We start from the raw sequence: 57,671 nt of genomic DNA, 5'->3' as shown, positions 1-57,671 counted from the left end.
TAAAATTTAGAAAAATTTATATGTTGCCATAACCGAAAACGTTACACCCATTCTATAAGCATAAAATAGTTCATCTTCACCAGTTACTTGATTAGTTTGATATACTCTAAATCTAGTATCCATTATATTTTTCGCTGCTGCTTTAAAATCTAACCTATCATCACTTTTAAAAGTATAAACGATATCAGTGATACCAACACCTTTTTCGATTGCATCCGGTGTTCCGTTTGCTCCGACTGCATAAATGCGATCACCAAAAAAGTTATAATATAACCCGATGATTTGATTTCTATTTTTGGTTATAAAATAATCAAACTTTAGATTATAAACGTATTCCGACTGACCTTGTAACGGACGTGAAATATTTGTAGGATCATATGCAGCACTTCTATTTAAAGAATCTACAAGTCCAGATTTTATAAATATTAAATCTTCCCAAGGTAATACTTGAACGTGGGATTTGATAAAAAATAAATTGGTTTCAAATCTAATTTTATCAAAAAATTCTTTTCTAAAATCGATTTCAACTCCTCGGATCTGTGCATTTTTTGCATTCGTATAAGTAAAGTTTGCTGAGATACTTCCTGCAACTGGCTGACCAATCATCTCAATAGGATTTGACATTTCTTTAAAGAAACCACCCACTCCAATGAAATCAGTATTATTAATATAATATTCATATCTCACATCGTAATTGTGGATATAAGTTCTTCTTAAATTAGGGTTACCGAATATCCTGTCTGCTCCAAAGTATGGAGTAAATCCGAAAGGAGATAATTCTCTAAGATCGGGCCTAGTCACGGTTTGTGTAAAACCCATTCTTAAATTCATGTCTTTGTGAAAGTCCCATACAAAGTTCATGGAAGGTAATGTATCTCTTTTTCTGAGCTCTCCAATACCATTGTTAGTTTGGGTACAAACATTCGATCTTACTAAGGCAACTCGAACATCTTCGTTATCTACAGTGCAACCATAGTCAAGATTTGACAAAGAACTGCTATCACGTGTTCTAAATGTTCTTACCTTCTGATATGAATCTTCCATTCTCACACCACCAACAAATCGAAATTTGTTAAATAGTGGCATATCAAATTGTGTAAATGATGCTTGTAACTTTTGCATTGCATCAAAAGCATTTGGTTCAATTTGACGTTCTGCGAAAGTTTTATTTGCTAATGAATTAGAAGTAGAAGAAATATAATCTGTCGGTATAAATGTTATTTCTCCAGGAACTGGCCAATAATCATTCGGGTAACGAATACCTACGTTACTTTTACTTCCGTATTCTTTGAAGGTAAAATCTTTGTATCTTTCAAGAGCCATACCACCAAATTTAAAATCAGACTTCAGTCCATTCCACTGTTCAAAAGGAATTGTATACTTCAAATTGGCTTGTCTCACGATATCGCGAGATTCTGAATAAAACCTAGTTCCATCAGGATTGTTTAGTAATCTAAAATAAGGATCAGTTAATGTTGAGTTTTGTGATTTTCTCCAAACTTGTTGAGTTAAATTTGGTTCATCCCGATTCGCTTGAGCATAAGCCAAATTCCATTCAAGTTTGTGTGGCCTAGCCATTGATCCAAATTGTAACGCATGGTCACCTCCAAGAACAGTGTTAAAAAGTGCTCTAGAAGTAAAGGTGTTTGTATTTGAAATAAAGTCAAAGTTATCTATATTGTTTACACCTTTTGCTTCCCTTACGTTTGTATCTGAAACAACGGTATACAAAGTCTTAAGATAAATTTGTTGTCCTTTGGTAAATTCGTACGCTAAATTTAAATTTGTTCCAAAGTTGGTTTCTTTATTATAAATTTTTGTTTCTTGTTGTTGAATAGGATTGAGGAAAGTTGTTTCCCTTGATCTTATACCACCAGCAAAACTTGGAACATATCGTGTGGATTTTTCTTCGCGGTATCTATATTCTTCACTCTTAGTAATACCAAAGAAGATTCCTAATCTTTGTCCAGACTCAGTCGTTTGAATTGTATTCCCTACTGAAAAATTGAAATTTTTATCATAAGGCCCTTTTTTTTCATCTGGAGTCCATTGTTGGTTAAATGATGCAGCAGTAATGTTGACTAAATTTTGTGGTAATCCGCCAAAACGATTCCCTGGTTCGAATACAAATTCATTTGGAAGTTTTTCAACTAAATCAGGACGTTTCATCGAGGTGTTTGGACGACCAAAAAAATCACCCGCATCAAACGTTTTGAATTGATAACCGGTAGTATTCATATTCCTTGCAACACCAAGTCCTAAAGACATCGTAAGTTTATCCGGATATTCTTGTGTTTCAATTTTAACTAATCCACCTGAGAATTCGGCAGGGTCTTCTGGTGCAAATGTTTTCATAACGCGAATGTTTTTGATCATATTCGCAGGAAATAAATCTAAAGGAACAACACGTTTATCAGGTTCAGTTGAAGGTATTAATACTTCATTCAAAAGTGTATTGGAATATCGTTCTCCAAGTCCGCGAACAAAAACATACTTTCCGCCGATTAATGTAATACCCGTTACACGTTTCACTACATCTCCAGCACTCGCATCTGGACTCTTTTTAATGGCTTCTTGGGAGATACCATCTGAAACGGTTCCTGTTTTTCTTTGCAGTGCTAACAATGCAGATTCTGTATTATTTTGAGCTCTATCCTTTACTTCAATTGTTTCAAGAACTTGTGCACCGAATGTAACGTTTACATTCTGAGATTTTCCAGAAACTATGGTTATCGTCCTTTTTTGAGGACCATAACCATACATTTGATATTCGACATCATAAGTGCCAGGCGGTAAATCTAATGAGTATCTACCATCAAAGTCGGTTTTTGCAAATTTCTTTTCGGACCTAACAACAATTGTGGCACCGAAAACCGCTTCTCCATTTTCTGAATCGATGATGGTTCCCTTTACGGACCCAACTGATTGAGCTGTAATGGTGTTTGTAATAAACATTACAACAATGATGATAAATTGCGCTATTTTCTTCATAAATGTATCTCTGGTGCCAGCTTTCATACGAACTGGCAGCCGTAAATTACATCGAAATAGATCGCGTTACATTCGTTTTAAAATTATGTTACAACTTTGTAATAATTAGGGAGCAACTACTGCTACTTTAAACTTCCCATTTTGTTCGATTAGAGATTTAATTTGATTAATTTCGATCGCAGAACCTTTCTTTACCATTTCAATTCTACCAATTTTATGGATTAATAAATTTCCATATTGCTTTGAACCTTTCCAAACAATTTTGATATTTTTGAGATTTGATGTTTCTAAATTAGATTCCATTAATCTTTGGATTCCGAGTGATTCTAAACGATCGAAAGTCTGACGATAATCTTCTAGTGGAGTTACATCGAGTGATGTATTTTCTCCATAGATATTTGGAAAAAATACAAATTCTTTTTCAAAATCGTTTAATAATGATTTATACTGTGCTTTACGCTGCTTAGAATTCACCAATTCCTTCAAAAATTCAGACACAGACTCTTCCTTGGATTTAAATCCAGAAATGGAATGATTTTCAAGTTTCCTTTTAATCAATTCCTCTCTTGATTTTTTGAGTTTTTCTTGAATTTCCGGTGATGATTCGATTTTAGCAGAAGGTTTATCTTTGCAACTAACAAATATTATTGAAATAAAAATGATGAATAATTTAAAAGGTTTCATAAAAAAAAGCTCCAGTATTACTACTGGAGCTTACGTTTGATAACAGTTTCAAGCAAAAATTATCTTGATCGGTATACTGTCCAACCATCCCACCATTTTCCTTGTGCAACTGGACCGCCACCTAATGTTGCGTATGCTGCTGTTGATGTAAAATCAGGTTTTGTTCCACCTATTCCACAATCAGCAATATTCCCTGCATCTACAATTGGAATTGAAGTAAGTTCTGCAGAAGCTGTTAATGCCACACATTGTGAACCTAATGTTACAGCTTTTCCGGATTGTACTTTGAGATTTGCGTTGGATCCTGTTGGATTTGTATTTCCTGCTGATCCAGCATTGTTGATACAATTGATATTCGTTGCAAGGTATCCGTATACTAATCCATTTGTAAATGTTCCTCTCATACCTTCTCTAAATCGCATTCCCTCACCAGCTGTGATTGATTGACCTAAAGTGGTAAAATTGGATACGTTTGGATTTGTTAATCCAGTTCCACCAGAACCGTTTGTATCACTTCCATCCATTTCAAATCCATGCGGATCTGTAGAAACTGTTCCACCGCATGAGTTTGGATATTTTACACCGATAATGTAGGATAGACTTCCGCTAAATCCTTCATCCATATCGAAGTCATCATCCATACCACCAGTTACTAGTAAATATTGTCCACCTACGTTTCCTCCCCACCATTCAAATCCATCATCTAATCCTCTATGGATTTGAACATGGTCGTATGAACTAGTAGAAGATTTTACTGCATAACTAGAAACACCATTTAGTTCGTTTCCAGGTGCAACTTCGTTTCCAACAAATTCAACGATCACATAGGAAAGGTTGATAATCCCATCTTGTGTTCCTGGATAAGTTTTAGGAGTTGTTCCTTCAGTCGTAGATGTTCTAGTTGAAGTACCATTTCCTACAACGACAATACCACCCCAATCTCCAGGAGCTCTTTGACCGACAGAGTTTGCAGAAGTAAAACAAATAGGCTGTGCAGCTGTTCCTTGTGCAGTGAGTCTACCATTCTCATAAATAAAAAGAGAAGATCCTCTTTCTGCAAAAATTACTGTCTTTGGTAAGATTGTAATGGAACCACCACCAGTTACGTTAACCGTTCCGCGTAATAATGCAGATCCACTTACGGTTACAGCACCATTGATATTTCCTTCCAATACTTGTGTAGGATTTGGTACGCCAACTCCATCACATAAATCAGAACCAGCAACACTAGCCGAACTTGCAATGGCTAATAAACCCAATAAGGTCGACGAGTCTTCACTTTTCTTTCCTGGGCAATTGATCATCGTGAATCCCATCATCGCGATGAAAAGAAGCACCATGCTTTTTTTGAATGAATTTTTCATTTTGTTCCTCTTTCGAAAAAATTCGAATTTGTTTTGCTAGCGGGTCTTCCCGGAAAGGGATTCGCAAAAATTCTCCCTCTAGCAATAGAAACTATGTTCTTTATTTGTTACAGAGGGATGACAAGCTGGTGAAGGTTTGGTAAAGGTTTCATGAAAGAATGATTAAGTATGGAGACGGTTTAAAATTTTTACAAGATTACTTTTGATTCTACGAATTTGGTCGGGAGTTAATTGTAGTTCGCCAGATTCTGCTTTTTCGATCACACGTTCGGCTTTGGTGATAAAAACAATTGCTTCTTCATCTATGGCTTCTTTTCGTAATTGTTTTTCACGGTAGGCATCCAAAGCCTTTTGTACATCCAAAAGTTCTTTGGAAATTCCTCCGATCGCGATATTCAATTCGACAATGTTTTCATCCATAATGAATCTAATGAGTTAGCATTTTTATAATACTATTTGAATCTATTGATACAAAACATCGATGAATTTTTTCTTAGCTTCCAAATGTTCTTTAAAGGTCGCAGAAAAATAATGTGATCCATCTGGTTTTAATAAGAAAAACAATTTATCAGATTTCATTGGTCGAAAAGATGCTTCGAGTGCGGGTAAACCTGGGTTAGAAATTGGACCTGGGGGCCAACCGCCATTCATATATGTATTGTATGGTGATACTATTTTCAAATCAGACTCAAAAAGTCTCTTTTTTGGTTTATCGAATAAGTACTGTATGGTGGCACATGATTCTAAATTGATGTTTTTTTCAATTCTGGTGAGAAATACTCCAGCCATCATAGGCCTTTCTTCTTTTCTCACTGCTTCTCTTTCCACTATCGAAGCAAGTACAACTCTAAAATGTAGATCTGCGGGTTTGATTCCTTTTGCTTCAGGGATGGTCTCCAATTTTTTATAAAACCGTTTGATCATCATTTCAGTGATACGTTCAAGAGGATAATTTAATGGCACTGAATATGTTTCAGGAAATAAATAACCTTCTAAAGTTTTAGCAGGAATATTGTATTTTGTAAGTAATGCTTGGCTTTGAGTTACTTTTAAAAATTCTTCTCGTGATGGAGCTAGTTTTTTTGTAACCAAGAGATCACCTATCTGGCGATTGTTATATCCTTCAGGAACAGTGAATGTGATGAGTTTAACTTTTCCGGAAATGATGACATCTAAAATCTTACGAGAGCTCATTCCATCATTGATGTCATAAACTCCTTGTTTGATTTTGTTTCCAGCTCTTGTAAATTTGATGAGATAATTAAAGTATACACTAGATTTAATCATTCCAGCACTCGCTAATTCTCTTACAACACTGGAAGAAGGTTCACCGGAATCAATGATGAGTTCGTATTTGTTTTGACCGTCTCCAACAGCTCCGCCCTTGATTTCATCCACGACAAAAAAACTGATGAGTGCCAAAACTAAGAGTAAAGCAGCACCTAATCCTGAAAGTATCAGGTATTTTTTAACTTTTGAGTTCATTCCTTCCCCATCCTTCTGCAACTATCGACAATTACCAAATCTTTTTTAGGGTCTTACGACTGGTTCCCTCTCCAAATGGATGGAAAAAGTTTCAAACACACGTTTTTGGATCGATTCCGCCATGGACAATAATGCGTTTGCGGTTCCATTGATATTGATTAGACCCAAACAATGGTTCGTGGAGATACCCACTCCGCCTGGAAAAATATCACCTTTTTTGATTCCAGAATGTTCAATGAGCCATGCTGCCGAAAGTTTTTTGGTTCCGTTTGATTCATGATACATTGGGGGATCAGTGTATCCTAATTTGCTAGCTTTGATTAAAAATTTTTGAATCTCTGAATCTGCTAAGATTGGGTTTGTGAAAAAAGAACCAGCTGAACGCGTGTTAGGATCATTTTCATCTAGCACCATGGATTTTTTCTTCCTCAATCCTATAATCAAATTTCTTAGAGATTCTAATTGTGTAGTACGTAAATTTTCATCCAATTTGTGTTCTTTACTTTCAGAGAGTAGAATTTCCCATTGTTTTTTTACCTCTGGATAAAGGATACAAGGTTCTTTTTGTTTTGATAATTGAAACGTAACAGAACATACAATCCAATTTCGAAACATTCCAGATTTGAATTCGCTATTACGATAGGTAAAATTACAGTCTTCATTAGAGATTGTTATTTCATTTCCAGCTTCATCTAAACATTGAATCGAAATGATTGTATCTTTTACTTCTTGGCCGTATGCCCCAATATTTTGAATGGGTGAAGCTCCAACAGATCCTGGGATTCCAGATAAGCATTCATTTCCAGTTAATCCTTGTTTGACGACATATTCAACAAATTGGTCCCAAATGACCCCAGCTCCTACTTCATAAATCACAGATGATTCATTTGCTTCTAAACATCTAATTCCAGGAATTTGTATTTGTAAAACAACTCCATCAAATCCAGAATCTCGAATGATTGTATTTGATCCACCTCCTAGTATCATGTACGGGAGTTTTTGATTTCGGCAATAGAGTAATGCGTCTTTAACATCTTGTTTTGTTTTGATCGATATAAAATACTTTGCCTCACCACCTAATCGAAATGTTGTATAGGGAGCGAGAGGGATATCATTTTGGACCAACATAGTTCCAATAAAAAGTTTCCTCAAAAATAGTAAGTAAGAAAATCGGTTCTATGGGTCGATCCAAACTGAAAGTTTACGAATATTCTGGCTGTATTACGTGCAGAAATGCACTCAAATACTTAAATTCCAAAAAAATCGAATTTGAACAAATTCCTATTCGAGAAACTCCGCCTTCAGTTACTGAATTAAAGAAAGCAAAACAATACTTAGGTGATATTAAAAAACTTTTTAATACCTCTGGCAAAGATTACCGTGAAGGAAATTGGAAAGAAAAATTGGGGAAACTTAGCGAAGACCAAATTTATAAAGAACTATCCTCAAATGGAAATTTAGTCAAAAGACCATTTGTTGTTGGAGACGGATGGTATTTGGTAGGCTTTAAGGAAGGGGAATGGGGGGAACAGCTTTAGGTAAGTTGCGAGAAATTGGTATCCCCGCCCTGATTAGGGTGGGGAACTAGACCCGCCACCCAATACGTCCTCTCTATCATATACTATCGATTCAAACAAACCGATTCTCGTTCCTACGAATTATTCTTTTAAAAAGTTCATATTTGCTCACGGATCACATCAACTTCAACTTTCAGTTTATGTTTACCACCGCCGAACAGAATCCCTTTTAAAGGGGAAACATCTGAATAATCTCGACCAATTGCTGTAATGATATATTCCTCAGTAATCAATTTTCCATTCGTAGGATCAAAATCCAACCAACCGAGCGTTGGGCAATACACGGATACCCAAGCATGGGTTGCATCACTACCTTGCAATTTTTGCGTTCCTGGAGGAGGAAACGTTTCTAAATAACCACTAACATAACGGCACGGAATTTTTAACGAACGTAAGGTGGCAATCATTAAGTGAGAAAAATCCTGACAAACACCTTTTTTTTCTATTAACACTTGCTCTAATGGAGTATTTATATTAGTTGCTTTAGGATCATATTTAAAATTTTCAAAAATATATCTCGTTAGTTCAAGAGCACCAACATAAACAGGTTTGTTTTCACTAAATAAAAACTTTGCAAACTCTGCATATGCTGATTTCGAAGATACATAAGGGGAAGGTTGAAGGAATTCAATTGCTTGTAGGTCGGCATCAAACGTTGATTCATGGATGATTTCATAAATACTTTCCCAAGGAGTAGATTTTGATAAATCAAAATCAAAACTTTGATGTGTTCTTACAGTTGATTCAACTACTACTTCTAAAAAGCGATGTGGGTCCTCAACCGAAAATAAAAACACTTGGTTTCCAAAATAATCCCTTCTAAAAGAAGACACAACTGGTTTTGGATTTACTGTCACGTGAGTTCTGTAACAATCCTGATGGTTTGTGGTTAGCGGATACATATGTGCCATGTTATGACAATAAGCTACTAAATCATCATAACTGTATTTTGTTTTATGAATCACTCTAAAATCAGCCATTTGTATCACCAATTCTAGTTTGTTCTTCTGTGTAATTGAAATAACGTGAAGAAAGTGCATCTGATAAAAGTCTTAAATACCCATGTAACTCTTCTAACCATACAGATACTGCCGTTAATGGAGTTTCTGCTTCAAAGAAAATGGCAATATCTTTCATTTTGAAATGAGTATACAATTGCAATGCTGCTCTATCTTCCGAATAAACAATTTTTTTATCTTTGCCTGGTAAAAATTGTAAATCTCCATTGATCTGTTCCAATTGGTAAGCTAATGACCTTGGATTGGTTGTATCAAACAGTAATATGTCTAGGACAGATTCTTGGTCAATTTTTCCGGAATACCTTCGGTTGTATGTGAGGCGTATATCACTGATTCTTAAGAATGTCTCAAAGGAAGATTTGTCTTCAAAACTTTTCCATTGGATCATACCTTGCAACATAAGAATCATGTTAATTGATCGTTCAATTCTTCGACCTAAGTTTAAGAAGAACCATCCTGCTTCACGACTCATATTTTCAAATGATAAACCAGTAAGTGAAGATAAGTTAACAATAATTTTTTGGAGGAAATCAATGATTTGATCATATGATTCAATATTATGAGTAGATTGGTCTTCCAAATGAAGAAGGATTTTCTTCATATCATCAGATAAACGATCTCTTACTGATTTTGAAGCGATCACCAAACTCCTTAAGTGAAAACCTAAACTACCAACAATATTTTTATCAACTGTCAATCGTTGTAACTCTGGAAATGGATTTGCAAAAAGATCTCCAGAATCATCTCCCAAAAAGCCTGGATAACTATTTGTAACATGTGTTACCAATTTCAAAATATTCTCTAAAGATTCTTTTTCATATCCATCTTCAACCTGAAGGATTTTGAAAACTGCTTCTCGTATCACTCTAGTTTGATTTTCCGATCTTTCTAGATAACGAGCTAACCAAAATAAATTGTCTGCAACTCGGCTTGGAACACCTGAACTTTTTCGAGAGATTAAAATTTGGTCCGATTTTGGTACAAGCAACGATTCTTCTTTCTGAGTTTCAGTAGACAAGACCCACAAATCTTTGCTCCAAGCACCACGTTGGCTTGTAATAAAAAATTCATCGAGAGAAGGAGAAACTCGAACAAGACCTCCCGCCATAGTTTGATAACCAGATCCAGAAGAAGATACAAATGTTCTCATAATGGCACGGCCAGGACGAAATCCATTTTCACCTAACACTGGAACTGTGGCTGATTCAATCATTTCTTGAGCAATAAATCTTTTTGGAGCATGTTTTAGTTTTTCTAAGAAACTATCTTTTCTTTCACCGCTGAGTTCAACAAAGGTAACAGGAGTTTCTTCATCAGTTCTTGATACTGTTTTAAAAACATATTTCTCTGGGTTTTGTAAAACCAATTGAAATTGATCTTTATTACCCAACCAATAGGTTGGTGCCATAGGAAGTAATAAATCCTCACCTAAGTAAAATCTACATAACTCAGAATAAAACGGTAATAATGCACGATTTTCTAAAAATCCTGTTCCAATAGGATTTGCAATTTTTACATTTCCGGAACGTACCGATTCTAATAAACCAGGTACTCCTAATAAAGAATCTCCTCTTAGTTCCAAAGGGTCCATAAAATCATCATCTACTCTGCGTAAAATCAAATCTACCTGTTGTAACCCTTCAACTGTCTTCATGTACACTTTATTCTTTCGAACAGTTAAATCCTCACCTTGTACAAGAGTGTAACCTAAATATCCGGCGAGATAAGCATGTTCAAAATAAGTTTCATTGGATGGACCAGGAGTTAACAAAACTATTACGGGTTCTCTTCCACTAACACCCGATAATTGAGTAAGAGATTTGCGAAGGGATCGAAAGTAAACAGCCACACGATGAACCATCGCATCTCGATACATACTTGGAAAAATTCGAGAAAGAACAATTCTATTTTCTAATGAATACCCTGAACCTGATGGAGCTTGTACTCTGTCATTTAATACGTAAAAATTTCCGTCAGCTGCCCGGATCAAATCGCAAACAAAAAATAATAATGCAGGGTTTTTTGCTAAAAAATGATTCGAATCATACATTCCATCACAAGCTCGCAAGAAAGATGACTCGTTGAATAATATTTCTGGTGGTATTTTTTTCTCGTATAACAATCTTCTTTTGGAATATACATCACGTACTAGCGCATCCAAAAGATCTGCTCTTTGGTTTAATCCTCTTTCTAATATTCTCCACTCTTCACTTTCCATCACCAATGGAAATAAATCGAGTTCCCAAGGTCTTTCTTTCGCTTCAATTTGTTCTGACTGATAGAGATTATAGGTAACTCCATTTTCTCTTAAGATTCGATCAGTATCACGCCTACGATTGATTAATTCTGCAGGACCTAACTCTTGGAAAGATTTGACTAAGAATTTATATTTGTTTCGAATTTGACCATCTGCATCATACAATTCGTCATACACACCAGGTATGGTTTTATAATTGTCAATTAGATGATAGGGATCTTTTGTCATCATTACTTAGAAGTAACCATACGTAAATCTAAGGTACAAGGAAAGGCTTTATTCTCTAAGCGAACCGGTGGCAAACTTTTTCCTATTTTATGACCGTGAGTCCAAAATCGAGAAATCCTTCTGGATTCCGCTTCATAAGCATTAATTGGAATTGTTTGGTAAGATAAACCCCCAGGGTGTGAAACATGGTAAGTACAACCTCCGAGCGAGCGATGATTCCAAGTATCGTAAACATCGAATACCAATGATTGTTGTGATGGCAATTGCGGATGTAAAGTAAAAACAGGATTCCAAGCTTTAAAACGAACACCTGCAACAAACTCATTTTGAACCGAAGTCGCCTGCAATGGAACTTCAAAACCATTACAGCTGAGTTTGTAACGTTCAGGATGAAATCCTTTTATTTTTACTTGTACTCGTTCAGTAGCTGAATCAACACCACGAGATGTTCCTTGGGAAGTATTCTCCTCACCTAACACATTCCATGGTTCAAGAGCCATTCTCAATTCAATTTCCATTCCATCTAAATAGCAGATTCCATATTGAGGAAATCGAAATTCAAAAAATGGATCAAAATCTTTTGATAAAAATGAAAAACCTTGGTTTTGTAAATCAAAGATAACTTCTTTAAAATCCTTATAAACAAAGTATGGTAACATATAACGATCATGTAGTTCTGTGTTCCAATTGATTGGATTTCCATAGTATGGTTCTTCCCAAAACTTACAAATGATTGCCATCATAAATGCTTGTTGGACTACACTCATTTGAAAATGAGGTGGCATTTCAAATGCTCTCATTTCAATCAATCCAAGACGGCCGGTTGGAGATCCTGGATCGAATAATTTATCTATCGATATCTCTGTTCTATGTGTATTACCTGTTACATCGATCAATATATTCCTTAATAGTCGATCCAATAACCAAGGAGGTGTTGTTTTGCTCGAATCAATTTGTTGAAACGCAATCTTTAATTCATGGAGTGAATCATTCCGTGCTTCGTCAACTCTTGGGGATTGTGAGGTTGGTCCAATGAATAATCCAGAAAATAAATACGAAAGCCCTGGATGATTCTGCCAATATGAGACAATACTTCTAAGCAAAGAAGGTTTTCTCAAAAATGGACTGTCACTCGAAGTTTCACCACCTAACGTGATATGATTTCCACCACCTGTCCCGGAATGCCTTCCATCAATTAAAAATTTTTCAGCAGTCAGTCTTAACTGATAAGCTTCTTCATACAGAATTTTTGTTTTTTCTACAATTTCTTCAAACTGACTCGAGGGATGAAAATTAACTTCAATCACACCTGGATCGGGAGTGATCTTAAATCGATTTAACCTTGGATCATTAGGTGCTTCGTATCCTTCGATCACAATTGGTAAATCTGTCTCTAAAGCAGTTTGTTCAATAGCATAGATCAGATGTAACCAACCTTCTAAGGATTGGATTGGAGGTAAAAATACTCTTAAATTACCATTCCTAGGCTCCACACACAATGCTGTGCGAGTATGAACACCACCCCATGAATAACTTACGTTAGCCATAGATAGAGGATATTGGCTTAATTCTTTTACCTTTGGAAGAGCTGATTTTGGAGAAAATGGATCCTCAGGATTCGTATAATACGATTTACCACCTAATGATTGTAATGGTAACCGTAATCCAATTGGTGAATCTCCCGGAATTAAGAACATCTTTTTCCTGCGAAATTTCCATTCATCTGATATCCATACCTTCTGGAATGCATCAAAATCCAAAGGTAAAACATATCCTACTTCTTTATGAAGGCCTTGGTCTAAAACTCTTATAATCCGTTCTCTTTCCAAAACATCATAAGAATTTAAACCATCTAACAAAGATTCCGTTTCTTCAGGCAAATTCGATTCTTGCCATAGATAATATAAATTATCTTCATAAGCAGGTAAAACGGAACCAGAAGATACATTTAGATATTTGATTAAACTTGAAATAAATTTTCTAGCATCATCAGTGTTTGCCGATCCAGTGTAACGATCATCGGCAAGTAAATGAGGGTTTCTCCATAAAGGTTCCTTGTCCTTTCGCCAATAGGAAATCATTGCCCATCTTGGAATTGGTTCCCCTGGATACCACTTGCCTTGTCCATATTGTAGTAATCCACCCTCTGCAAAATGTTTTCCCAATCGTTTGATGAGTTGTTCCGATTTGGAATATTTTTCAAAGCCAAGAGCATCAAAATTCCACTCTGGGGCTTCTCTGTTTTCCGTCGAAACAAAAGTAGGTTCGCCACCAATTGTTAATCGGATGTCATTCTTTTTGATTCGTTTATTAATTGAATCACCTAACTTAAGAATACGATTCCAATCTTCTTCCAAATAAGGTAATGTGACTCTAGGAGTTTCCAATACACGTTCCACGTGCATTGAAAATGAAAATTCCATTTTTGCTTTTTCAGCAAATCCATAAATGGGACCTGCTGATTCAGGTTCTGGAGTAGCTGCAAGTGGAATATGCCCTTCTCCCGTGAATAAACCTGATGTAGGATCAAGTCCCACCCAACCTGCTCCAGGTAAGTATACTTCTGCCCACGCATGAAGGTCAGTAAAATCAACCTCTGTACCCGAAGGACCATCTAGCGATTTTACATCTGCCTTTAATTGGATGAGATAACCCGAAACAAAACGAGAAGCAAGTCCAAGATGTCTTAATATTTGTACGAGTAAATATGCAGAGTCACGGCATGAACCCATTCGTTTAGAAAGAGTTACTTCAGTTGATTGAACTCCAGGTTCCATTCGTATCACATAACCGATGTCATTGTAAACTTTTGCATTCAGTGCCACAAGAAATTCAACGACTCTTATTTTGTCTATTTTGATCGACTTCAGGTAAGATGATAAAAGTTTTCCTGGTTTTTTTGGTTTGAGATATGGGGTGAGTTCTTTTTTAAGAATCTTATCGTAAGAAAATGGAAAATTTTCTGCATATTCTTCGACAAAAAAATCAAATGGATTGATTACCTTTAAATCGGTTACCAAATCTACAGCCACTTGCAAAATATTGGTTTTTTCTGGAAACACCAAACGGGCTAGGTAGTTACCAAATGGATCCTGTTGCCAATTCAAGAATTTCTGTTCGGGTAAAATATTTAGAGAATAAGAAACTATATGATTCTTTGTATGTGGCGCAGGTCGTAAACGAATCACGTGTGGAGATAGTGAAATCGATTTATCATACTGGTATGTTGTGATATGGGTTAATGCAACTCGTATACTCATAATTAGTTGGTAAAAAATCGTTCCACAATCTTCGATCCGATTTGATTGAGTTCAATTTGAATATCATCCAGATATTCGTGTAATCCTTTGTCAAAAATGGATTTGATATTTTCAGATCGTAATCTATTTAAATAAACTGTTGTTGCATCTTGGGCAGAATTTCTAGGTAAACCTTCTTTTAATCCTGAAATTTTTTCCAATGCTTCTTGCATCTCTTGGATACAAAAGATAATCGATCGAGGGAACGTATCGTTTAAGATTAAAAACTCTGCAATGTCCGTAGGATCGATTTTTTTATACCTACGGTTATACATTTCATGTGCACTTGCTGATTTCAATAATGATAACCATTGTAATAAATCCAATGTAGATCCAACATCATGGACTGATGGAAGAAGGATAAAATACTTCATATCCAAGATACGTGTGGTTTTATCAGCGCGTTCTAAAAATCTTCCTAATAAAGAAAAATTCCAAACTTCATCATGAGAGATAGTTGCATCCGAACATCCATAAAAACTTTGGCAACTTTTGCGAACTGTACTTAAAAAGTCCGAAAGTCCCATAGACAATGTATCTCCATGTTCTCCATTTGTTTCCAAATAAAGTTTACGATAGTCTTTTACATAAAGGTAAAATTCATTTAATACTTCCCACATCGAAGTTGAAATATTTTCACGTATCGTACGGGCATTTTCCCGTGCTTTTGATAAACATTGGAAAATAGAATTCGGATTCTCTTCATCAAAGGTCATAAATCGAATCACGTTCACAGGAGAGGTTTCTGAATATTTTTTAGCAAATAATTCATAATCACCAGTAGTATGCACTAAAGGTAACCACTGGTTTGGAACTTCTTCATTTAAATCCAAAGACAATTGATGATTGACATCGATAAAACGGGAATAGTTCTCCGCCCTTTCAATGTACCGATTCATCCAAAAAACAGATTCGGCAACTCGGCTTAACATAAAAACACCTTATCCTAAAACCCAGGTGTCTTTTGAACCGCCTCCCTGGGATGAATTCACAACTAAAGAACCTTTTCGTAATGCTACTCGCGTTAATCCACCAGGCATAACGTAAATATCTTTACCGTACAAAATGAACGGTCTTAAATCCACATGTCTCGATTCAATTTTATCTGAAATTAATGTTGGAACTGTTGAAAGATTTAAAACTGGTTGCGCGATATAGTTTCTTGGATCCGCTTTGATTAATTCCTTAAAATCTTCCTGTTCTTGTTTAGAAGATTTTGGCCCAATGATCATGCCATACCCACCGGCTCCATTTGCAGCTTTGACAACCAAATTATGGATATTATCCAAAACATACTTTAGATCCGAATCTTCTGAACATAGATACGTTGGAACATTTGGAATGATAGAATCTTCACCTAAGTAATATTTAATGATCTTTGGCACATAAGAATATATTACCTTATCATCCGCTACACCAGTTCCTGGTGCATTGGCAAGGGCAACATTTCCTCGTTTATAAGCTTCAAATATCCCTTTGACTCCAAGTAAGGAATCTTCACGGAAACTGGATGGATCCATAAACGTATCATCGATTCTTCGATACACTACATCTACTTTACGGAGACCTTTCGTTGTTTTCATGTAAACTTTATGGTTTTCCACTACAAGATCCGATCCTTCCACCAAATACACACCCATCTTTTGGGCTAAAAAACTATGTTCATAATAAGCGGAGTTATATACACCTGGTGTCCATACAGCGATCACTGGATCACTGACATCTGTTAGATTTTCTAACATAGAACGTAAGTGATAAGGATAATCATATACTTGGCGGATGTTTAATTTTTCAAAAAGTTCAGGAAAGGTTCGTTTCATCACTTCACGATTTTCCAATACATAAGAAACACCAGAAGGGCAACGTAGGTTGTCTTCTAATACATGAAATTTACCTGCTCCATCACGAACGAGGTCAGTTCCTGTAATATGAATCCAAATGTCTTTCGGTGGTTTTAATCCAATACATTGTTTTAGAAAACCAGTACTAGACTCTATGATATCCCGCGGGATAATTTTATCCTTAAGAATCTTTTGTTCGCCATAAATATCATTTAAAAATAAATTCAGTGCAAGGATCCTTTGTTTTAATCCTTTTTCAATATTAATCCATTCCTCACTTGGTACAATTCGAGGAATGACATCAAAGGGCATAATTCTTTCTTGTTCGCCACCATCACCATACAACGTAAAGGTGATCCCTAGTGACATTAATGCACGTTCGGCGGAACTACTCCGTTTGAGTAATTCAATCCCACCTAAACTTTCCATTTTTGTTTTCACAAAATCATAACTTTTACGTGGAAATCCTTCATTGGAAAACATCTCATCATAGATATTTTTTGCGCTATAGTCTGCGATAAACATGGGTTGGCCTCTGCTAACATAAGTAGCAATATTTGTACCAAATGGAAAAAATGTCGGGAAACCAGGAGTTTCTGCCCTATCCGACATAAGAAACTAAAATAGAAGTTTAGTTACGCTTAATTAATAAGCAACGAGAGAGGAAGGGAGAAAGGAGTGTGTAAAATCTCTACAGAATGATTAATCTTCTGTTAAAAGACCAGAGTGAGAAGGTGAATTTTTCGTTCTTTTCTCTTCTTTTAAGCGAAATCCATAATAGAAACTGCGAAAAAATTGTGAAAAAGGCAAAAATTTAAGAAATTGTACCTGAAACCAAAGTTTCCAAGTTTCATAACGAGCTCGTTTTGGTCTCAAAATCGACTGAACCACTTTTTTTGCCAATTGGTTGGGATTTGAGTGGGTTGGTACATCTGCCATCACTCGTGAGAATTGGAATGATTTCCCTATTTGTTTGCGATAAGAATCCCAAAAATAATCAAAAGCGAGTTTGGAAGAACCATACAATCCATAACCAGGAGTAGGATAAATGGAAAGATTAGAACTAACAGAAATGATATGAAGCCCAACAGAGATAAGGTTTGTCAACTTTTGAATTGCAAAAATGGGTCCGAGAGAATTTGTTTGGAATAAATATTTTAGTTGGTTCCAATTTTCCTTATCATCTTCTGCAAATGTTACTTGTTCAGAATTGATGATAAACACATCTATTTTATCTAATGTTTCAATTGCGGATTCAATTAATCTTTCAATCTGATCTGGTTTTGAAGGATCAATTTTGTATTTTTGTAAATTTGCATGATTGGGAATTTCTTCAGGAGTGATATCCCCAACAACTACCAAAGCACCTTGGGAAAGTAAATTTGATAAAAGTTCCTTTCCTAATTCAGATGATCCATTGGTTAATACAATTTTTTTAGAAGCAAGTTTCATAATTGTTGAGTGATGATACTATATTTAGTTAAGGGAAGGATCTTTGGTATGGTCTACAAAGTATTTGTAAATTCCACCTTTACTTCGAAGTGCTTCTCGCCAAATCGATTCGGAATCATCTTCGTTAAATACAATGGAATCATCTACCAAATCAGAAACTACCCAAGACAACCTATCAAATTCACTTTCCAATTGTCCAGACGACCAACCTGCATAACCTTGTAAGACACGAAATTGGATTTGGTCAGAAGATAAAACTTCTAACATTGTATCAAAACTTCGAGCCATATAAATCCCTGGAACCACTTCTACTCCTGGATCCGCTGTTTGTTTTCCATTATGTAAAATAGATACAAACAAATTGTCTACTGGACCACCAGCATACACTGGTTTGTTGGCATGAACAGTATCCGGTAAGTTTTTGATGAGTGATTCCATGGTTTGATCAGTAGGTTTGTTTAACACCAGACCAAAGGCCCCGTCGTCATCATGGTCTACCATAAGGACAACGGATTTATGAAAAAAATCCTGAATCACACTGGAATTGGAAATGAGTAACTTTCCGCGCGTTGAATCAGGATGATCTGTCATTATTTTTTGCCGTGAATTTCTTCTAAGATACGATATGCCACTTCTAATGTTTTAATATCGGAATCACCTTTCACCATCGGTTCGGATTCTCCTTTAATACATTTTACAAAGTGTTCGTGTTCTTGTTTAAGAGGGTTATCTTTGTGAACAAAGATTTTTTCCACAATGGATTCTTGTCTGTATTTGATTTCTCCACTACCCAGTTGAGTTGTTGAACTTGCTTGTCTGTGGAGTTCAATTTCTTGGTTTGTAAAATCTAAAAATACATACGAATCTTTTTGGGAAATGTTAAGAGTTCTAATTTTTGCCTGAGAAGAACGAGAAGCATTGAGCGAAGCAACACAACCATTTGCAAATTGTAAAACCACACTCGCAATATCCTCATGGTTCGAAACAACAGAAGATCCAACAGCTTTGACTTCTGTCACATCTGATTTTACTAAGTTGAGAACAATGTCGATATCGTGAATCATCATATCGAGAACCACACCAACATCAGTAATTCGACTATTGTAGGGAGCGATCCGTCTCGATTCAATGAGGATTGGGTGTTCAGCAATTTTACCTAACTCAAGTACCGCACCATTAAATCGTTCTACGTGACCTACTTGCAAAATCAAATTGTTTTGTTTTGATAAGGTTACGAGTTCTTTCGCTTCTTCGACTGTTTGGGAAATTGGTTTTTCTACCAAAACATGTTTTTTTTCAGTAAGCGCCTGTTTGGCGATTTTGTGATGTAAGAAAGTTGGTGCTGCAATGATGATTGCATCCGCTTCTTTCAACAATTCTTCAATCGTTCCAAATGCCTTTGTTTTATGTTTCTCAGCAATTTGTGTGGCACGTTCCGCATTGGCATCAAATATACCGATGAGTTCTGCATCGGTTAATTGTTTGGCAACGTTTACGTGGTACTGACCCATATGGCCCGTACCAATGACTCCGAGTCGGACTTTTTTATCCATAGATGCTCTCAATATTTTAAAGGTTTAGCGGAAAAACAACTTCGATTTTCCCCCGCTGCCGACCTTTTCGCCGGACTCACGAGCAAATTCTTCCATCAGTTCTCTCTGTTTTTTAGAAAGTTTCTTAGGAATTTCGACTTTGATGATCACATGTTGGTCCCCTTTTCCATAAGAACCGAGGTATGGAATTCCGTGTCCTTTCAAGCGGAAAATTTGTCCACTTTCCGTCCCTTCTGGGATTTTCAATTGGATGGTTTTTCCATCAATGGAAGGCACTTCAATCTCTCCACCAAGGCAAGCCATGGATAAAGAAATGGATTTTTGAACGATGAGGTCATTTCCTTGGCGTTCAAACGTTGGGTGTTTTTTAATATGAGTGACTACGTATAAATCACCACTTGGGCCTCCGTTTGGACCGGATTCCCCTTCGCCGGAAACTTTAAGTCGGCTTCCCGATTCTACACCCGCAGGGATTTTGATATGTATGGTTCGTCTTTTCTCTGTTAGGCCCTCACCTTTACAAGTCTTACAAGGATTGGAAATGACCTTTCCCTTTCCTTTACAACGTGGGCAAGTGGTTGTCACACTAAAAAATCCTTGGGTTCTTCGCACTTGTCCCGTTCCAGAACAATCTGGACAAACAGTTGGAGAAGATCCTTTGGATGCGCCTGAACCCGAACAATCAACACAGGTTTCGAGTCTTGGAATTTCAATTTTATATTCTTTTCCAAGAGCAGCATCTTCTAAACTAACCTCTAAATTATAACGGAGATCTGATCCCCTTTGAGGACCAGATCTTCTTCCACCACCGCGGCTACCGCCACCACCTCCGCCTCCAAAAAATTCACTGAAGATATCACCAAAATCTCCAAAGATATCCGAGAAGTCGGTATAAGCTCCTGCTCCATACCCTCCTCCTGCACCCGCATTTACACCAGCTTTTCCAAATTGGTCATAAGCTTGGCGTTTTTGCGGATCGCGTAACACTTCGTAGGCTTCTGTTGCCTCTTTGAATTTTTCTTCCGCTTCTTTATCACCCTTATTTTTATCAGGGTGATATTTGATGGCTAACTTACGATAGGCGCTCTTGATCTCATCATCAGAGGCACCTTTCGAAACGCCTAATACTTCGTAGTAACCACGGTCGCTCATTGTTTTTCTTCTTTATCTTTATTTATTTTTTGTCTTCATCAACGACAGTGTAATCAGCATCGACTACCTTCTCGCCACTTGCATTGGAACCAGCAGTGCCTTGGTTTGCACCCGCACCAGCTTCTGCACCAGGAGCTCCTTGTTCAGGACCTGCTTGGCTATAGATTTTTTGTCCAATTTGCATCGCAACTTGTTGGATCGAATCTCTAGATGCTTTCATACGTTCGAGGTCACCAGATTCCATTGCTTCACGGCCGCGTTTGATTTCGTCCTGAGCTCTTTGTTTTTCTGATTCATCGAGTTTGTCAGCGGATTCACCGATGGTTTTTTCCAATTGGTAAACGATTGCTTCCAATTCGTTTTTAGTGTCAGCAGCTTCGCGAAGTTTTTTATCTTCTTCAGCGTGAGCTTCTGCATCTTTTACCATCTTTTTAATTTCTTCTTCAGAGAGTCCGGAAGAAGATTCAATGCGAATCTTTTGTTCTTTACCAGTTCCCAAATCTTTTGCAGATACATGAACAATACCGTTTGCGTCGATATCAAAAGTCACTTCGATTTGTGGAACTCCGCGCGGAGCAGAAGGAATTCCTACTAAGTCAAAACGACCAAGTGTCCTGTTGGCACTTGCCATTTCTCGTTCCCCCTGTAATACGTGAACGGAAACGGTTGTTTGGTTGTCTGCCGCAGTGGAGAATACTTGGGATTTTCTTGTAGGAATGGTTGTGTTTCTTTCGATGAGTTTTGTCATCACACCACCAAGAGTTTCAATTCCAAGAGAAAGTGGAGTAACATCGAGTAACAATACATCTGTTACATCACCAGCAAGAACACCACCTTGGATCGCCGCACCAACTGCTACCACTTCATCAGGGTTCACAGATTTATTTGGTTCTTTCCCAAAAATTTCTTTTACAAGTGCTTGGACTGCAGGGATACGAATGGATCCACCCACAAGGATGACTTCATCAATTTCACTAGCAGTAAGACCTGCATCTTTTAATGCATTGATACATGGAATACGAGTTCTTTCCACAAGAGATCTTGTGATTTCATCAAACTTTGCTTTGGTGAGAGTCATATCCAAGTGTTTTGGACCAGACGCATCAGCCGTGATGAATGGAAGGTTGATCTGAGTGGAAGATGTTCCAGACAACTCAATTTTAGCTTTTTCAGCAGCTTCTTTCAATCGTTGTACTGTGTTTTTATCTCCAGAAATATCAATTCCAGTTTGTTTTTTGAATTCGTCAATCATCCATTGCATGACCACGTTATCAAAGTCGTCTCCACCAAGATGAGTGTCTCCATTTGTGGATTTTACTTCAAATACACCGTCACCAAGTTCAAGGATCGAAACGTCAAATGTTCCACCACCTAAGTCGTATACAGCGATCTTTGCATTGGTTTTTTTCTTATCAAAACCATAAGCAAGAGCCGCAGCAGTTGGTTCATTGATGATACGTTCTACTTCTAGGCCAGCAATACGACCAGCGTCTTTAGTTGCTTGTCTTTGTTCGTCATTGAAGTAAGCAGGAACAGTAACTACTGCTTTTTTTACTTCATGACCAAGAAAGTCTTCTGCTGTTTTCTTCATTTTTTGAAGGACACGAGCTGCAATTTCTTGTGGAGTGAATTCACCAGATACGGTTTCAAATTTTACACCATCATTTCCAGCACGGATCACTTTGTATGATACCATCTTTGCTTCATCACCAGCTTCGTTAAAACGACGGCCGATAAAACGTTTCGCAGAACGAATTGTATTTACCGCGTTTGTGATTGCTTGGTTTTTCGCAAATTGTCCAACAATGGTTTCACCCTTTGCTGTAAAAGCAACAATCGAAGGAGTGGTTCTTGCCCCTTCAGAGTTTTGAATGACAACGGGATCTCCACCTTCCATAACCGCCACACATGAGTTAGTGGTTCCTAAATCGATACCTATGATTTTTTCCTTAGACATAGTCTTTCTCCTTCTTACTTATATTAACTTTGTGGTTTTCCCACTTTCACACGTGCAGGACGAATTGATTGTTTGTTTTCACCTTCTTCGTGGTAATAACCAGCTTGGTAAGTTTCGACAACAGTCTCTTCAGTAAATTCTGCACTTTCCTCGGAAGCAATTGCTTCCATTAGCATCGGGTCAAACGGCATCCCTTTCGGATCTAGTCGTTTGATTCCTTCTCTTTCCAATACGGAATAAAATTCCTTTTGTACCATCTTGATGCCTTCTACGAAAGCAACCACTTCAGGTGTTTGGTTTGGAACATTCGAAACTCGTTCCAAATTATCCAATGCACCTGTCAGTCCTTCTGCAAACTTCTTGATGGATTCTTTCCTAGCATTTAACAAATCGTTAGCAGTCCTTCGTTTGTAGTTTTGAAACTCCGCACGTTCTCTTAGCCAAGAGTCCTTTAAAGATTCGATTTCTTTTTTTGCACTATCGAGTTCTTTTTCAGCACCCTCTACTGCTTGTTCAATGGCCTCATCTGAAATGGTCTGCCCTTCATCGACTTGCACATTTTGATCTTCTAGGGATTGGTTCGTTTCTTCTGCCATTTCGCCTCCTACTACCTACTCAATTTCGTTATCATTTCTGAAACTAACTTTGAAGTGAATTCAATCAAAGGTAATGCCTTGTTGTAATTCATCCTCTGTGGACCTATGATTCCCATGGAACCGATCCGTTTTTCACCCATACGATAATTCGTTGTGATGATGGTAACACCACCTAACTTTTCATTACCGTCTTTTCCAATAATGGTATACACACCATCCATCGGAACATAATCACTAAAAAACTCTTTGAGGAACTGTTTTTCATCGAATAGATGCAGGATGTTTTCTAATTGTTCCTCTTCATCCTTAAAGTTTTCGTATAAGTTTTTTAATCCATCGATATACAAGTTATCAACAGACATACTATCTGTTCCCATTGCTCTCGCAATTGATGGAGCGAACAAAGAAAATCCTTCCGGGCCTTCTTTTTTCAACATCATCTGAGGGATCAGATTACTTTGAATTTCATGAACATCAAAACCTTTTACGTTATCATTCAAATACCTTGAAATTTGGTACAGACTCTCTTGTGAGATGTGAAAATCGAAAAATATATTTCGATTGAGCACAGTTCCAGACCGCATAACAAGGATCATAAGAACTTCTCCTCCATTTACATGGATGAGTTCTATATGCTTTAATGTGTCGAGAGATCCTTCCGGACCTAATACCACACTTGCCGATTGCGAAAGAGAAGCGAGTACCTTGGAGGTTGCAATGAGAACCTGGTCCAAACGAAATTGCATCCGAAGATACTCTTCTTGGATCCTTTGTTTTTCACGCATTGTGAGCTCAAAAAGCGTCACAAGGCTATCCACATACAACCGATACCCACGTTCTGTTGGCACCCGACCACCCGAAGTATGCCGAGCTACAATGTAACCCATGTCCTCGAGTTCTGCCAGACAGGAACGAATGGTGGCTGGTGATAGTCCGATATCGTACTTTTCAGAAAGGGTTTTGGAGCCGACAGGTTTGTTGTCTGAAACAAACTCCTCAACCAATGCTTTCAAAATGGAACGATGTCTAGGGGAAAGATCCATAGCCTCCAAGCACTTCCTTTAGCACTCTGATGATTAGAGTGCTAATCTATGCTTAAAGTTTACGAATTTCCGTTTTTTTCGTCAAGCAAGATGTCCATCCCAGTTGCGAATTTTAGCAGACTTTCTGGGAAACTGCTAAAATTTTTCAGACTGGGTAGACTTGGATCTGATTCCGGCCGTTGTTTTTAGCTTGGTAGAGGGCAATGTCAGCAAACTTCAGAACTTCCTCTGGTTTTTGGATAGGGTGTACCTTGGTGTACCCAATGCTCAAAGTGACGTTTAGATAGTAGTTATCAAAAATAAAAAAGCGGTGTGTTTCGACCGATTCGCGGAGTCGGTCAAGGACGATGGTTGCCCCTTCTGTGGTAGTGTCTGGCAATATACACCCAAATTCCTCTCCACCAAGCCTTCCCACTGTGTCCTCTTCCCTGAGGCAATCCACAAAGATATTGGCCATTTTTTTGAGTACTAAATCCCCAATGTCGTGTCCGTAGGTGTCATTGATTACTTTAAAATGGTCTATGTCCATTACCGCAAGTACCGATTCCCGGTTACGGCGTTTGACTGTTGCAATGGTTTTTTGGAGGGTGTCTGCGAAGGAACGACGGTTTGGTAACATCGTGAGTTCGTCCATATAGGCCAAACGTTTCAAACTATTGATGAGTACATTTTTTTGTTCTTCTAAACGCCTACGTTCTCTCACATCACGGATGATTGCAGCATAGTACTCTCTGTTCTCTTGGTGGATGGTAAAAGCACGAATTTCCACGGGAATGGTGCCTTTTGGTTTTGTGATGAGTTCTAATTCTTTTAAAAATCCTGCAATGTAATGTGCTTCGTTGGAACTAACAAAGGATTCTATAGAAGTTTGTTCTCCTTTTTCATTCGGTGGGAATAAATAAGAAAATGATTTCCCCAACAATTCTTCTTCTGAATAACCAGTTAACGATTGTAACGCTATGTTACTAAATAATATCTGTTGGTTTGTGTCTAAAACGACAATTGCATCGATGGATTGGGAAACAATTTCCTTAGCCAGTGTTTCTGTATTAAACTCATTCATTTCCCCAAATTTCCCCATTACCTTTTTCACTTCGGAATGAATCCCGCCATTTATGGATATGACGAAAATTGATCTCAGGTTGATTCACCCTAAATTCTTTTTTCGGCAAAACCTTCATTGGTTTTGGATTCAGACTCTGATACCAATAAGCAACAGAGATCAAATCTAAGGTCAAGGAATTTGCATGACCATGTTCCAATAAGAATAGGAAATTTTTTTCAAAACGAATGGGGGATTCTACCCAAAATCGATACAAATGGGTTCTGCCCAACCATCCAATTGAATCGGAAACCCTAGGGTATCCAAAATAAGGATGCATAAACACTTCTTTCGGTGACCAAGCTGTATTAAATACATCTTCGGTTCCTGTTCCTTTTAGTGTAGCAGTTGTTTGGTTTCCATCTATAAAAATTAGATCATCTCCTTCGCCATACCACAGAGGAGTAGGAGAATCCACATATAAATTAAGTCCAATGAATTGGCCTTTTCCTTCAGTTTCGAGGACAGAGAAGTAGTTTTCTTTGATAAATTTTGTTTTTTCAGTTTCCCCAAGCAATCCCCATTCATTTTCCCTTTGGTTCGAAGTGTTCGGTTTGGTGATACTTCTGTTCCATTGAGCATGGAATCGTAAAGGGGAATCGAGAGGTGATTTCCATTCTTCATAATCAATGTAAAAGTAAAAATTACTAATATCCTCATCTGATTCATTTTCGATTTGAATTTTCGCACTTGATTCAAATGGCATAGGAAAGTAAGAGTTCATTGACTTTCCTTTTTTGGGTGCTGCGACAAGTGGTAACGAATTGAGTATGTATTCTTCTCCCCAACCTTGTCCAAAAAATTCACCTAACGGAACCTCTACGGATGGAAAAGAATGATTGTCCCAATACATACGAATTACAACATTTTTCCGTGCCATAGGGTCTTTACTTGCCAATGTCATCCAAATGTGTTTGATCACCCCACGACCTTTGATTTCAGCAATCGTGATGGTTGACTTTTTTGGAATTTTGATAAAATCATCATTTCCATTTGTTGGATCTGCACTTGAAATCCTTTTGTTTTGGTAGGTTTTTTCCTTCCAAATGGAAGACTCCCAGCCGTCACTGAACAAAGGATTGGTGAAGTTAAATCCAAAAACAAACAATAATACCCAAAAACGGAATCCAAATGAAGTTTGATTCGTAACCATATTGACCTAACTTTAATAAACTATTTCTATTGAAGGATTAAAAGCGTTTCACAAACCAAAGAAAAATTCCCGCTTGGACAATTGACTGTAAAAAAATTTCAAATAAAACATACAGATGAATCGAAAGGGTCACTTCAGAAATCATAAATACCATCCCTTCCAAACTTCCTACAGAAGGTGAAATTGCTGCCAGTCCACCTAAAACGGTTCTCATCCATACCAATACAAACATTTGTTTGTTGAAAGATTGAGTTTGGAACCAGTCCCAAATCAGATGTAAAAAACTCACAATCAATAGAGCTTGGAGGAGTAAGGTTGGAAATAACCAAGTCATCGCTCTTGACCAAGCAGCACCATCACTCGATGTAACCAAAAAAAGAGGAAACACGGCCAAATCACCTTCATAATACTCTTTCATCACCAATTGAAAGTATGGGATGGAGACAAGGAGATAAGCCAAAAGATGGCTGAAAATAAACTGAATTGTGATTTTAATCTTCGGATTCATGTTAAAGTTGTCCAATAAGGTAATCTTTACATGATGAAATCAGAACTCAAGGCAAAACTGCAACGGACCTTTCCAAAAGCCAAAACAGTCTCTTCAGGAAGGTTGTTCACCCGTCAGTTGAGTAACCTGATCGATGATTCCTTACGACAAGTTTTCTTGGAAGTGTCAAACGGAATCCCCATAAAAGATCACCTTTGCCTCATTGCAGTAGGAGGTTATGGTAGAAGGGAACTCGCACCTCATTCGGATATTGATTTATTATACCTTCATGATGGAAAACTTTCAGACAAAATCTTAAGTGAAATCATTTCCAAAATCAATACGTTCTTATATAACAATGATAAGGAAGTCGGTCATAGTTGCCGTACAATCAAAGAATCATTTTTATACTTAAACCAAATCGAAACCTACCACGCTGTACTTGATGCTCGTTTTCTTGTAGGTTCGGAAGTTTTATTCCAAAAATTCAAAAATGAATTCCTCGGTAAAATTCCTGAAAAAACCATCAAAGAATACAATGAATGGAAACTTTCTTATCTCAGAGAAAGAATTATCAATTCTTACAATCCAATTTTACTTTCAGAACCCAATATTAAAAACGATCCATTAGGACTTCGTGATATCCAACAAATGTATTGGATCGAAAAAACAAATCCACTCGCTGATAGTGCTGATGGTGGGATTTTCGATTTTTATTTAATTGGTGATAGTTTAACTCTACTCTCAGCTTACGATTTTTTACTCTTAACAAGATCAGCTCTCCATATCATCAGTGGTCGTAAAAATGACAGATTAGATTTAAGCTTACAAGCAGAAGTTGCTGAGTTTTTAGGATTTGGTCCTAAGAACGAAATTAAAACCTTAGAACGTTTTATGAGCCAATTTTATAAAGCGCAAAAGGATGTTTATTTTTATATTGGAACCTATTTGGATGAGAAAACCAATCTGAATAAAAAACGAATCCACAAAGAACTTTCCAATCCAGATACTTTATACGATGACATCATTCAATTTTTCAGCGAATCACAAAAAAACGAAGAGGAACCATCTCGAATCGATTTAAACGAAATCCGTTTTGCCTCTCATTTTCTCGATGATGATTTCAAAAACCAAAAATCGGTTTTGGATTGTTTTATGGAGATGTTACGCCACAAAAAGCGAATTGGGCATACGCTCACACTCATGCATGAATGTAACGTGCTAGGAAAACTCATTCCTGAATTTGGAGCTTGTACCAACTTTCCACTGTTTAGTTACCACCACCAATACACTGTCGATGAACATACATTGCTCATATTACGCGAGCTAGATGTATTAATTGCTGATTTATGGGAAGACCCACAAGTGCAAGATGTATTTAATTCTTGTGAAAAAATTGAAATTTTGGCTCTAGCGATCCTCATTCACGATGCTGGGAAAGTAAAGGAAGGTGACCACTGCCAATATGGTGCCGAACTTGCTCTCATCATCGCAGAAAGGTTCCGATTTTCAGAAGAAGATACAGAACTCTTACGATTTTTGGTAGCGGAGCATATTATCATGTCTGAGCTCTCGTCCAAACGAGATATTTATGATCCAAATTTAATTTCTTCGTTTGCAAAACAATTTTCTAATGAAAACACTTTACGTTTGTTATATGTACTGACAATCATTGATACAAAATCAGTTGGCCAATCAGTCCTCACTAACTGGAAAAAGGAAATTTTACATTTTTTATTTACATCCACATTAACATACTTACAAAACAAAACCAATCGACCTGACAACCAAGAGCGAATTGAAAGTACACTCGAAAACTATCTAATCGAAAAAGAAGGACTTACAACAGAACAAGCGGAACAAATTGTTTCATTTGGGATGCAAATTCGTCCCACTTCATATTTGAACTATAATACCCCACGCAGGGTATACCAACATTTTGTATTTTTACATGAATGGATACAATCAGGTTCTACGTTTCGATTAATTTCTGAAAAAGAACCGGCGTTTGTTACATTGTCTCTATTTGCTAAGGCAGACAAACGAATGTTACTGTATCTATCAGGAATTATTTCCAGTCTTGGATTAAATTTAGTAGGACTCAGATTATTCCGAAGCGAAAATGAACATTTGATCCTACAGGCGCAAATCACTGATGAATATGGTAGTGGAGAGATCGCCGAACCACAGATAAACGAAATTGAGTCCACTCTTGCTGATTGTATTGGGGGGAAAGTGAATATTGAAGATTTGGCTTCCACTACCAATATTTGGAAAACTTTGCCACAAATTCCAGAAGGAATGGTAGAGGAACTTGTTAAGTTTGCAAATGATTTATCAGATACTTATTCTGTATTAGAAGTGAGAGTTCCTGATTCAATTGGATTGGTGTATCGTATTCTCAAAACTTTAATCGATTTTGAATTGGAAGTAATCTTTGTTAGAATCTCAACAAGTGCTGATTTTGCATATGACTCCTTTCACATCCAAACAAAAAATGGTAAAAAAATAGAAGATACTGGTCTACTCCTTTCGATTAAGGAAAAAATTCTCTCTGTAGCAAGAGTCAAAGAAAACCAAGGTATCATGGAGATTAGTTTTTAATATGGCATGGTGGAAAGAAGCAGTTATCTATCAAATTTATCCACGTAGTTTCCAAGATTCCAATGGGGATGGGATCGGAGACCTAGAAGGAATCATCCAACGATTGGATTATTTAGCAGGTTCCAAAGACTCACTAGGTATCGATGCTATTTGGTTTTCTCCTGTTTATCCTTCTCCCATGTTTGATTTTGGATATGATATTTCAGACTATGAAGAAATAGATCCCGTTTTTGGAGATATTCAGACCTTCAAACGCCTGCTAAAGGAAGCTCATAAACGAGGGATTCGCATTATCATGGATTTGGTAGTCAATCATACCTCCCACCTCCACCCTTGGTTTATTGAATCCAGATCATCTGTCAACAGTCCAAAACGAGATTGGTACATTTGGAAACAAGCAAACCACAATGGACCACCTAATAATTGGTTGGGTGCATTTGGCGGATCTGGTTGGGAATATGACAAACGTACTGGCGAATATTATTTTCACTCTTTTTTAAAAGAACAACCTGATCTCAATTGGCGTAATCCAGATGTGGAAGATGCCATCTTTCGGATGATGAAATACTGGCTCGATATGGGAGTAGATGGATTCCGATTGGATGTTGTCAACTTATATGTAAAAGATGAATTCTTTCGAAACAATGCTTCTTATTTTATGAAAGGTCCAAGACCTTACGACAAACAAGTGCATACATATGATCGTGACCGACCTGAAATGCATGGAATTTTAAGAAGGATGAGAAAACTTTTAGATTCATATTCCGAAAAACGTATGTTTGTTGGTGAAATCATGCAAGATTTCCCTGGAAATGTTTTACTTCCTGCTACCTATTGTGGTCGAAATGATGAACTTCACCTTGCCTTTAATTTTATGTTTTTATTTTCACCTTGGAAGGCGGAACGATTTTACCAAATTGTTAAGGACTTTGAATCAGCTTTAGGGGAAGATAATTGGCCAAACTATACTTTATCCAATCATGATTTTCCACGGCATATCACTCGTTACGAAAAGGGTGATGAGACTTTGGATCGTGCCAAACTTGCCGCCTGCATGATGTTAACCTTACGCGGAACTCCTTTCTTATACTATGGAGAGGAAATTGGTATGAAACGCCAAAAAGTCCCATTTAATAAAATCCAAGATCCAGTTGGAAAACGGTATTGGCCATTCCATCCTGGACGAGATCCGGAACGTATTCCAATGCCTTGGGATGGATCCGATACAACAGGTTTTACAACTGGCAAACCTTGGCTTCCACTTTATGAAGATTCAAATACACTCAATGTTGAATCTCAAAAACAGGATCCCAATTCTCTTTTTTTCACATATAAAAAACTGATTCAGATACGAAAGGAACGAAAATCACTTCGAAAAGGAAAACTAAAAATCCTCTTGAGTGACGACAAACAAGCGCTATACTACAAAAGGAGAGATGGAAAAGAGGAGACATATATATTTTTGAACTTCTCATCCAAACCAGTTCGAGTTTCTTACCCAAGAAAATGGAATCTGAATCAAATTTTATTCAGCTCTAAAAATCGAAACGCATCTTTTGAGTTAGAAAAGGAATTGGATACCGGCGATTTGATTTTGCACCCAAATGAAGCAGTTATTTTTGCAAAATAAATTAGAGCCATACACGATTAGCGACTGAATTGGTTTCATCACATAACAGGAATTGCAAAAAGATCCCGCGTTCCACTGCATTCTTTCCTACTTTTTTTACCATTCGTTGTCTAATGAATAGAGGAAAGGATTTCCGCTACAATCGATACTTCGACACAGGCAGTGTGAATGGTGCAGTGGATTTGTTTTTAATTGAGACTTAGAACTGTTCGCTTAAACTGTTGACAATAATCGATTCGGGAATTCGCTGACATTAGATGCGCTTGATGATGGTAAATACATTGATAAGTCGATTGGCAATTTTGCTACTCTCCTTTGTATTCATCAGTACTAATACTGAGGGGTATGTTTCCCATCACGACACCTACCAAAAACACCAAACTTACAAACATAGTAGTTTATACGATTTTACTTATGTCATTAAGGAAGTCAGTGAAAACAGTGAGGAAGAGGCTGAGATTAATTCCCACCGTGAGAATGAGTTAAATCATTCCTTCGCATTTTTCCTTAAAATCTCACTTGTATTTGATACTGAACTAAAACCAGTCCTATTCTCTTTTCCAAATTCATTTTTAGCCAAAAATAGCGTTAAAGACCGCGCACCTCCCACACTCACTTAACATAAATTTTTTCTCGGAAGATCGCAATTCAAATTGCGTTCGATGATTTTTAAAATTTTGCCTAACAAATGTTAGACAAAGTGGGGACACAATGAAACTTCTCAAAGGGCTCAAGCACTCTTTCACCTCAAAGATACTGGTTACAGTATTTGTATTAACATCTTTTCTTCAAATGAATTGTCATTCAAAGAACCATGAAGATAAAAACGCACTCATGGCGACCTATCCTTGGAAACAAGATGTGATCATTGATAAAAACTACGTAGCGCAAGTGAAGGCAATCCAACGTATCGAAATCAGAGCATTCGAAAAAGGATATCTAACCCATATCTATATGGATGAAGGTAAGATCGTAAAAAAAGGTCAAAAACTTTTCCAAGTAATGCCGATGTTAGTTACTGCTCAATACGAAAAAGCAAAAGCAGAATACGAATCAACACAAATCGAATTTGAGAATACTGAGAAGTTATTCAAAGAGAATGTTGTTTCCCAAACAGAATTATCTCTTATCAAAGCTAGACTGAAAAAAAATAAAGCAGCTATGGAATTGGCGCAAGTTCATTTAAATTTGGCAACTGTAACTGCACCTTTCACTGGAATCACAGATCGTTTCCAAGTGCGACTTGGAAGTTTAGTGGAAGAAGGAACTTTATTAACTACAATCTCTGACATTTCAAAACTTTGGGTTTACTTCAATGTTTCTGAAAAAGATTATCTTAACTTTTCCAATGCGCGAAGATCAGGGGACAAACCATTAAAAGTAAAATTCTTAATGGCTAATGGTGAATACTTCAATCACGAGGGAATTGCTGACACAATCGAAGGAGAATTCGATAGTGAAACAGGTACCATTCCTTTTAGAGCAACATTTCCAAATCCGGACAGATTATTACGTCATGGAGAAACAGGAAACGTTGTAGTGAAAGAAAATTTAAAAGAAGCCTTACTCATTCCACAAAAGGCTACTTTTGAAGTATTAGATAAACGCTATGTATACACAATATCAAGTAAAGGTAATTTAAAATCGACAGAGATAAAAATCTCAAATGAAATTCCTCACTTGTTTGTAGTAGAATCTGGTATCACTGACAGCGACATCATCCTTTTGGAAGGACTTGGTAAAGTTCATGATGGTGATATTGTAAAATTTAACATCGAAACTCGTGAGAACGTCATGAAAAGTTTCGAGTTACAGGCTCACTAGGAGATACTGTATGTTTACAAAATTTCTCCAGAGACCCGTTCTCGCCATAGTTATATCCGTACTAGTTGTGTTCGTCGGATTAATTTCGATTAAGAACATACCAGTCTCACAATTCCCTGAAATTGCACCTCCTCGTGTAACGATTACTCTATCATTTCCAGGTGCCAGTGCACAAGTATTAGTCCAATCTACGATAACAACATTGGAACAAGCTATCAACGGGGTTGCAGGAATGAGATATATGATTTCTTCCTCCACAAGTTCTGGAGATGCAATCATACAAGTTTTATTCGATCCTGGAACAAATCCAAATGATGCCTTAGTACAAGTGAAAACTAGGGTAGACCAAATGATGTATCGTGTGCCAGAACTCGTACGTTTGGAAGGTATATTTGTCCAACCTGTCCAACCAAGTATGTTATTGTATGTAAACTTATACAGTAAAGATCCAAATGCGAGTGAGAAGTTTTTATACAACTATGCGACAGTGTTTTTACTACCTGAATTAAAAAGGATTCATGGTATCGGACAAGCTAAGATCTTAGGAACAAGACAATATGCGATGCGCGTTTGGTTAAATCCAGATAGAATGCGTGCTTATAATGTGACAACTGCTGAAGTGATGAAGGCAATTGAAGACCAAAGTATCATTGCTAGACCTGGAAGACTTGGCCAAAGTTCTGGAAAACAAGCACAATCATTAGAATACACTCTCACTTACGAAGGTTGGTTTAACGAACCTGGCCAATATGAGAATATCATCATCCGTGCTAAAAATGGTGGTGAGTTACTTTACCTCAAAGATATTTCAAAGGTTGAACTTGATAGTGAGTTTTACAATATTTACTCCGATGTGGACGGACATCCTGCAGCGGCGATTATGTTCAAACAAACGGAAGGCAGTAATGCCAAAGTTGTAATTGAAGACATCAAAGCAAAACTTGAAGAGTTAAAACAAACTTTTCCACCAGAAATGGATTACAAATTAAGTTATGATGTATCGAACTTTATCGATGCAGCCATCGAAAAAGTAATTCATACATTAGTAGAAGCCTTTGTTTTAGTAGCCATTGTTGTCTTTATCTTTTTGGGAGATTGGCGCTCGACGTTAATTCCTATCATTGCAGTTCCAGTATCCCTCATCGGTGCCTTTTCCTTTATGATGGCATTGGGACTTACCATTAACCTAATCACTTTGTTTGCGATGGTTCTTGCGATCGGTATTGTGGTGGATGACGCCATTGTTGTTGTGGAAGCAGTCCATGCGAAAATGGCCGAAGACCATTTGAGTGTTTATTTATCCGTTAAAGCAGTATTAGGCGAAATTAGTGGCGCCGTAATTGCGATTACTTTACTCATGACAGCAGTATTTGTGCCTGTTACATTTTTACCAGGTCCTGTTGGGGTATTTTATCGTCAGTTTGCGATCACAATGGCCACTTCAATTGTGCTTTCTGGAATTGTCGCTTTAACATTAACGCCTGTCTTAACGGCGATGATTTTAAAACCTCATACTCATAACAAAAAATCACATAACCCAATTGATCTATTCTTAGAGAAATTCAATTTTTACTTTGAGATCCTCACAGAAAAATATGTGAGCCTAATGCACAAATTTTCAGGTTCGAAGGTATTTATTGTTTCCTTACTACTCTTCTTTGCGGTTGGTTTTGTTTTCTTATCGCAGTTGGTGCCTGCAGGGTTTGTGCCCGGTGAAGACCAAGGTATGATCTACGCTGTGATCCAAACACCACCGGGATCAACCATTGAAAAAACAAATGATGTCGCAAGAAAACTCCAAGAGATTGCTTTAAAAATTGAAGGTGTTGATTCGGTCGCATCACTTGCGGGATACGAAATCTTAACAGAAGGTGAAGGATCCAACGCAGGAACATGTCTCATCAGTTTAAAAGATTGGTCGGAAAGAAAAAACTCAGTTCATGATGTAATGGAAGAGCTAGAGCACAAAACTAAGAATTTTGGTGCCATTATCGAATTCTTTGAACCACCAGCAGTTCCTGGATTTGGTGCAGCAGGTGGAGTTATGTTTCGATTATTGGATAAAACCAATAGTGGAGATTACACTGCCTTCGATAAAGTTCACGTAGAGTTTATGGAAGAGTTAAAAAAACGTGAAGAACTAACAGGTCTTTTCTCTTTTTACTCAGCAAAATTTCCACAATTGGAAGTGAAACTTGATCGAAAACTTGCGATGCAAAAAGGCGTCAACATTGGTGATGCAATGGACAACTTGGACATCCTCGTTGGTAGTACGTATGAACAAGGATTTATTCGCTTCAATCAATTCTTCAAAGTATACGTTCAATCAGCACCTGAATACCGAAGATTACCAACTGATATCCTAGGTTTATTTACTCCGAATGACAAAGGAGAAATGGTACCATATTCTTCCTTTTTGTCCCTCGAACAAAAACAAGGTGCCAATGAGATCACAAGGTACAATGCTTATACATCTTCCGTAATCAACGTTTTACCTGGCGATGGTTACACAACTGGTGATGCCATTGATGCAATTAGAGAAGTAGCTAAAAATCTTCCAAAAGGATTTGAAGTAGGTTGGGAAGGACTTTCTTATGATGAAGCCTCTCGCGGAAATGAAGCCATATTCATTTTCATAGTTGTGATTGTGTTCGTATACCTCGTGTTATCTGCACAATATGAAAGTTTCATTATTCCTTTCTCAGTTATTTTTTCACTCCCTCCGGGAATCTTTGGTTCCTTCTTCTTGTTACGATTGTTAGGTCTAGCTAATGACATTTATGCCCAGATTGGTATGATCATGTTAATTGGATTACTTGGTAAAAACGCCGTATTGATCGTAGAGTTTGCAAGGCAAAGACAAGAATCAGGACTTAGTGTGTTTGATGCAGCGTTAGAAGGAGCAAAAGCAAGGTTTAGACCAATTTTGATGACTTCATTTGCCTTCGTAGCTGGTTTGATTCCTCTTGTTGTAGCAACAGGTCCAGGTGCGATTGCCAATCATACGATTGGTGCCTGTGCATTGGGTGGTATGTTATTTGGAACTGTCTTTGGAGTCATCGTAGTGCCCGGACTCTACATTATCTTTGCAAACATAGCTAAAGGCAAAAATCTAATTTACCATGAAGACAACATGCCACTATCAGAGTCAGACAGAATGTATGAAACTTCTGAATTGGAACGTAAAAAATCCAGGAAAGGAAAAAAATAAGATGAAACGAATCTTAATCATATTCTTAGTTTTATGGAATGTTTCCTGTATTCCTGCTCTTTATGAAAGAGATAAGGAAGATTTAAAACTTCCAGAACAATTTGAAAATTGGGAATCTTCCGAGAAAGCTCAGAAGTTACAAACCGAAATTTGGAACCAGTTTTTTAACGAACCACAATTGATATCATTAATCGACACTGCGATCGAAAACAATCAGGAACTAGCTGTACTAGAACAAGAAATTAGTATCGCGAACAACGAAGTGTTTTCAAGACAAGGGGAATATTTACCAAAATTATCTCTCCAAGCAGACGGTGGTTCCGAACAGAAAGAGAGATTTAGCACACCTAACGCCAATTCACCGACATTATTTGCCCATGGTGGGCTTGTAATGAGCTGGGAAATTGACATTTGGAAAAAATTAAGAAATGCAACGAAATCCGCTTACCTACTTTACCTCGCGAGTATTGAAGGTAAGCGGTACGTTGTTACCAATTTAGTTGCTGAAATTTCAGATACGTATTTCGAGCTAAAATCCCTTGATAATCAATTAACTTTAATTGAAAACTATATAGAAGTTCTCTCTAAAGTAAAAGAGATGGTCGTATTACAAAGGGAAGCTGGTAGAACGACTTCGTTGGCAGTAAAAAGGTTTGAAGCGGAAGTAGCAAAAAACCTTGCTCGTAAATACGATATAGTCCAAAGAATAGCTATCACTGAAAACAGACTTAATTTTCTTTTGGGACGTTTCCCAGAACGAATTACTAGAAAGTCTGATGACTTTTTGGAAATTACACTCCCGGAAATTCAAAAATCTGTTCCTGTTGATCTTTTAGAAAACAGGCCCGATATCAAACAGGCAAGTTTGGTTTTAGAATCACGAAAATTAGACATTGAAGTAGCAAGAGCAAGATTTTATCCTTCACTTAAGATTGATGGGAATATTGGATATGAAGCATTTAATTCCAAACATTTTAAAGGAACACCTGTTTCGTTAGCTTATGGGTTAGGCGGTGGTATCATCGCACCACTCATCAATCGAAAGGCGATCGAAGCAAATTATGCAACAGCAAACAACCTACAAATCCAAGCCATATACAATTATGAAGTTTCACTTCTAAAAGCATTTACGGAAGTAACAAATCAAATTGTGAAAATCAAAAATTTATCACAGAAGTATGATGCAAAGAATAAACAGGTTCAAAATCTAAGAGAGTCCGTTGAGATTTCGAACATTTTATTTAAAGCGGGTAGAATTGATTACATTGATGTTTTGTTTAGCCAAAGAGATTTTTTAGAAGCCCAAGTCGAAGCACTTGAACTAAAATACAATCTATTAGAAGCGAATGTTGGATTGTATAAAGCACTTGGTGGTGGATGGCGTGGACAAAAAGAAATGGATGCTGAAAGGAAAAATGGAAGTTTTTAGTTTAAAATTCTAATTTAATCACTTTGCTTAGTGTTGGTTATTTCAATAGCAATAAACTAACACTATAAATTTCCAATCTCCAAAACAATTGCAATTGAAACATGTTTGCTTTGAATTCACTGAAAGCTATCAATATTGAAACACAGGTCCGATTTTCTCATCAATCGCCTTGAAGCGAACTTTGTCACCGATTTTAACGGTTCCAAAATCAACCACACCTTCGATAACGGTAGTTAGTTTAACATTTTCTTCTGTTTGCACAATTGCTAAAACATATGGAGCTCTTTCTGCCATATGACCAAACCCAATGTAAACAATAGTATAGGAAAGAATGGTTCCAGATTGTTTCAATTCAACAGTTTCAACAGAATCACTGCCACAGGATGGGCAACCATCTAATACTTCTGCTACTTTGAATTGGCACTCTTTGCAAATTATTCCCGTTAAGGATTCTGTGGGCGTCATAGGTCATTACTCGTATTTGTGAATATTAATTGCAATCTGTTTATCAGAATGTTTGGAAAGGCAAATTGAATTTTTTCCTTCAAAACACAGAGATCTAAAATCAATCTATATCACTTTTACGACTACTTTCCCCTTACTGCGACCAGTCTCTACATATAACATTGCCTCGTTGGTTTCTTCAAAGGAATAAACACGATCAATCACAGGTTTTATTTTTCCAATTCTATTAATTTGGTTATTTCACTGAGTTGATTACCATCTGCCTTCATGAATAAAAACTCAAAACGAACTCGCAGTTTTTTTGTTATCTGAGTTACTGAATAACTCAGTATTTTCATTAGAATTTGCATGGGCCATCCCAATCCAATTTTTTTTGCAAATTCTGCAGTGGGGGGTCCAGTTAAGGAAACTAAAATTCCTCCAGGTTTTAAGATGGATAAAGATTTTTTAAGAATTTCATTCTCTCGATTGCTATGTAATACTACATCATAATCTTTTAAAAGAATCGAAAAATCTTCTTTCTTATAGTCTATTACTAAATCAGCACCTAAACTTTTCACCATTTCAGCATTTGATTCACTTGTTGTTGTCGCAACAAATGCACCTAAGTGATTTGCCAATTGGATTGCAAATGTTCCAACTCCTCCAGATCCAGCTTGTATAAATACCTTTTGACCTTTCTTGACATTCGCAATCTCCACAAGAGCTTGCCATGAAGTAAGGCCAACAAGAGGAATCGAAGCCGCCTCTTCCATCGAAACATTCTTCGGTTTCATTGCTAAATCATTTTGGTGTACAACAATGGATTGTGCAAATGTACCGATATGAAAATCTGCGGGTCTTGCATACACTTCATCTCCAACCTTAAATTCAGTTACATTGGATCCCACTTTTGTAATAACACCAGCCAAATCGTGTCCATTGGTAAAAGGAGTTTTGTAAGGAAGGAAAATTTTAAAATCTCCGTTTTTGATCAATGAATCGAGTAAATTAATGGCTGTGGCATGTACTTGCACCAAAACTTCGCTTTCTTTTGGAATCGGTTCTGGAATTTCCGATAAAACCAATTTTTCTTTTTTACCGTAACGTGTAACTTGGTATGCTTTCATTGTATTAAACCTTAAACCGATTGATATTTTTGATGATGGAACTTTCAAATAATTGATATGCAAAGTGTTGGATCGCTAAAATTACAGAAGCACCTTTCCCAACTGGATGACTAAATTTCGGATTTTTCGTTTCGATTAATTTAACTAAGGTATCAATGACAGGAGTTGGTTCAGGAGCATTTGCAAACAAATCTTCGGAGAACTTTTCAAGTTTACTTCGGTAATTGTTGTAATTATCAATTTTGATTCCAGCTTTAACCGCATTATTGATGATATTTGTTTTAAACCCCATTGGTTCAACCATAGCAACTTTTATATTAAATTCATTTAATTCAAATCGTAAGGATTTAAAAAATCCTTCTAATGCATGTTTGGAAGCACCATAATAGGAAGCACTTGGAAAGTTTAAGAGTCCCATGATGGAACCAACTGTGATTATTTTTCCAAACTTCTGTTTTCGAAAATCTGGTAATAACTCTTTTGTTAGTTTAACTGTTCCCCAAAAATTTGTTTCAAATTGTTTTTTTCCTTCTTCAATTGAAGTTTCTTCAACAAGACCAGAAAGATAAAATCCAGCATTATTAATCAAAACATCAATTTGTGAAATGTATTTGAACAATTCATTGCGAAAATCCTTGATAGAACGATCGTCTGCAATATCTAAAGGTAACATCTTAAATGGCACCTTGCTTAGATTTGGGTTGCGGCTTGTACCGATGACATTATAACCAGATTCGTGGAGTTTGGTTGCAAGAATCAATCCAAATCCCGAAGATGCACCTGTAATTAAAATTGTTTGTTTCATACTATGATTTGACTCTTTTTACTAAATTATACTTGCATTTTGCAAGTGAAAATATTGCTTTTATTTTGCAAGTGAATTTTTTTTAATAAATTTTGGGACTAAAATCGATGGAAATTGCCAAAAAAAGGTCGGAATGCCCACTCAGCTGTTCACTGGACATATTTGGTGACAAGTGGTCTTTACTCATCATGCGAGATATGATGTTCTTTAATAAATCTACATTCGGCGATTTTGCAAAGTCGCAGGAAGGTATCGCAACAAACATCCTAACGGCAAGACTTCAAAATTTAGAAGAACACAACCTCATCGAGAAATTGGAACATCCAACGAGTAAAGCGAAAGTATTGTATAAACTAACAAACAAAGCAATCGATCTTCTTCCAATCATCATTGAAATCCAGTTATGGGCTGACAAGTACATGGAAATCCCAGCCGAAATCAAAGCGCAGATCAAAGAAGCTAAGAAAAACAAGGACGAATTCATTATGGCAATGACAAAAAAACTTAAGAAACAAATCACAAGTTGATTTGGTTTGCATGATCGAAATACACGACAATGTAATTTCTTAATTTTGAGGAGAAAATGATTCGGAAGTATTAGTATTTTAGAAAACTAAAAAGCAAGAAACACATTTGGACCAATGTTATCTGATCCAAATGTGTTTTTAAGTAAGAAAAGGTTTTACTTCAATCGTTCGATGATTGTTGCAATACCCATACCACCACCAATACAAAGTGTGATGAGTCCATAACGAAGGTCTCTTCTTTCCAACTCGTCAAGTACAGTTCCTGTAAGAATTGCACCAGTTGCTCCGAGTGGGTGTCCAAGGGCAATCGCTCCACCATTTACGTTGATTTTGGATTCATCAATTCCGAGTGTTTTCTTAACGTATAACACTACAGATGCGAATGCTTCGTTGATTTCCCAAAGGTCAATGTCTTTTACACTAAGACCAGCTTGTTTTAATGCTTTTTGTGAAGCAGAAACTGGACCAGTTAACATGATGGTTGGGTCTTCACCAGTAGCAACAGTCGCAAGGATTTTTGCACGAGGTTTTAATCCGTATTTTTTTAATCCATCATCATTTGTTACTAAAATCGCTGCTGCACCATCCACGATACCAGATGAGTTACCAAGTGTATGAATGTGATTGATTTTTTTGATTTCTGGATAAGAACGAAGTGCAATTGCATCGAGTTCTTTTTCACCAATTGTTTTGAAAACAGGACCAAGTCCAGAAAGGAAAGCATAATCGGATTCCAATCGTGGATTCTCTTCTTCTGTTACAACAGTTCCATCATCCAATGTAATTGGGATCACAGATTTTTTGAAGTAACCATTTTGGATTGCTGCATGAGCTTTTTGTTGTGAAGATTCTGCAAAACGATCTGCCTCTTCACGAGAAATATCATACTTCGTAGCAATTAAGTCAGCAGAAATCCCTTGTGGAACAAGATTGTAATGAGAAGCAATTTTATCGTTACCAACATTGAAGTCACGACCAAGCATATCATCACCCATTTTCACACGGCTCATGGATTCAACTCCACCACCAACGCCAATTTCCATTGCTCCGGAAGCAACATGGTTTGCTACGTTGTTAAGAGCTTGTAATCCAGAACCGCAGAAGCGGTTTACTGTATAACCAGGAACATCTTTTGGCCAATGTGCAGCCATAACCGCGTAACGAGCGATACATGCCGCTTGGTCAGCAACTTGGGATACACAACCCATTACAACTTCTTCTACCGTTTTTGGATCGATTCCTGTTCGGGTTTGGATGGCTTTTAATGTGGCAGCAGCTAATTCTTGTGGATGGACGGATGCAAGTGTCCCACGTTTTTTGCCCTTTCCTCTCGGAGTTCGGACAGCATCAATAATATAGGAATTCCCCATGGGTTTACCTCTCTCTGGGTGTTCTAGGAAAAACGTACAGAGTTCGCCTCACAAGAAAAGTAAAAAAATCATCATTTCGTCATAGTTTTTGTGAATTTGTGACGGTAGTACTTCATTTTCGCTTGGAATTGGCAAGAATAGCCAGAAATCATCGCATCAAACCGGTCCGCCTTGCTTTCTGTCCGTTCGTCTGCGATCCGGATGTACCGAAAATTTGGATCGATTGCCTCGGAAAATTCCCGTTTGTTCCAGTCCACATAGCGCCAGGCACTAAAACTATGGTTCACACCGACCTTTTCATCGATGGTTCCAATGAGTTGGAATTTGGATTCACAGGGAGTTCGGAAGAAAATGTAACGATTGAAAAAATACAAAATGGTCCTGTGTGGATTGGCATCCAAAACAGAGCGAAAATGTTCCTTCATCTCCTCGACAGTATAAAACAAATCAGGTCCAGAATTGGTGCTTCGAAAGATCACAGGCGAAAATTCGTTGGGTGTGTAAAGTTTCGTCAAAATGCGAATGTAGGAAGGGTCATCCAAACGGTAAGGGATTTCATTGAACGCAAAAGGAAAGGGATCTCGTTCCGTGAAGTGGATTTCGATGTAACGAGTGTGATCGTATTCAGGGTCATTGATATCGGTGGCGACAATCTTACGGATGTAACGAGAGAGAAACTGGTCTTCATACAAATCTCGCACTGTAACGGCACCTTCTTCATACAAGATGGCACTGCCAAAATCGATAAAACTGGCACCATCTAACAGTCGTCCAATGGACCCATACTTGTGATGCAGAATTCGATTCCGAAACATGGATCTTAAAATTAAATTATGGTCATACAATCGTTTGCGACCTGACCTTTGTTCGACGACTGTGTTTTTTGTTTTTTTGACCTTGTAATAATGGATATGATTAGCTAGGCCAAAACGCAATTTTTCAAAGGCATGGTTTTCTAAGACACGTTTTTCATCTTCTTCATTTTCAATGATGGTAGTCTCTGCAATCAAAGGAGATAGAATTCCAATGCCCATTCCGAAGGAATATGTGAAAAATAGTAAATAGATCCAAAATCTCCAAACGTAAGGAAACTTACAACCATTCGAAACTAAGGTGCAAGTATGCAAATGTAGAACCGATCTTACAAACAAACTGAGTAAATAGGTACTGAATGAAGGAATTTTGGAAAACACAGATGCTGAAATGAAATGGTTAGAGGTAAAACCCGGCTGTCCTTATTCCATACAATTCCGGGTTTTTGTTTCGTAGATAGAGTGAAATCTTAATTCCTTTGTCCGAGGATGGGACCACCTGTTTTTTCCATCATTCTTTCTTTGGTCAAAAACAAATCTTCTCGGTTGTCGGCCGCCATCTCACCCGTTCCATCCAAATAAATGGCTCCTTTCGGACATGCCTCTTCGCATAACCCACAAAAGATGCAACGAAGTAAATTGATTTCAAATTTTTTGGCATATTTATCTTCGGGGTGGAGGTGTTGGCGTTCAGAAGTCACTTCTGCAGCTTCGATGTGAATGGCATTGGCAGGGCAAATCCACATACAACAAAAACATGCAGTGCATCGTTCCCTACCCTGTTCATCTCGTTTCATCGAGTGCATCCCGCGAAACCTTGTGGAATACTGACGTTTTTTATCAGGGTATTCAATCGTTACCTGTTTGTTAAACAAAGCAACTTTTACAAAATGTTTGAGTGTGATCCAAAGGCCTTTGCCTATGGACCAAAAGTAAAATTTTTCATACCAAGAAAACTGGTGTTTTTTGGCTACGTTGACGACATTAACGGTTCCCAACGGATGCCTCCATTTTTTTAGTCATCGTATTCAGAATTTGCTCAACAACACCAGCAGAGGTTAACAACCCTTGGATGGGATTCATTGACTTTTCAAAGTTCTGTTTGAGGCCGTTTTTGTTGGTAAAACTGCCCTCATGTTCACAGAAAATTTGAATTGGTGCCGCCAAACATGCGTTTTTCGCAGTATCAGTCAAATTGGTATCAAAACAAATCACCTTAGATGGATCGATGCCTTCTGGAATGGATTCTTTGATCAGGATCACTAAATCAACGGAACCCTGTTTGACTGCTGAAACAATCCCAGTAATTCCAGAAGGAGTTGTAAGACCTAAGTCAATTGCTCCTTTTGTATTCGGGTGGTTGTCTTTTGTGAGTAAAAAGTCTACCTGTTCAGTTTCTTTATTTTGAGCATCCGTCACACGAGTTTCCCATTGGATGGATTTGCCACCTAATGCTTGTGAGAGGGAATTTAGGTTTTGTTTGAGTGTTGCTAAAGTTTCGTTGGATTCGTGAGCACCACCGAGAACGGCAATGGATTTTGCTTCTTTCAATCGATCGATGATTTTAGATATCACAACTTGTGATGTGGAATTTTTTCCATTTTCCAAATAACTGAACAAACGGTTTTCGTTCATCCAATCCAAATCAAACCGACCTTTGTCACAAAGGAAAAACATTCCTTGTTCAAAATTTTCACGTACCATGTATCGATACATTTTATTGTCTCGTACATTCGTGGTTACATTACAACCAGTGGAACAACCATGGCATACTGATTTGTGCGATTTATACCACCAAACACGTGATTTAAAAAGTGTTTTGTTATTAAGAAGGGCTCCCACAGGACAAATGTCTGCAAGGGCACCTTGGTAATTATGATTAATTGGTTCTGATTTTGCAAGACCAATGATGGAATGGTTCCCTCTTTCAAAAAGACCTAAGTTCGATTCCCCAACTTTTTCTTCTTCAAAACGAACACAACGATAACAAACGATACAACGATTGTGATTGATGATGAGGTTCGTTCCAATTTCTTCTTGTGGGATATTTCGTTTTTCAAATTCAAAACGAGAATGGCCAGATCCAGAACCAAATGCGTTGTCTTGCAAACGGCATTCTCCTGCTTTATCACAAACAGGACAATCTAACGGGTGATTGGCGAGAAGGAATTCCATGGTACCTGCGCGTGCTTCTTTCACACGATCAGATTTGGTAATGATACCCATTCCCTCTTTTACAGGAGTATTACATGCGGCTTGTAACCGAGGTACACCTTCAATCTCAATGAGACACATACGGCACATACCGACAATGCTCAGAGCTGGGTGGTAACAGAAGTAAGGAATTTCGACTCCTACTTCTTTTGTTGCATCAATGAGGTTTTTCTTTTCGTCGACTTCGTATTCGACTCCGTCTATCTTTATCTTAACCAAAGAACAGACCCCCTAGGTTTGATTAGACTTAGGTCTTTTGATTTTGTCAAACCTTCATTTGGAAATTATATTTACCTCGGAGAGATAAGCGTATGGCTGTAAGTCCACTACGTGATTACTAAAAAATTCGGAATCTACAAACAGGGAACTAGCTCTGATATTGGTCTGTTTTAGAATTTTTGCGATCAAATCATCTAAAATTTGTAAAGCACGGACTTCATAAAAAAAAGCGTTATCGAGATTGATTCTCAAATTGGTGAAACTACCTCTTCCTGCTAAGGTAAGCATAAACCTGTCATATATCTCTTCTGTGGATTTTTTACCAGGACAACCTTTGATGTCGAGTTGCATCTGTGAAATGGAGAGTTCCGTCACATTGATTTGTAATGGAAATGCTTTTTTATCGATAATGTTTTCGGGTTTCAGCTGTAAAACAAATGCGATTTTTTCGAGGAGGGCTTGGTTCGCGATAGGTTTTAATAGATAAGCAGTGACATGGCTTAATGCTGCCCGTTTCACTTGGTCTTTTTCACCAACGGCCGTTAGCATGATGACGGGTGTCATTTTTAACATGTCCTTTCCTTTTTCGAGAAAACTGATTCCATCCAGATAGGGCATGTTCACATCGCTGATCACCAAATCATAACTATTGTTTCGAATTTTGGTAAGACCTGACATTCCATCTACAACATGAGTCACATCAAAGTTATATCTCTCTAAAGTATGTAATAAAAGTTTGGCACTACTCTCATCGTCTTCTAAGAGTAAAATTTTATAAACTTTGGGGCGATTCATTCGATTTTATGTCCTCTATTGGTTTGGAATGGCGTTTAAATTCGCATACTTCATAAACCATTTTGGTTGTAAGGCTCTTTGGTATAAGTAAGCATCAACTAACACTAGGTTTACGACAGCTTCGACAATCGGAACTGCCCTTGGCAACACACATGGATCATGACGACCTTTTGCCTTAAGAATCGTTTCTTTATTTTGGTCGTTCACTGTTTTTTGTTCTTTTTTGATTGTAGAAGTTGGTTTAAAAGCAGCTCGAATGACAAGATCCATCCCGTTAGAAATTCCACCTTGGATTCCACCAGAACGATTGGTTCTTGTTTTAACTTTGCCCGTTCCTTCTTCGATGTAAAATTCATCATTGTGTGTACTACCTGTTTGGCGAGTACCCGAAAAACCAGAACCTACTTCAAATCCCTTACAAGCCGAAATGGATAAAATGGCTTTGGCTAAGTCGGCATCTAACTTATCATAAACGGGGTCACCAAGTCCTGGAGGTAAATTACGAACCACAACTTTTACAACTCCCCCAACCGAATCTCCTTCATCCCGGAGTTTACGAATGAGAGTTTCCATCTCGTCATTGGCAGAAGGTTTCGGACAACGTGTCGGAAACTGATCAACAATGTCTCTTGAGATTGGGTATTCATCTTCTGCAATCAAGGAATCAATGGGACCAATCGAATCCACAAATCCAACGGTTGAAATTCCCAATTCGTTTTCTAAAATCACTCGGGCAAGACCTGCAGCTGCAACTCGACCTATGGTTTCGCGAACAGAGGAACGACCACCACCTACATGGGCTCTATGGCCATATTTTTCAGAATAAGTATAATCAGCATGAGACGGGCGAAACACATGTGCCATCTCATCATAATCACTGCCAATGGTATTTTGGTTATTTACCTTCATGAGTATGGGGCTTCCAGTGGTTTTGCCTTCAAAAACTCCAGACTCAACTACCATTCGATCTTTTTCATCTCTCGGAGTTGTCAGATCATTTTGACCTGGTCTACGACGTGTTAGATCTTTTTGGATTTCTTCTTCTGGAAATGGAAGGCCCGCAGGCACTCCATCCACAACAACTCCTACGGATGTTCCGTGAGATTCTCCATAGGTAGATACTCGGAAAATTTTTCCCCAACTTGATGGCATATACGGACAATGAAAATGGAGATTGCATTCTCTCCAATAAAGTTTTTCATGAACTTGGAATGCATTTACTCTTTGAAGGACCCAAATATAAGGCAATCATCCTTAGCATTGGGGTGCATGTATTCATTCTTTTGTCTTATTTGGCAATGGAATACCGAAGTGACATAGATTCTACTCACATCAAACTCAAGGAAGGCGGAAATTTTTCCTCTTTCCAACTTCATTTTTCAACTGGATTGGGAGAAAGTAAGGAATCTATTTCGCCAAAACAATCTCAGAATGATGGGACCAAAACCACAGAAGATGAAATCTCTGAATTCCAAAATTGTCTCAGTTACCCCAGTTTGGCATTGGAACAAAAACTAGAAGATCATTGTGTCTACCGACTTTCTGTGAAAGAAGACGGCAGTTTGGAAAAAATTGCAGTGGTCACAGCATGTAGGTATGCGGTTTTTGATCAACAGGTGCGTCGCCAACTTTCCGATTGGAAGTTCCAATACACCAAAGGCAAAGAATTTGTTTTACCCATTAGGTTCCGTTTAGATGTCAGAGACTAATCCACAATCGGAAGAAAGTGCATGGTATATAGTTTATACCAAACCACGTGCAGAAAAAAAACTCAGTGACCTTCTGAACAAATACAAAATCGAAAACTACTTACCAATACGGAAAGAACGGAAAAAATGGACAGATCGATTCAAATGGATACAAGTTCCAATATTGCCTTCCTATATTTTTGTAAGGATTGTCTTTTGGAGAGATAAAAATAAGGTCTTACAACTACCAGGATCAGTTCAGTTTGTATTTCATAAAGGGCAACCAGCCATTGTGGAACAAAATGATTTAGATGTTTTGGAACAAGGCCTTAAAGATTATGCGGAATCTTTGAAAATGAACAGAGAACTATTATTTCAAAAAGGCAAAATGGTGAAAGTGATCGATGGTTCTTTTGCTGGTAAAACCATGGAAATTCTTAAAGTAAAAAACAAAACCCTTGTAGTATTAAGAATTCCTGGTGTAGAAACCGTTTTCTCTTATGAGATCAATATGGATCACTTAGCTTGGGAGGAATTACTTGTATGACAAATAAAGATACTTTGACTATCGTAAAACAAGCGCTTGACGATGAAATTTCATCTCTTGTTCACTTCCGTGAACAACTAGACCCTTCAGTAAAAGAATGTATCGATCTGATCCTAAAATCAAAAGGAAAAGTAATCGTCACTGGCGTTGGAAAGTCTGGTGATATTGCCAAAAAAATCTCACACACACTTTCTTCGACTGGCACTTCAGCATATTTTTTACACCCGACAGATGCATCTCATGGGGATTCTGGAATTGTTGGTCCCGACGATGTGGTACTTGCCATTGGAAAAAGTGGTGAATCAGAAGAACTGAATTATATCCTACCGACTCTCCGCAAAATCGGAGCAAAAATTGTAGGCATCACTGCAAACGCCAAATCTAAGTTAGCAGAATTATCAGATGTTGTCATTATCACTCCTGTTTTAAAAGAAGCTTGTCCTTTAGATCTTGCTCCTACTTCCAGTACAACAATAGCCCTAGTACTCGGAGATGCGATTGCAGTTGCTTTAATGGAACTTAAAGAATTTAAAGCAGACGATTTTGCATTGTACCATCCTGCTGGCCGATTAGGCAAACGATTGTCCTTATATTTAACGGATGTGATGCGAAAAGGAGAAAGAAATGCCTCTATTCCCATTGATGCAAACCTAGAAACTATTTTAAAAGAAATTACAGAAAAAGGAATTGGTGCTACTGGAGTTGTGGATTCCAATTCAAAACTTGTAGGACTGATTACCGATTATGACATTCGTAAATATCTCACAAAACATACATTATCGCCTGATGTAACCGCAAAAGAAATGATGAACCCAAATCCAAATAGTTTTCGTCCAGATGAAAAGGCTTATGATGTTTTAATTAAAATGGAAGGACGCGAAAGGCCAATTTCTGTTGCTCCTGTTGTGGATGACAAAGGAGTTTTTGTTGGGATGATTTCTCTCCACGATTTATTACAAAAAGGATTATAAACTTTATGCCAGATTCTTATAAAATCATAGCTTCTGTCGGTGAGGATGAATTACGGCACCTTCAAAAAAAAGATGTAAAAGATGTAGATGTCATCGAAGTGAGATTGGATTTATTCTCTAGAAATTACATCCAAAAAGAAATGAAAAAGAAAATCAAAGCACTTGGTTTACCAGTGCTTTTTACATATAGAAGAGCCGAAGACAGTAGTGTTCGATCTTATGTGAAATTATTCCCTGAAGATGTGGAAGGCATCATTAAAGATTTTAATGACAATGCCAATTATTTGGATATCGAACTGAATAGAGAAGATACAATTTTTCGAAATTATGAAACCTTAAACTATCGAATCATTTATTCTTACCATTCTTTTAAAAAATCAATTTTGGCAAATGAAATGAACCAATTCATTGCAAAATCAAAACCGGTCAAAAAAAAGAATCCTATTTATAAGTTTGCAATCACACCCGAAAACATCGAAGAAACTGCTGACTTTTTAAATGATATCAAACTTTTATCAAAAACTCAAACAATGATTGGTATTTGTATGGGTGAACTTGGAATTATTTCAAGAGTATTTGGTGATAAGTTTAATTCATCATTCACTTATATGACATTAGGTGAACCAAAGGCACCTGGTCAAATTTCAGTCGATACTTTTAAAAAACTCCGTGCGGACCTTTTCAAAAGCCCACATTCAGCAAAGGAATCAAAGGAAGAATAATGATTCTTCCTAATTGTTATTAATTTGATCCAGGAGTGGAAAGATTCGCTCCTGATACCTTTCCACCTTTTGTGTTGATAAATTCACGGAACGATTGTTCCTTCCAAACTTCTTTGAAATCTTTTTCTAAATTTGCAGATGTCCAATATTCAGGTTTTAAATCCGCTGCCATCTGAAACTGTTCTTTGGTTTTGGTGATGTCATTTTTTTTCGCAAAACAACGTGCCAAGAGATAGTGAGCTGCAGAGGAACCATTTGTTTTTTGCAGGTAAGGAATTGCTAAATCAACTTTCCCACCGTAAAAATAATTCCTTCCTCTATAAAAAATGTATTCCCTTCCATTGGAAATAGTTTGGTCTTTTTCCAAAACGGCAAAATAACTTTCGGCTGTATCAAAAGCATTGTTTTCCGTATATTTTCGCGCTAATTTTAAAAACCCTACTTGAAATTTTTCAGGTGTTTGCGATAAATCTGGAAATTTAATTTTAATGAATTCAGAATATTTTGCGAAACTAGTTTCAAATTTTTTAGTCTTATTACCAGCTTCAAACATACAAACAAAACGAAACATATGGGATTCAATTTGATTGGGATTAAAGGAAAGTGCTTTATCGGATGATTGGATACATTTTTCCCAATCAGATTTTTGTTCGTATAACCTTGCCAGTGCAAGTAGTGGAGTGTCTTTTTGAACTTGTCTGAAAGCTTCCTGAAAGGATAATTCTGCTTTTTCAATTTCTGCTAATTTTTGATAAGCTATCCCTTCATTTAGAAATACATAATATAAAAACACATTAGTATCTTTTGAGAATGGATTTTTTTTAGCTTTTTCAAAAGAATCAATGGCAGATTTAGGATCATCTAATCTTAACTTAATGATACCCATTTTGTAATGGTATCTCGAACGTGTTGGATTTTTTTCGATTAATATGTTTAGATTCGATTCTGCTTTATCGTATTTTTTTTCTTCAAATAATGCTAAAACATAATCCCAACGTACATCTTCTAAATGAGGTTGGTTTGCTAAAATTTGTTCGTAAGATTCACTAGGTTTGGTAGTTTCTTTATCTTCAATACTTTCGTCTGGTTTTTTAACTTGGTCTTTTTTGTTTTCCGTATTTTTGATTTCTGGATGTTTGGGTTCAATTTTTGTATGTTGTGTGTATGTATGTGTTGTGGAAGAAGGATTTCCTTTATTTCCTACAGCACGGTTATAAATTTTTTGAACTTCTTCATTTTTAGGATCATACTTTAGGTAACGTGATGCATACGTGGCTGATAAATTCCAATCTTGGTGGTAATTAAAAAACAAAGCTAATTTTAGAAGTACTGTTTTTCTTTGGTCTTTGTCCAAATCCAAATCAGCAGCTCTTCGAAAATTTTGAATGGATTTCGGATAATCTTTTTTGTATTCATAGATATATCCTAAATACATGTAAGCTTCACCGTCTTGCGGGTGTGAGTCGGCATGTTTGGTAAATTTTTTAATGGCTTCGCCATAAGCTTTTTTAGAAAAAGCCTTTTTACCTTCTTTCATTGCATCGCTGTCTATAGCGAAGACTGTAGTTTGAAAGATGAGAAAACTGAGAACTAAGGAAAGATATTTCCGCACGGATTCCAAACTAGTTGGAACCCATGGGAATGAAAGGGATTTTTGGAAAAAAGTTAGATCTTCGTTCTTTCTTCTTTTTGTGACGCTAAGTTACGTGAAGCTCTGAGAACGATACTCATGGTCGTTATTTGTGGGTTCACCGAAAGTCCTGTAGGGTAAACTGAGGCATCCATGACAAATATGTTTTTATGACCATAAATTTCCAAATTTAAATCAACTGCTCCCTTCTCTGGGTCGTTAGCAGACTGAATGGATCCATGTGGGTGTGCAGATCCAACTGTCAAATCACCTGGTTTTGTACTCTCTTTTAGAATCCAATCAAAGTTATCGTTTCCAGTCACTTTGTATGGTTCTGTAAAACGTGTGAAAGGAAAAATCAATTCTTTTGCTCCAGCAGCCACTGTCACTTCCGCTAATGCCTTTAATCCTTTTAACATATTCAATCCATCAGTTGGTGTGAGTTCAAAGTAGACTTTTCTTCTTCCTAAACTGTACTTCACACTTGCATTGGCTTCCCCATCCGCACCATCACGAACTAAAACAATACCAGCATTGTACTTGGTATAATCTTTCATGACATCAAACTGTTGTTTGCCGTAAAAAGGAACCAAAGAGGAAGCAAGGGTTGGTCTGTAAGGAGCCGCTTCTAACCAGTAACCATAACCAGTTCCATTTTGGTTATGACCATCCTTAATCACAATGGATTGTGGTGGGCCTTGGAACATTTTGATTTCGGTATCAAATTTACCAAAAATAGTGGATGTTGGGTGGACTTTTAAATTCCTTCCTACCCATCCATTTCCAATTCCACTCCTTTGTAATAGAGCAGGTCCTTCAATGGCACCAGCACTCACAATCACAACAGGTGCTTTGATTTCCATGGTTTCAATGATTTCAGTTGGTGCTTTTTCATATGCATCGGGTATGAATTCGGCAACCACTGTTTTGATTTTTCCATCCCGAATTTTAACAGCACGCATATTGGAAACAACAGTAGCTCCGGCTTCTATCGCATCAGGTATCCAAGTGAGAAACGTAGATTGTTTAGCATTGATTGGGCAACCAAGTCCACACCTACCAAGACCAATACATCCACGATTATTATTTCTTAAAACTTGTGGAGTTAATCCAATTTTTTTGCCACCAACGCGTAATACATTATTGTTTGCATTGATCAAGTTATCTGGTACTTCGTGTACACCTAATCTTTCATGTACTTCTGAAACATAAGGATCCATCTCTTCTCTCGAATACCCTTGCCACCCAAATCGTTCGTTCCATTCATTGGTAACATAATCAGGAGGGTAAAGAGATGTTTGCCAGTTTACTGTTGTTGAACCACCAATAGACTTACCTTGTAGAATTGATAACGTCTGTTCTTCGGTTACAATAAATCCAGCATCTCGGTAGAGTCTTGCTTGTGATACAAATTCGTCAGAACTAAATTGCGCGGGAGTGAAGTAACTACCTTCCTCAATCAGGATTACCTTCCATCCATTTTTTGAAAGTTCTCTTGCGGCAACTGCTCCGCCTGCTCCGGATCCAATGATGACTACATCCGCAGTTAGTTCCCATTTTCCATTTTGGATTTGGTGGGTTTTGATTGTTTCTGCGTGTTTTTTTGGAGTGATGATTTTTTCGTTATGAATTGAGATTCCCATGTATCGTCCGCCTTATTGGATGTAACCGACAAATTTTTGGTATTCTTTGTCAGAACTGAGAAGGAAAAATGAAATTTGTCTGAGGATGGCGTAAACACCACGTTTGATTCCAAGTGAAGAATGTTTCCATTCAAGCAACCGTTTGATACGTTCTTCAGGTGGGAGTTTGACTATTGGTGTAAAAGAAAAATCAAGTGCCATTGCTGCTAAAATAGAAGATGGAACACTAGCTAACAGCTGTATAACGCTTTCAGTTTCTATTGGATATGGATGTCCATATACATAATTATCTAACGCAAGTCCTAAATCAAAATTGGGAATGGGGTTGTCTTGTAAGAAGACTTCTTGCAAACTGCGAAAACTGTGGTATTGTTCTGGTGAAATTCCCCTAAGGGTGGGAGTGTTCACTCCTGGACCACAATTCACACCCTGTATGGAAACAGCGGTTAAGGCAAAACATTTGAGAGAAAATTTTAAGAAACGATTTCGTGAAAGTAGGAATGGTGTATGTGGCTCCAAATCTCATTTCCTTCAGTTAGATTTGAACCCATTGTGTCAGAATCTTGTAAAAATATCACTCATTTTCCTTATTTCGACAGGATGTAGTCGTTTTTTTGTAAGGACACCAAATTTCACAACCATCCAAATTCCTAATTTAATTCCTTTCTCAGAAGCAGAAGGGATCAAAAAAGACCGGTGGGAAAAATTAGCGAAACCTCGAGACCAAAACTTAATTTCAGCAATCATCTTACACAATTCAGGCAAACGAAAGTTCTCTGATTTCTTTCGATTGTCAGTTGAGAATCAATTTTTATTCCATTTGTACATTGATTCCAATGGAACCATATATGGAGATCCGATGTTTTTAACTCGGGAATGGACTGCTTCACCTGGGATCGATACTGAATCCATCCATATCGTTTATGAAGGAACTCAAGAAACTCTCTATAACCAAAACAAACAAAGAGAAGTGTTACAAAAAACCATCCAATACTTGGCTGAATCATTGTACATTCCCAAATCCAATTTTGACATTATCTCCAAAAAAGGAATTTTCACTCACAACCAAGCCAAACGTAGGTTTGGTGGATTTGTGGATTTTTCTCCTTGCGGAAGTGAGTTAGCACTCAATCAAATCCTCAAAGAAATTGGTGGGACCTTTTATGAAGAGGATGATTGGAAGGATCGATTTGTTACGGGTTGGGTTTTAAAAAAAGAAAACAAAGACCTTTTGAAGGAATCATTCCATCCAACCAATGGACGAGGGATCACCAAAGCAGAAAAAATCATATTTTCTCAATTAGAGAAAACAGACAAAGGTTTCACACCTGAAGAGTACCGAGTGAAGTATACTTTCCGCGGGAAAATCAAACCAAGTTGTGTGGTCTTACATTATACTGCGATACCAGATTACTTTCGATCTCTTCGAACCTTAGAAGCAAGGAACCTCACTGCATCCATCATGGTTGATACAAATGGAAAAGCCTACCAACTTGTGGATGTGATTGAAGACCGAGCGGCCGCAGCCACCGGGACAAATGACAATTGTATCCAAATCGAAATTGTTGCCAAAGACACAGAAGAATTACTCAAACAACCAGAACAAATCCAAAAAGTAAAAGACCTTGTATTAGAACTAACATCTAAATACAAAATTCCTTTATCCAATGAAAGGTTGGAAGATTTGAGTGGAGTTTTTAGCCATACCCAAGCCAAAAAAAAATGGGGTGGTTCGATCTTCCTGAATGCAAAAGACTTTGATCCTGGGGAAGAATATATGGAGCTCATCTTAAATTCGATTGGTGGGAAATACTTTCCAGAACCAGAATGGAAAAATCGAAGTGCTATGGACTGGGCGATTTTATACCGCAATTTTCAACCATAATAAGGAAAATCCGATGAAACAACTATTCAGCATTTTTACTCTTGGAAGTTTACTATTCTTAATCCATTGTAAGTTTAACCAAACAAACTATCACCTTACTTTACAAGAAGCTGAATACCGATACGAGACCATTGAAAATATAAAATACAATTTAGAAATCAATCTCTCACCTAAAGAAAGTTTTACGGGGAAAGTTAACATCCAGTTTGTTGGAAAAAAAATCAGAGACTTACGTTTGGATTATTTCCAAGGAGAAATCAAATCCATCATTTTGAATGGAGAGGCGCTTACTGATTTTGAATATAAAAAAGGACAAATCCAACTTCCTTCGAATCGATTGATGATTGGAAACAACACAGTTTCTGTTTCCTTTGAAACACCTTATGCCAAAACGGGGAATGGACTCCACAAATTCCTAGACCCTGACGATAAAGAAACATATATCTACTCACAATTTGAAGCATTCCACGCAAATAAAATGTTTCCATGTTTTGACCAACCAGATCTAAAGGCAACCTTCCAACTCCAAGTAACAGCACCAAAAAATTGGAAAGTAATCTCCACAACTCTTCCCACATCACAAAACAAATCGGAAAATCCAGAAGAAGTCTTACACCAATTCCCTGAATCGAAAAAAATTTCAACTTATGTGTTTTCCTTACACGCAGGTCCATACCAAGTTTGGGAAGACAAGGCTGAATCCATTCCCCTTCGCCTTTTTGTTCGTAAATCACTTGCGAAGTATGTAGAACCTAAGGATTGGTTTACGTTTACAAAAGAAGGATTTGCTTTTTTTAATTCTTACTTCGGGATTCCTTATCCATTCGAAAAATACGACCAAGTCATTGTTCCTGAATTTAATTTTGGCGCCATGGAGAATGTAGCGGCTGTTACATTTTCCGAACGATTTGTCTCACGTTCTCCGATGACACGTTCACAAAGAGAAAATTTATCCGATGTGATTTTACATGAAATGGCACATATGTGGTTCGGGGATTTAGTCACAATGAAATGGTGGAATGGACTCTGGTTAAACGAAAGTTTTGCAACTTACATGGCAAGTTTAGCCCAAGCTAAAAATTCCGAATTCCAAGAAACATGGATTAGTTTTTTTGAAAAAATGAAACAATGGGCTTATGAAGAAGATGGTTATAGCACAAACCATCCAGTAGAAGCAAAGGTAAATGATACAGAAGAAGCTTTTACACAGTTTGATGGCATTACCTATGGAAAAGGTGCTTCAGTAATCAAACAACTTGTGTTTTTTATCGGAGAAGAAAGTTTTCAAAAAGGAGTTCAAAACTATTTACGAAAATACTCCTATTCCAATTCTACCTTACTCGATTTTTTAAGAGAACTCGAATTTGTGAGTGGGTTCTCTATGAAAAAATGGTCCAAAGATTGGTTAGAAACGAAAGGTACAAATCAAATTGAACTCACAACCGTTTGTGCAGATAATCATCTATATGGAAAAATTGTACAAGCAGCTCCTGGCCCTGAGAACAAACTACGTGATCATAAAACAATTTTAGGTCTCTATTTTTTTGATAAGGCCAACAAACAAGTTTCATACGAACAATTCCCTGTTGTTTATTCCGGTAGATCGAGTGAAGCGATTCTAGGAGTAAAATCCTGCCCTGATTATGTATTGTTCAATGCTGAAGACCATGACTTTGTGATTTGGAAATGGACAGATGTAAATAAACAAAATTTAGAATTTGTATTGGAGTATGACAAAGACCCAATGCGAAAACTAATCTTATGGACAGACTACTTTAGACAAGTATCACTTGCGAACATCACCTTTGATGAATTCAAAGACAGTGCAGTTCGTTTGTACCAAATCGAAACTGATACAAAAATCAAACGATGGATTTTATCAAAGTTAGCGAGTGATAATGGTTATACATATCTAACTAGCCGATTTTGGTTTCCTGAATCCAAACGAAATGCTGATTTAGAATCCTTACAAAATTTTCTTTTAGATGAATTAAAAAAAGTAAAAGCGGGAAGTGATGAACAAAGGTATTTATTTCTGTCTCTCATCGATTCAACTTATACCGAAGTGAGCCAAAAAAGATTATATGATATTTTGGAGAATAAACTCAGTTTTTCAGGCCTAAAACTCGATCAAGATTTACGTTGGAATATGATTATCAAACTTAGCTCTCTCGAAAAAGACCGAAATAAAATTCAATCCTTCATTGATCGTGAAAAGAAATTGGATCCATCCAGTCGAGGTGTAAATTCAAGTTTAGCAGCAGAAGCTTCGGAACCAAATCCAGAAGTTAAACAAAAATGGATTCAAGTCTTATTAAATCCAAAGACTAG

48 protein-coding genes (1 of these 48 only partly in view) are annotated in these 57,671 nt (G+C 37.2%); 14 read left to right on the top strand and 34 right to left on the bottom strand.

The annotated features are described in order from the left end of the window. Window positions 1-6 precede the first annotated feature (6 nt). The 6 genes from ND855_RS16890 to ND855_RS16865 form a co-directional block, all read right to left on the bottom strand. Complete coding sequence (locus ND855_RS16890; protein WP_265359428.1) at window positions 7-2,991, bottom strand: TonB-dependent receptor; 2,985 nt, start codon at window positions 2,989-2,991, stop codon at window positions 7-9. Between the two features lie 105 nt (window positions 2,992-3,096). Continuing rightward, window positions 3,097-3,675: a hypothetical protein gene (locus ND855_RS16885; protein ID WP_265359291.1), complete on the bottom strand. Its 579-nt coding sequence runs from the start codon at window positions 3,673-3,675 to the stop codon at window positions 3,097-3,099. A gap of 59 nt (window positions 3,676-3,734) precedes the next feature. Beyond that, entirely contained in the window at window positions 3,735-5,039 is a 1,305-nt protein-coding gene (locus tag ND855_RS16880; RefSeq protein ID WP_265359290.1) for a hypothetical protein, read from the bottom strand. Window positions 5,040-5,201: 162 nt separating this feature from the next. Then, entirely contained in the window at window positions 5,202-5,459 is a 258-nt protein-coding gene (locus tag ND855_RS16875; protein WP_265359289.1) for a hypothetical protein, read from the bottom strand. Between the two features lie 42 nt (window positions 5,460-5,501). Continuing rightward, window positions 5,502-6,524: an endolytic transglycosylase MltG gene (gene mltG, locus ND855_RS16870; protein ID WP_265359288.1), complete on the bottom strand. Its 1,023-nt coding sequence runs from the start codon at window positions 6,522-6,524 to the stop codon at window positions 5,502-5,504. Window positions 6,525-6,569: 45 nt separating this feature from the next. Beyond that, complete coding sequence (locus ND855_RS16865) at window positions 6,570-7,652, bottom strand: UDP-N-acetylmuramate dehydrogenase (protein WP_265359287.1); 1,083 nt, start codon at window positions 7,650-7,652, stop codon at window positions 6,570-6,572. 50 nt (window positions 7,653-7,702) lie between these two features. Here ND855_RS16865 and ND855_RS16860 point away from each other — a divergent pair, with 50 nt between their 5' ends. Then, a complete protein-coding gene (locus ND855_RS16860; RefSeq protein WP_265359286.1) occupies window positions 7,703-8,062 on the top strand; it encodes a Spx/MgsR family RNA polymerase-binding regulatory protein in 360 nt (119 codons plus the stop codon). A gap of 137 nt (window positions 8,063-8,199) precedes the next feature. Here ND855_RS16860 and ND855_RS16855 read toward each other — a convergent pair whose 3' ends face one another. From ND855_RS16855 to ND855_RS16785, 15 genes are all read right to left on the bottom strand, one after another. After that, window positions 8,200-9,081, bottom strand: a complete 882-nt coding sequence (locus ND855_RS16855; protein ID WP_265359285.1) for a transglutaminase family protein — start codon at window positions 9,079-9,081, stop codon at window positions 8,200-8,202. Then, window positions 9,074-11,608 (bottom strand): circularly permuted type 2 ATP-grasp protein, encoded by a 2,535-nt coding sequence (locus ND855_RS16850; protein ID WP_265359284.1) that lies wholly within the window; start codon window positions 11,606-11,608, stop codon window positions 9,074-9,076. Before ND855_RS16850 ends, ND855_RS16855 begins: the two co-directional genes overlap by 8 nt. Beyond that, the gene (locus ND855_RS16845; RefSeq protein ID WP_265359283.1) at window positions 11,608-14,865 is read right to left on the bottom strand and encodes a transglutaminase family protein; all 3,258 of its coding nucleotides are present in this window, start codon (window positions 14,863-14,865) and stop codon (window positions 11,608-11,610) included. The genes ND855_RS16850 and ND855_RS16845 overlap by 1 nt, the downstream gene beginning before the upstream one ends. Before the next feature lie 2 nt (window positions 14,866-14,867). Then, window positions 14,868-15,836: an alpha-E domain-containing protein gene (locus tag ND855_RS16840; RefSeq protein WP_135594965.1), complete on the bottom strand. Its 969-nt coding sequence runs from the start codon at window positions 15,834-15,836 to the stop codon at window positions 14,868-14,870. Between the two features lie 9 nt (window positions 15,837-15,845). Beyond that, window positions 15,846-17,270, bottom strand: coding sequence for a circularly permuted type 2 ATP-grasp protein (locus ND855_RS16835; protein WP_265359427.1), 1,425 nt, complete (start codon window positions 17,268-17,270; stop codon window positions 15,846-15,848). A gap of 177 nt (window positions 17,271-17,447) precedes the next feature. Then, window positions 17,448-18,197 carry an SDR family NAD(P)-dependent oxidoreductase gene (locus ND855_RS16830; RefSeq protein ID WP_265359282.1) on the bottom strand — a complete coding sequence of 250 codons (750 nt, stop codon included), beginning with the start codon at window positions 18,195-18,197 and terminating at the stop codon, window positions 17,448-17,450. A 24-nt stretch (window positions 18,198-18,221) separates the two neighbouring features. Next, the gene (locus ND855_RS16825) at window positions 18,222-18,788 is read right to left on the bottom strand and encodes a YqgE/AlgH family protein (RefSeq protein ID WP_135594961.1); all 567 of its coding nucleotides are present in this window, start codon (window positions 18,786-18,788) and stop codon (window positions 18,222-18,224) included. Then, on the bottom strand, window positions 18,788-19,750 hold the full coding sequence (locus tag ND855_RS16820) for a Gfo/Idh/MocA family protein (protein ID WP_265359281.1): 963 nt from the start codon (window positions 19,748-19,750) through the stop codon (window positions 18,788-18,790). The genes ND855_RS16825 and ND855_RS16820 overlap by 1 nt, the downstream gene beginning before the upstream one ends. 24 nt (window positions 19,751-19,774) lie before the next feature. Then, on the bottom strand, window positions 19,775-20,902 hold the full coding sequence (gene dnaJ, locus ND855_RS16815) for a molecular chaperone DnaJ (RefSeq protein ID WP_135594957.1): 1,128 nt from the start codon (window positions 20,900-20,902) through the stop codon (window positions 19,775-19,777). Window positions 20,903-20,924: 22 nt separating this feature from the next. Then, the gene (gene dnaK / locus ND855_RS16810; RefSeq protein ID WP_265359280.1) at window positions 20,925-22,859 is read right to left on the bottom strand and encodes a molecular chaperone DnaK; all 1,935 of its coding nucleotides are present in this window, start codon (window positions 22,857-22,859) and stop codon (window positions 20,925-20,927) included. A gap of 23 nt (window positions 22,860-22,882) precedes the next feature. Further along, window positions 22,883-23,455: a nucleotide exchange factor GrpE gene (gene grpE / locus ND855_RS16805; RefSeq protein ID WP_265359279.1), complete on the bottom strand. Its 573-nt coding sequence runs from the start codon at window positions 23,453-23,455 to the stop codon at window positions 22,883-22,885. 11 nt (window positions 23,456-23,466) lie between these two features. Continuing rightward, window positions 23,467-24,498 (bottom strand): heat-inducible transcriptional repressor HrcA, encoded by a 1,032-nt coding sequence (gene hrcA / locus ND855_RS16800; RefSeq protein WP_108960429.1) that lies wholly within the window; start codon window positions 24,496-24,498, stop codon window positions 23,467-23,469. Window positions 24,499-24,643: 145 nt separating this feature from the next. Next, window positions 24,644-25,561 carry a sensor domain-containing diguanylate cyclase gene (locus tag ND855_RS16795; RefSeq protein WP_265359278.1) on the bottom strand — a complete coding sequence of 306 codons (918 nt, stop codon included), beginning with the start codon at window positions 25,559-25,561 and terminating at the stop codon, window positions 24,644-24,646. Next, complete coding sequence (locus tag ND855_RS16790; RefSeq protein WP_265359277.1) at window positions 25,554-26,753, bottom strand: glycoside hydrolase family 172 protein; 1,200 nt, start codon at window positions 26,751-26,753, stop codon at window positions 25,554-25,556. The genes ND855_RS16795 and ND855_RS16790 overlap by 8 nt, the downstream gene beginning before the upstream one ends. A gap of 37 nt (window positions 26,754-26,790) precedes the next feature. Then, a complete protein-coding gene (locus ND855_RS16785; RefSeq protein WP_265359276.1) occupies window positions 26,791-27,261 on the bottom strand; it encodes a hypothetical protein in 471 nt (156 codons plus the stop codon). Between the two features lie 30 nt (window positions 27,262-27,291). Between ND855_RS16785 and ND855_RS16780 the strand changes: the two genes are divergently transcribed. The 6 genes from ND855_RS16780 (at window position 27,292) to ND855_RS16755 (ending at window position 37,938) form a co-directional block, all read left to right on the top strand. After that, complete coding sequence (locus tag ND855_RS16780) at window positions 27,292-29,844, top strand: [protein-PII] uridylyltransferase family protein (RefSeq protein ID WP_265359275.1); 2,553 nt, start codon at window positions 27,292-27,294, stop codon at window positions 29,842-29,844. Between the two features lies 1 nt (window position 29,845). Then, the gene (locus tag ND855_RS16775) at window positions 29,846-31,474 is read left to right on the top strand and encodes a glycoside hydrolase family 13 protein (RefSeq protein WP_265359274.1); all 1,629 of its coding nucleotides are present in this window, start codon (window positions 29,846-29,848) and stop codon (window positions 31,472-31,474) included. A gap of 266 nt (window positions 31,475-31,740) precedes the next feature. Further along, window positions 31,741-32,094, top strand: coding sequence for a hypothetical protein (locus ND855_RS16770; protein ID WP_265359273.1), 354 nt, complete (start codon window positions 31,741-31,743; stop codon window positions 32,092-32,094). Window positions 32,095-32,185: 91 nt separating this feature from the next. Continuing rightward, window positions 32,186-33,298 (top strand): efflux RND transporter periplasmic adaptor subunit, encoded by a 1,113-nt coding sequence (locus ND855_RS16765; RefSeq protein ID WP_265359272.1) that lies wholly within the window; start codon window positions 32,186-32,188, stop codon window positions 33,296-33,298. Window positions 33,299-33,308: 10 nt separating this feature from the next. Then, a complete protein-coding gene (locus ND855_RS16760) occupies window positions 33,309-36,509 on the top strand; it encodes an efflux RND transporter permease subunit (protein WP_265359271.1) in 3,201 nt (1,066 codons plus the stop codon). A gap of 1 nt (window position 36,510) precedes the next feature. Further along, on the top strand, window positions 36,511-37,938 hold the full coding sequence (locus tag ND855_RS16755; RefSeq protein WP_265359270.1) for a TolC family protein: 1,428 nt from the start codon (window positions 36,511-36,513) through the stop codon (window positions 37,936-37,938). A 129-nt stretch (window positions 37,939-38,067) separates the two neighbouring features. On the opposite strand, the gene ND855_RS16750 is transcribed toward ND855_RS16755, so the two are convergent. From ND855_RS16750 to ND855_RS16735, 4 genes are all read right to left on the bottom strand, one after another. Next, entirely contained in the window at window positions 38,068-38,403 is a 336-nt protein-coding gene (locus ND855_RS16750; protein ID WP_265359269.1) for a Zn-ribbon domain-containing OB-fold protein, read from the bottom strand. A 105-nt stretch (window positions 38,404-38,508) separates the two neighbouring features. Continuing rightward, a complete protein-coding gene (locus tag ND855_RS16745) occupies window positions 38,509-38,607 on the bottom strand; it encodes a zinc-binding dehydrogenase (RefSeq protein ID WP_265359268.1) in 99 nt (32 codons plus the stop codon). 5 nt (window positions 38,608-38,612) lie between these two features. Continuing rightward, window positions 38,613-39,512 (bottom strand): NADP-dependent oxidoreductase, encoded by a 900-nt coding sequence (locus tag ND855_RS16740; RefSeq protein WP_265359267.1) that lies wholly within the window; start codon window positions 39,510-39,512, stop codon window positions 38,613-38,615. A gap of 4 nt (window positions 39,513-39,516) precedes the next feature. Then, complete coding sequence (locus ND855_RS16735) at window positions 39,517-40,317, bottom strand: SDR family oxidoreductase (RefSeq protein WP_265359266.1); 801 nt, start codon at window positions 40,315-40,317, stop codon at window positions 39,517-39,519. Window positions 40,318-40,424: 107 nt separating this feature from the next. Here ND855_RS16735 and ND855_RS16730 point away from each other — a divergent pair, with 107 nt between their 5' ends. Continuing rightward, on the top strand, window positions 40,425-40,844 hold the full coding sequence (locus tag ND855_RS16730) for a winged helix-turn-helix transcriptional regulator (RefSeq protein WP_265359265.1): 420 nt from the start codon (window positions 40,425-40,427) through the stop codon (window positions 40,842-40,844). Between the two features lie 155 nt (window positions 40,845-40,999). On the opposite strand, the gene ND855_RS16725 is transcribed toward ND855_RS16730, so the two are convergent. The 6 genes from ND855_RS16725 to aroC all read right to left on the bottom strand — a co-directional run bounded on the left by ND855_RS16725 (window position 41,000) and on the right by aroC (window position 47,406). Beyond that, window positions 41,000-42,214, bottom strand: coding sequence for an acetyl-CoA C-acetyltransferase (locus ND855_RS16725; protein WP_265359264.1), 1,215 nt, complete (start codon window positions 42,212-42,214; stop codon window positions 41,000-41,002). Window positions 42,215-42,285: 71 nt separating this feature from the next. After that, a complete protein-coding gene (locus ND855_RS16720) occupies window positions 42,286-43,248 on the bottom strand; it encodes a hypothetical protein (RefSeq protein ID WP_265359263.1) in 963 nt (320 codons plus the stop codon). A 248-nt stretch (window positions 43,249-43,496) separates the two neighbouring features. Further along, the gene (locus ND855_RS16715) at window positions 43,497-44,024 is read right to left on the bottom strand and encodes a NuoI/complex I 23 kDa subunit family protein (protein WP_265359262.1); all 528 of its coding nucleotides are present in this window, start codon (window positions 44,022-44,024) and stop codon (window positions 43,497-43,499) included. Beyond that, window positions 44,011-45,459: a 2Fe-2S iron-sulfur cluster-binding protein gene (locus ND855_RS16710; RefSeq protein WP_265359261.1), complete on the bottom strand. Its 1,449-nt coding sequence runs from the start codon at window positions 45,457-45,459 to the stop codon at window positions 44,011-44,013. The genes ND855_RS16715 and ND855_RS16710 overlap by 14 nt, the downstream gene beginning before the upstream one ends. 54 nt (window positions 45,460-45,513) lie before the next feature. Then, the gene (locus tag ND855_RS16705; protein WP_265359260.1) at window positions 45,514-46,254 is read right to left on the bottom strand and encodes a response regulator; all 741 of its coding nucleotides are present in this window, start codon (window positions 46,252-46,254) and stop codon (window positions 45,514-45,516) included. A 15-nt stretch (window positions 46,255-46,269) separates the two neighbouring features. After that, window positions 46,270-47,406 (bottom strand): chorismate synthase, encoded by a 1,137-nt coding sequence (aroC, locus tag ND855_RS16700; protein WP_265359259.1) that lies wholly within the window; start codon window positions 47,404-47,406, stop codon window positions 46,270-46,272. On the opposite strand from aroC, the gene ND855_RS16695 reads away from it, so the two are divergent. The 4 genes from ND855_RS16695 to ND855_RS16680 are packed head-to-tail and all read left to right on the top strand — an operon-like array spanning window position 47,400 to window position 50,182. After that, window positions 47,400-47,963, top strand: coding sequence for an LIC_10042 family TonB-like protein (locus tag ND855_RS16695; protein ID WP_265359258.1), 564 nt, complete (start codon window positions 47,400-47,402; stop codon window positions 47,961-47,963). The two genes, aroC and ND855_RS16695, sit on opposite strands and share 7 nt — an antisense overlap. Continuing rightward, window positions 47,950-48,489, top strand: a complete 540-nt coding sequence (locus tag ND855_RS16690) for a UpxY family transcription antiterminator (RefSeq protein WP_265359257.1) — start codon at window positions 47,950-47,952, stop codon at window positions 48,487-48,489. Before ND855_RS16695 ends, ND855_RS16690 begins: the two co-directional genes overlap by 14 nt. Next, a complete protein-coding gene (locus ND855_RS16685) occupies window positions 48,486-49,460 on the top strand; it encodes a KpsF/GutQ family sugar-phosphate isomerase (RefSeq protein ID WP_265359256.1) in 975 nt (324 codons plus the stop codon). Before ND855_RS16690 ends, ND855_RS16685 begins: the two co-directional genes overlap by 4 nt. A 5-nt stretch (window positions 49,461-49,465) precedes the next feature. Further along, the gene (locus ND855_RS16680) at window positions 49,466-50,182 is read left to right on the top strand and encodes a type I 3-dehydroquinate dehydratase (protein ID WP_265359255.1); all 717 of its coding nucleotides are present in this window, start codon (window positions 49,466-49,468) and stop codon (window positions 50,180-50,182) included. A 19-nt stretch (window positions 50,183-50,201) separates the two neighbouring features. Here ND855_RS16680 and ND855_RS16675 read toward each other — a convergent pair whose 3' ends face one another. The 3 genes from ND855_RS16675 to ND855_RS16665 are packed head-to-tail and all read right to left on the bottom strand — an operon-like array spanning window position 50,202 to window position 53,974. Then, window positions 50,202-51,803 carry a tetratricopeptide repeat protein gene (locus ND855_RS16675; RefSeq protein ID WP_265359254.1) on the bottom strand — a complete coding sequence of 534 codons (1,602 nt, stop codon included), beginning with the start codon at window positions 51,801-51,803 and terminating at the stop codon, window positions 50,202-50,204. 44 nt (window positions 51,804-51,847) lie between these two features. Further along, window positions 51,848-53,455, bottom strand: a complete 1,608-nt coding sequence (locus tag ND855_RS16670; RefSeq protein WP_265359253.1) for a GMC family oxidoreductase N-terminal domain-containing protein — start codon at window positions 53,453-53,455, stop codon at window positions 51,848-51,850. A 12-nt stretch (window positions 53,456-53,467) separates the two neighbouring features. Then, window positions 53,468-53,974, bottom strand: coding sequence for a hypothetical protein (locus ND855_RS16665; RefSeq protein WP_174705058.1), 507 nt, complete (start codon window positions 53,972-53,974; stop codon window positions 53,468-53,470). Between ND855_RS16665 and ND855_RS16660 the strand changes: the two genes are divergently transcribed. Both ND855_RS16660 and pepN read left to right on the top strand, forming a co-directional pair. Further along, a complete protein-coding gene (locus ND855_RS16660; RefSeq protein WP_407658727.1) occupies window positions 53,916-55,340 on the top strand; it encodes a peptidoglycan recognition protein family protein in 1,425 nt (474 codons plus the stop codon). The genes ND855_RS16665 and ND855_RS16660 overlap by 59 nt on opposite strands. 13 nt (window positions 55,341-55,353) lie before the next feature. Beyond that, window positions 55,354-57,671: the 5' portion of an aminopeptidase N gene (gene pepN, locus ND855_RS16655; protein ID WP_265359251.1), read on the top strand. It continues 325 nt past the right edge of the window; the window shows 2,318 of its 2,643 coding nt (coding positions 1-2,318); it begins with the start codon at window positions 55,354-55,356; its stop codon lies off the right edge, out of view.

This window comes from Leptospira paudalimensis, from assembly GCF_026151345.1.
GTDB classification, from domain to species: Bacteria; Spirochaetota; Leptospiria; order Leptospirales; family Leptospiraceae; genus Leptospira_A; species Leptospira_A paudalimensis.
The sequence above is the reverse complement of the archived record's forward strand: the minus strand, read 5'-3'. Positions and strand labels throughout refer to the sequence as shown.

Coding starts and splice junctions, on each gene's coding strand:
- ND855_RS16890 (WP_265359428.1), bottom strand. CDS start 2,991: ATGAAGAAAATAGCGCAATTTATCATCATTGTTGTAATGTTTATTACA.
- ND855_RS16885 (WP_265359291.1), bottom strand. CDS start 3,675: ATGAAACCTTTTAAATTATTCATCATTTTTATTTCAATAATATTTGTT.
- ND855_RS16880 (WP_265359290.1), bottom strand. CDS start 5,039: ATGAAAAATTCATTCAAAAAAAGCATGGTGCTTCTTTTCATCGCGATG.
- ND855_RS16875 (WP_265359289.1), bottom strand. CDS start 5,459: ATGGATGAAAACATTGTCGAATTGAATATCGCGATCGGAGGAATTTCC.
- mltG (WP_265359288.1), bottom strand. CDS start 6,524: ATGAACTCAAAAGTTAAAAAATACCTGATACTTTCAGGATTAGGTGCT.
- ND855_RS16865 (WP_265359287.1), bottom strand. CDS start 7,652: ATGTTGGTCCAAAATGATATCCCTCTCGCTCCCTATACAACATTTCGA.
- ND855_RS16860 (WP_265359286.1), top strand. CDS start 7,703: ATGGGTCGATCCAAACTGAAAGTTTACGAATATTCTGGCTGTATTACG.
- ND855_RS16855 (WP_265359285.1), bottom strand. CDS start 9,081: ATGGCTGATTTTAGAGTGATTCATAAAACAAAATACAGTTATGATGAT.
- ND855_RS16850 (WP_265359284.1), bottom strand. CDS start 11,608: ATGATGACAAAAGATCCCTATCATCTAATTGACAATTATAAAACCATA.
- ND855_RS16845 (WP_265359283.1), bottom strand. CDS start 14,865: ATGAGTATACGAGTTGCATTAACCCATATCACAACATACCAGTATGAT.
- ND855_RS16840 (WP_135594965.1), bottom strand. CDS start 15,836: ATGTTAAGCCGAGTTGCCGAATCTGTTTTTTGGATGAATCGGTACATT.
- ND855_RS16835 (WP_265359427.1), bottom strand. CDS start 17,270: ATGTTTATCGCAGACTATAGCGCAAAAAATATCTATGATGAGATGTTT.
- ND855_RS16830 (WP_265359282.1), bottom strand. CDS start 18,197: ATGAAACTTGCTTCTAAAAAAATTGTATTAACCAATGGATCATCTGAA.
- ND855_RS16825 (WP_135594961.1), bottom strand. CDS start 18,788: ATGACAGATCATCCTGATTCAACGCGCGGAAAGTTACTCATTTCCAAT.
- ND855_RS16820 (WP_265359281.1), bottom strand. CDS start 19,750: ATGGATAAAAAAGTCCGACTCGGAGTCATTGGTACGGGCCATATGGGT.
- dnaJ (WP_135594957.1), bottom strand. CDS start 20,902: ATGAGCGACCGTGGTTACTACGAAGTATTAGGCGTTTCGAAAGGTGCC.
- dnaK (WP_265359280.1), bottom strand. CDS start 22,859: ATGTCTAAGGAAAAAATCATAGGTATCGATTTAGGAACCACTAACTCA.
- grpE (WP_265359279.1), bottom strand. CDS start 23,455: ATGGCAGAAGAAACGAACCAATCCCTAGAAGATCAAAATGTGCAAGTC.
- hrcA (WP_108960429.1), bottom strand. CDS start 24,498: ATGGATCTTTCCCCTAGACATCGTTCCATTTTGAAAGCATTGGTTGAG.
- ND855_RS16795 (WP_265359278.1), bottom strand. CDS start 25,561: ATGAATGAGTTTAATACAGAAACACTGGCTAAGGAAATTGTTTCCCAA.
- ND855_RS16790 (WP_265359277.1), bottom strand. CDS start 26,753: ATGGTTACGAATCAAACTTCATTTGGATTCCGTTTTTGGGTATTATTG.
- ND855_RS16785 (WP_265359276.1), bottom strand. CDS start 27,261: ATGAATCCGAAGATTAAAATCACAATTCAGTTTATTTTCAGCCATCTT.
- ND855_RS16780 (WP_265359275.1), top strand. CDS start 27,292: ATGATGAAATCAGAACTCAAGGCAAAACTGCAACGGACCTTTCCAAAA.
- ND855_RS16775 (WP_265359274.1), top strand. CDS start 29,846: ATGGCATGGTGGAAAGAAGCAGTTATCTATCAAATTTATCCACGTAGT.
- ND855_RS16770 (WP_265359273.1), top strand. CDS start 31,741: ATGATGGTAAATACATTGATAAGTCGATTGGCAATTTTGCTACTCTCC.
- ND855_RS16765 (WP_265359272.1), top strand. CDS start 32,186: ATGAAACTTCTCAAAGGGCTCAAGCACTCTTTCACCTCAAAGATACTG.
- ND855_RS16760 (WP_265359271.1), top strand. CDS start 33,309: ATGTTTACAAAATTTCTCCAGAGACCCGTTCTCGCCATAGTTATATCC.
- ND855_RS16755 (WP_265359270.1), top strand. CDS start 36,511: ATGAAACGAATCTTAATCATATTCTTAGTTTTATGGAATGTTTCCTGT.
- ND855_RS16750 (WP_265359269.1), bottom strand. CDS start 38,403: ATGACGCCCACAGAATCCTTAACGGGAATAATTTGCAAAGAGTGCCAA.
- ND855_RS16740 (WP_265359267.1), bottom strand. CDS start 39,512: ATGAAAGCATACCAAGTTACACGTTACGGTAAAAAAGAAAAATTGGTT.
- ND855_RS16735 (WP_265359266.1), bottom strand. CDS start 40,317: ATGAAACAAACAATTTTAATTACAGGTGCATCTTCGGGATTTGGATTG.
- ND855_RS16730 (WP_265359265.1), top strand. CDS start 40,425: ATGGAAATTGCCAAAAAAAGGTCGGAATGCCCACTCAGCTGTTCACTG.
- ND855_RS16725 (WP_265359264.1), bottom strand. CDS start 42,214: ATGGGGAATTCCTATATTATTGATGCTGTCCGAACTCCGAGAGGAAAG.
- ND855_RS16720 (WP_265359263.1), bottom strand. CDS start 43,248: ATGGGCATTGGAATTCTATCTCCTTTGATTGCAGAGACTACCATCATT.
- ND855_RS16705 (WP_265359260.1), bottom strand. CDS start 46,254: ATGAATCGCCCCAAAGTTTATAAAATTTTACTCTTAGAAGACGATGAG.
- ND855_RS16695 (WP_265359258.1), top strand. CDS start 47,400: ATGGCATATACGGACAATGAAAATGGAGATTGCATTCTCTCCAATAAA.
- aroC (WP_265359259.1), bottom strand. CDS start 47,406: ATGCCATCAAGTTGGGGAAAAATTTTCCGAGTATCTACCTATGGAGAA.
- ND855_RS16690 (WP_265359257.1), top strand. CDS start 47,950: ATGTCAGAGACTAATCCACAATCGGAAGAAAGTGCATGGTATATAGTT.
- ND855_RS16685 (WP_265359256.1), top strand. CDS start 48,486: ATGACAAATAAAGATACTTTGACTATCGTAAAACAAGCGCTTGACGAT.
- ND855_RS16680 (WP_265359255.1), top strand. CDS start 49,466: ATGCCAGATTCTTATAAAATCATAGCTTCTGTCGGTGAGGATGAATTA.
- ND855_RS16670 (WP_265359253.1), bottom strand. CDS start 53,455: ATGGGAATCTCAATTCATAACGAAAAAATCATCACTCCAAAAAAACAC.